Genomic DNA, 57671 nt, shown 5'->3' with positions numbered 1-57671 from the left:
AGTTTATGAAAATATTCAAGGGCGGGTAAAAGGGATAGATGTTAATGGTAATTTGGAGATTAGGTTTTCTGCTATGGGGGCTAGTAGTAAAGTTTCTTTATCTCCTGATGATTATGCTATTACTTTATATGATGGTAATCAGTTTAGTAAAATTTTGGAAAGAAAATAAGATAATGATTAAAATTAAGGAGAGTGATTTACAGTTAATCAAGGGGGAAGGAAGGTTACATTATCCTGATGAGTGTTGTGGTTTATTAATTGGAAAAAAAGAGAATAATTATAATGTAGTAGTGAAGGTTATTCCTACGATTAATGATTGGGAAAATCAACGTTATTTTTTGAGAGAAATAATGGATAAACCAGATTTAGGAAAACAAGAAAACTTTGCGATCGCCCCTAAAACTATGTTACAAATTCAAAAGGAAGTTAGAGGGAAAAATCTCGATATTATTGGTATCTATCACTCTCATCCTAATCATCCTGCTATTCCTTCGGAGTTTGACAGGGCGATCGCATGGGAAGGATATTCTTATATAATAATGTCAGTGGTGGAAAAACAGGTAGAAAAATTATTTTGTTGGCAATTAGACGAAGATAGAAGATTTCAAGAAGAAAATATCATTATTTATTAAAGATAAAGCCTCATTGTATTATTAATATGTGAAAAAAAATATAAACTAATAATTCACCTATCCAAAAAATTGATTATGATATTGTTGTGGTGCATGAGAAAAGGCAATGAATAGACTAGGATTTGGAAAAAAAATCAAATATCCCCCCTACTTTGATAGGTTAATTTTTTTAGGCGCTACCATTTACCTAATCATTGTTAGTACTTGGTTATATAGACAATATCGTCAATCGGTAATTACCAATAACCAAAACCTCCTAGAAAGAAACAGTAATCCTAACCAAGAAATTGAAGAAGATAATAATCTTCTATTGGAAAGCCCAAGCAACCTTAACCCTACAGAAATTTCCCCCTTACCTTCCCCCTTAAATAATACACCCCCAGAAATTTCCGCCTTACCGATTCCAACTCCTCCCCCTTTACCCAATGCCGTTGATTTACCTCTTCCCCCCTTACTAGAATCAAATATAACAATTCCCGATCAAAATCCCCAATCTTTACCAGCGCCCCCTCCCCCTACTCCCATTACCCCTAGTCGCCCAGAAACAGTGCCAGTGTTAAATGGTGATAATTTACCTCCACCGCCCCTTAATCCCTCAGGGGAAAACGTTGCCACCAACACAACGGTTAATAGTCAGAAAAAAAATGCCTTAGTAGGAGTAATTCAGTTACCCGATGGAGGCGGATTTGCCCTCTTTAATATTGATAATATCACCGAAAGAGTGGGGGTGGGAAGTGCGATCGCATCTACGGGCTGGACTTTAGGTAGTATATATGATAATGAAGTGATTATTAATCGTAACAATCAATCCCTAACTTTAAGAGTGGGAGAAAGTTTTTAATACAGTAAATGTAGTGAATCAATCTTGACATGAAATATCATCAAACGCCAAAACATATCCGATAGAACATTGAAATAACTATCAGTTAGTTTAACAATTCAATGATATTTCAGATGATAACTAAAACTCCCCTAACATTCTAACCTCAGGATGGAGCAAAATAGACCAACTATTATGTACCTGCTCTTGGACATGATGAATTAAACTATAAATATCCTTAGCCGTCGCATTACCAGCATTAAGGATAAAATTAGCATGACGATGGGCTACTTGCGCTCCACCAATTTGATAACCCTTTAAACCAATTTGCTCGATTAACCACCCTGCCGCTTGAGGTTGAGGGTTACGAAAAACACTACCACAACTAGGTTTATCGTAGGGTTGAGTTTGCTTACGCTGTTTAAAATTATTTCCCGTAATTGCCATTACCGCCTCTCGGGTGGAAGTAGGGGATAATTGGAGGGTAGCACTTAAAACCAAGGCGGATTCTTTTTGTAACTTTGAGGTGCGGTAAGAGTATTCTAATTCTTTCCCTGATAACTCTTTGATTGTACCATCAGGATAAGCAACGATCGCCCTTAGTAAAACATCAGCTATACAGCCCTTGTGCGCCCCAGCATTCATGACCACAGCACCCCCCATAGTACCGGGGATACCCACCGCCCATTCTAGCCCTTCCCAGCCTTTTTTTGCCACTTGCCAAGCCAATTTAGGTAGGGAATAACCAGCACCCACGGTAATAGTATGGTTAGATTCATCCATGGTGTATTGATTGAGGTAACGGGTGTTTAAAACTAAGCCATCGATACCCCCATCACAGATAAGCAAATTTGAGCCTTTACCTAAACAAGTAAAGGGTATTTGTTGTTTATCTATCCAGTGGAATACTTCTTGAATGTCATGCCACGCCTTGGGTTCGGCATACCATTGGGCTTTTCCCCCCACCCGATAGGAAGTATAGGGGGCAAGGTGAACTTTTTGATGAATTAAACAGTCTGTATGGGGGAGAGTGATAGGATTAGTCAAAGAATCAGTTATAGGGTTATTAGGTGCGATCGCCATTTTTTTTACACAACAATAATAAAAGTAAACAACAAAAAAAGTAATAAATGAAAACCCCAAGGGGAAAACTAAGCCACTAACAAGGAATCTTCCTCAAGTTTTAATAATTCGGCAATGGTTTGATTAAGATTTCCTGCACCCAAAAATAAAGTTAAATCTGTGGGTTGAAGAAAATCAGCAAGGAAGTTTTTTAAAGAAGACAATTGAGGATAATAAATAACTTCATCATGGTATTTTTCAACGGTTTCCGCTAATTTTTGCCCCGTAATGCCCGTTTTATTATCTTCCCCAGCACTATAAATGTCCGTCAAAATAACTACATCAGCAGAAGCAAAACACCGAGCAAAATCTTCTAAAAATGTTTCAGTACGACTATAACGATGGGGTTGAAAAATAGCAACCACTCGACTAGCATCATATTGCGGTAATCGGGTACGAGCGGCTTCTAGGGTGCAACGAATTTCACTGGGATGGTGGGCATAGTCATCAATGAGGGTAGCGCCCTGAAATTTGCCCTTATATTCAAAGCGTCTTTTGGCTCCGTCAAAGGTGCTAAGGGCTTGGGCTATGGTATCAAAATCTAGTCCCAATTTACGGCCAACGGCGATCGCACTTAGGGCATTACTAACATTATGATTACCGGATAATAATAAAGATATATTCCCCAATAACTGTCCATTTTCCCATACTTGAGCCTGAGAACCCTTGGGCTGATGAACAATATTAGTAGCGATATAATTAGCCCCAGAATCGGGATTAATACTATAGGTGATATTTGCCTTAATGTTTTCCTTTACTACAGGGCAATCGATACAAGCAATGGTTAAATCAGATTGAGAGCTAAACTGATTAAAAATATCCACCAACTGATTTAAATCTTTATAATGATCAGGGTGATCAAGTTCAATATTAGTAATAATACCCATGGTAGGAGAATGTTTTATCAAAGAGCCATCCGACTCATCCGCCTCTGCTACCAACAAATTACTATCCCCTAACCTTGCATTACCACCCCAAGCACTCACTTCCCCCCCCACAATTACGGTAGGATCTAACTTAGACTCCAATAACATATAACCAATCATACTACTGGTAGTGGTTTTACCGTGAGTACCTGCCACCGCAATGCTTTGATAATCTTTAATTAACGCCGCCAATAAATCTGAGCGATGGAAGATGGGATAACCTTTCTCTATCACTGCCTGATATTCTGAGTTATTATTATTTATGGCCGTAGAACATACTACCTGAAGATTTTTTTGATCTTTTTTGCCATTAATTTGGTACAATTGATCTATGTTACTAGCTTCTTGGGTAAAGAAAATTTTAGCTCCCATAGATTCTAAACGTTCGGTAATGTGGGTGGATTTGAGATCAGAGCCTGAAATCGGGACTCCCCTTTTAGCCAAAACATGGGCTAGGGCAGACATGCCGATACCACCAACGCCGATAAAATGAAATGGTTTGCCGTTTAGATCTATGGTATTCACTTTTTCGCTCTCCTCAACACTACCTAGTTGATATTAATAATTTTGCTTTTAATGATATACTGATTTATGTAAATCTTCCCAATATTTTTGTCATTATCACCCATTAGATTGTTAAAAATGACCATTTAATAGTTAGATTGCATTTTTTAGCTTATTTTTAAATCCTTTCAAAAAAATAAGGTGCGATCGTCAGACTTATAATTTTAGTAAAATTTTATCTGCCATAAATAACATAGAATAGGACATAAAGCCTTATAAAATAGGTGATTAGATGAATAATAACAACGAAATAGAAAAAGAATTGATTAGGTGGAATAAAAAATTACGTATTTATCCCTTCGATGCCAGTAATTATATTCGCCGTGGTATGACCTACTTTAAATTAGGACGTTTAATAGAATCCCTAAGAGACTATAACAAAGCCGAAGAATTAAACCCCCAACTGACACCATATCTATGGCAAAGAGGCTTATCCTATTATTACTTAGGTAAATATGCCCAAGGAGCAAGACAATTTGAAATTGACTTAAGTGTTAATTCCCAAGACGTAGAAGAAACAATTTGGAATTTTCTTTGTATTGCCCAACTAGAAGGAATAAAAGAAGCCAGAGAATCTCTTTTACCTGTAAAATATGATCCTCGCCCCGTCATGAGAAAAATATATCAACTATTTGCAGGGCATTATTCCCCCGAAAATCTATTAGCATTAGAAAAAACTAACAGCACAAGGGATAATCTTTATATTCATTTATATTTAGGGTTATTTTATGAAGCCCATCGGGGAGAAATTCCCATGTTAGAAGTAGGTAAAACCATTTCCAGTAACATTGAAAAATCGCGCTTTCACATCAACGAAGCGATAAAATATAAAGTAGATGATTATATGTGGTACTTAGCAAGGGTTCATCAACAACTCAGACAGCCCAAAGTAGAGTCTTAAAAAGAGAATAACCACTGTATTCAGAACATGAGAAAATATATAGTATCTAAAGTAACATTTTAATAGATAATGACAGAGAATCTTAAAAGCCAAGCGATTACCCAGGGAGTACAAAGAGCGCCCAACCGAGCTATGCTCAGGGCCGTAGGATTTGGAGATAATGACTTTACTAAACCTATCATCGGGGTTGCCAATGGTTATAGTACCATTACTCCTTGTAATATGGGTTTAAATGACCTTGCCATGGAGGCTCAAAAAAGCATTAAGGAGGCGGGGGGAATGCCTCAGATGTTTGGGACTATTACCATCAGTGATGGTATTTCCATGGGTACTGAAGGTATGAAATACTCTTTGGTTTCTCGGGATGTGATTGCAGATTCTATTGAGACAGTGTGTAAGGGGCAAAGTCTTGATGGGGTGATTGCCATTGGTGGTTGTGATAAAAATATGCCTGGGGCGATGATTGCCATGGCAAGAATGAATATCCCTGCTATTTTTGTTTATGGTGGAACTATTAAACCGGGGCATCTCAATGGGGAAGATTTAACCGTTGTGAGTGCTTTTGAAGCTGTAGGGCAGTATAGCGCAGGTAAGATTGACGAATCCCAATTGACAGCGGTGGAAAAAAATGCTTGTCCTGGGGCTGGTTCTTGTGGTGGTATGTTTACAGCAAATACCATGTCTTCTGCCTTTGAGGCGATGGGGATTAGTTTACCCTATTCTTCTACCATGGCAGCGGAAGATTATGAAAAGGTGGAAAGTACCCAAAAATCTGCGGAGGCTTTGGTTAATGCTATCCGTAAACAAATTTTACCTAAAGATTTACTCACCCGTAAGGCTTTTGAAAATGCCATCGCCGTCATTATGGCCGTGGGGGGATCTACTAATTCTGTACTACATTTATTGGCGATCGCCAATACCATCGGCGTAGAACTAACCTTAGATGACTTTGAAGCTATCCGTCAAAAAGTCCCCGTCATCTGTGATTTAAAACCCTCAGGACGTTACGTCACCGTTGACTTACACAAAGCAGGGGGTATCCCTCAAGTAATGAAAATGTTATTAGCTAACGGCATACTCCATGGCGATGCTCTCACCATTACAGGGCAAACCCTGGCAGAAGTATTAGCAGATGTACCCGAAACACCCCCCGCCAATCAAGACGTAATCCGTCAATGGGGTAATCCTCTGTATCAAGAAGGGCATCTAGCAATCCTCAAAGGAAATCTTGCCTCTGAAGGTTCAGTAGCGAAAATTAGTGGTGTGAAAAACCCCGTCATCACTGGCCCTGCCCGGGTATTTGAATCAGAGGAAGAATGTCTTGATGCTATCCTTTCAGGAAAAATTGTCGCAGGAGACGTGGTTATCGTTCGCTATGAAGGCCCCGTGGGCGGCCCTGGGATGCGAGAAATGTTAGCTCCTACCTCTGCCATTATCGGTGCAGGATTGGGCGATAAGGTGGGTTTAATCACCGATGGACGTTTTTCTGGGGGAACTTATGGCTTAGTCGTCGGACACGTAGCCCCAGAAGCTGCGGTAGGTGGAAACATTGCCCTTGTTAAAGAGGGAGACAGTATTACCATTGATGCTAAACAAAAACTTTTACAAATTAATGTATCCGAAGAAGAACTTAACCAACGTCGTCAGCATTGGCAACCTCCCCAACCTCGTTATCGTCGAGGTATCCTCGGCAAATATGCCAAGTTGGTTTCTTCTAGTAGTCTTGGGGCTGTCACTGACTTGGAAAGTAAATAACTTTAGTGCGGGATAATAGTTGTTACGAAGTCTGAAAAAGTTTTAATGGTGGGGAGTACATCACCCACCTTATCATACTAAATCCCGTTGTAATAATATACTAATTAGGGCGGGGAACAGGGAATAGAGGACGGGGAACAGTTTTTCAAGGTTTATGGTTGTAGATTGATAGGCTAATCATCTCTATTTTAAATTAACCGATAGGTATATTAGTTAAGAAGGATTTGGTATCAGTTAATCTGGCTTTGGTGAATTAAGGTATGTTTTGATTTACAGATTTAGTATAAACTAATACCCCTCATCACCTTAATAACTACAACCTGTGGGGACGTACCATGGCACGTCCCTATCATACTGACAGATCCCAAACTGAGGTTAACTATCAATCAAAAACTTTAAATTTCGTTCACATCTTCAGAAAAACCATTATAAGCCTCCATACCATGTTCGCCAATATCTAAGCCAAAATATTCTTCCTCCTCAGAGACTCTCAAACCTAACAAAGCCTTAAGAATTGACCAAACAATAAAACTATATACCACCATAAACACCCCTACCACAAAAATTCCCAGTAGTTGAGTGCCTAATAAAGATATATTCCCCGTAGTAAATAAGCCCCTAATTTCTGGATCTCCTGAGACTATTGGACTAGCAAATAAACCCACAGCAATAGTACCCCAAATACCGTTGACCAAGTGAACGGAAATAGCTCCCACGGGGTCATCAATTTTGACATTATCTAAATAATATACCGAGACTACAACCAACGCTCCACCGACAATGCCAATAATCATGGCGTCACCGTAACTCACAAAGGCACAACTTGCGGTAATAGCCACTAAACCCGATAAAACACCGTTGATAATTAAAGATAAATCAGGTTTTCCTGCCAATACCCAACTAATGATGGTGGCGGAAATAGCCCCTGATGCGGCGGCTAAGTTGGTGGTAAGGGCAATATAACTAATATTTTGGGATAACTCGAAGGTTGAACCTGCATTGAAACCAAACCATCCTATCCAAAGGATAAAACAACCTAGGGTGGCTAAACTTAAGTTATGGCCAGGTAAGGGCATGATTCCCCCTGATGGTTTATATTTTCCATTCCTTGCACCTAATAAAATAGAACCAACTAAAGCGCTCCAACCCCCTACGGAGTGGACTACGGTAGAACCTGCAAAGTCTTTGAATCCTAACTGGGCTAACCATCCATTTCCCCATACCCAGTGTCCGACGAGGGGATAGGCGATCGCCACCAGGAAAACACTAAACAAAATAAAATCAATAAATTTAATTCTTTCCGCCACTGCACCAGAAACAATAGTAGCCGCTGTACCAGCAAAAGCCACTTGAAATAAAAATTTAGCGGCCAAGGGGATATTTATCGAACCTAAGGAGCTATAAACCCCAATATATTCACCGTTAATGGCGGGGCTATTATCCATCCCCGCAAGGAAAAAACCACTAAACCCAAAAAAGTTTGTTCCATCTCCAAACATGAGGGCAAAACCCACAGCCCAATAAGCCACCGTAGAAATGGCAAATACGATTAAGTTTTTGGAGAGCATATTAACAGCATTCTTGCGCCGACATAAACCAGTTTCTAACATGGCGAAACCAGCATTCATAAAAATGACCAAAATTGAAGCGAATACCACCCAAAAGGTATCTAAACCGACTTTTAATTCTTTACTCGCATCGGTTAATTCTGCGAGGGTATCTTGAGCGCCTACGGAGCTAACACAGGAGAGCAGTAAAAATACACTTAATATTATACATCCTTGCCAACTGGGGGAAAAATTTATTTGTTGTGCGATTCTCTTTATTCTTTTTTTTGTTGTCTTCAGTTTAACCATTCTATTTTAATATCTCAAATAACCTAGATATTTTATGCTTGGAAGCGATTCATTATAGCATCATTGATTACAAAATATATGATTAATTTTCTTTTTTAGTTTAATTTAATCTTCTTGTTATTTTTCAAGATCATTTTTCTGGGATGACCTTATTTTTTTGAATCTATAAATATAAAAAAGATAAGTATGATTAGAGCATTAGATAATTATTTTTTTTAATAATCATTGATTAAAAGTCAGTTTACTAAGGAATGAGATTAATTAATTACGTAAGTATTTATGGATGATTGTTTTTTTATTTAGTTATATTTAACGATTAATTTTTGTTGTGGATTATAAACTTCTAGGGGCATTTTATATTTAAAACTTAAATAGCGGTAATTTTGCTCTACCTGATTAATATGATTAATTAAAATTTCTGTTTCACTATTATTAGTATTGGCTGATTGTTGGGTAATTCGAGCAATATTCATCAAATAATCGGTGGTTAAGGTAACTTTAATTAAATTATTTTCCACCTGATAATCACAGATTTTAGAACTACCCTGACATATTCTGGCTAATTCTTCCCTGGCATTTTGTCGATTAATGGCTTGTTTTAATTCTTCTTGGGCTTGGGGTAATTTTTGATTAACGGTTTGTCTTATCCTTTCGAGGGGTTGTTGTTTAAATGTGCCATCGGGAAATTGAGTGATTAGGTTATTGACTTCTTGCCAATGGTTGACGGCATTTGTCCATTGATTATTTTTTTCGGCGTTTTCTGCTTGAATAATTTTGTTTTGTATTTGCCCGTAAAGATTTTCGGCGATTTCTTCTTGTCTAATGGTTGCTCTTATTTGACTTAAATTTTGATTATATTTTTCTAAGAGATTTTCTTTATCTGTTTGCGCACTGGTGAGGGGGGGAATTTCCCTGATTTTATCTATTGCCTCTAACCAATTATTTTCGATATTTTTTAGTTGTGTTAACGATGAAGTTTCATTCTTTAATTGATCGTTTTCTTGGGCTAATTGTTGGGCTTCTGATAATAGTTGATTGGCTTTTTTTTCTTGTTCAATGCTATTTTCTAGGCTACTTAATATATTATTATATTCAGCTATTTTATTATCAATCCATGGTTGTAAAAATTGATTTTCTACGGATTGTATAAGGGCGATCGCCTCTAACCAAAAACTTTCTATTCTTTGCCATTCATCCGTTGATAAAGGTAGTTGATTACTCATACTTTGAGCATTTTCTACCAATGTTAAAGCCTCTAATATTTTATCTAAATCATCAATGGTAATTTGATTTTCGGTAATTAAATTTTGTGCTTGTTCATGATAATCTGACCAAGAAGGAATATTATTTAATTGTAAATTGATAGCGATTAAATTTAATTGTAGTTCTGTTAAATCCGTACTGTCCATTTCTGGATTAATGATCGATAAATAATCCTCAACATTTTCTTGAGATTGAGGAATTAAGGTACATTCTCCTAGCACACAGGGACGAGTAAAATAATATGCTAATGCTCCACTAATGGTGAAAAGTATTCCAATGATTAAAGAAATAATACCTACGGAAAAGTTTTTGGATTTATATTTTTGATTGTCATTATCTGATTCAAAAGTTATGTTTTTATCTGAGAGATTATCCATAATATAATATGTTAATAATAATTAATTGTATAGTTATTCTGTTATTTGTTCTATTCAAATTAGAATAATATTAAGTCAGAGTATTTTGTGTAAAAAAAGAATATTTACTTAAATTAATTTCTAATATATTATTAATTAAAATTAGAAATAATAAATTTTTATGTCGTATCGAATAATAGAAAAAATATTGTTGGATATATATAGTATGGACTTTTTCTATAAAAAATAAAATGTAGTGATATTAAAAATAACCATAAATTCTTTTAAATAATTCGCAAAAGTAGAGATAATATCATCAAAAAATATTAGAGAGGGTTAACCGTCCTAAACATTTTCAACAATTGTAATAAAAAAATAGTGTGTCGTACATCCTCATCAAGGGTAGGAGAAAACTTAGACTCCCGTAAAGACTGTTGTAACTGGGCATAATCTTGGGCAGATAAAGGTTTATTGTCTAAAGGCGATCGCCCCTCAACTATAATTTCTGTACGTAGTATTTCCTCAGGAATCTCCTCAGGGGGAGGAAAAGCCCTTGCCCCATGCCATGGAAAACCAGAACATAAAACCACCAATCCAGACAAAAAAAACAAATTAGAGCGAATCTTAACCACCATCACCATCAATAAAAAAAAATAATCAACCCACCCATTTTAACTTGACTATCCAAGCAAAAATAAAATAACATCAAACCAAAAAGGAATAGAGTAAAAATGTGATTAACTAGATATTTAGTTATATAATGATTAACTATCAATCTCTTAAGCTACATAAAAAGTAAGGAGGTAGCTATTTCCGAACAACTAAACTTGACAGTGAGCCTTAGAGGTACTCGTGAAGTCAGAAAAAATTGCCAAATCTTCCATTTATTAGGTCAGCTAGACGCCTTTTCCGAACCTACATTCCAGAAAGTAATTCTGAGTTATGTAAAAGAAGGAGCAAATCAAATTATCCTCGATTTATCTCAAATCGACTTTATCGATAGTTCTGGTTTAGGGGCGTTAGTGCGTATCGTAAAAGCGATCGAACCGATAAAAGGAAAACTACAAATCGTTACCAATCCAAGGGTTACCCAAACCGTCAAGATGGTAAGACTAGAAAAATTTCTAAATCTTAGAAACTCTCTCGATGAAGCCTTAGCTGACATATCATAATCAAATAACAAGTTATTGTGACCCAGAATGAAATTGAGTTGCGCCCTGCAAAGCAGGTCCCTTCGGGATCGCCACCTAAGTCCAACTTGAGAGAAAATAACCAAAATGAGGTAATAAATGTGAGAGAAAATCAATCTCTTGCAAAAATACCTCAATCATCCCTCAAACAAATTTCTCCAATTTCCTTAGCCTACATCGGCGACGCCATTTATGAACTCCACATCAGGACTCATTACCTAATACCCTGCCTAAAAATTGCCGACCATCATCATAAAGTAGTCCAACAAGTTAGGGCAGAAACCCAAGCAAAACATCTACAAAAACTTTATCCTATCCTCAACGAAGAAGAAAAAACATGGGTAAAAAGAGGAAGAAACTCCGTCAAAAAATCTCCCCGTAAACTAGCCCCCGGAGTCTATCAACAAGCCACAGGATTTGAAACCCTCCTCGGTTACCTATACATTAGTAACCCCCCAAGACTAGATGAAATCCTTACTCAAATTCAACCAAACTAAAAAAAGATAAGGTGGGCGTTGCCCACCCTCAAAACCAGAACAATAAACCTAGATAGCCTCTAAATTTTTCTCCCCAGTTCTAATACGAATGGTTTGATCCACAGGAGAAATAAAGATTTTACCATCTCCAATTTCCCCAGTGCGAGATGCTTGAACAACCTTTTCCACCACCATATCAACCTGATCATCATCTACAACAATTTCGATTTTGAGCTTCTGTAAAAACTCCACAGTGTACTCAGAACCACGATAACGTTCAGTTTGTCCCTTCTGACGACCAAAACCACGAACCTCAGAAACCGTCATGCCAACGATACCAGCATTAACAAGAGCGATTTTGACCTCATCGAGCTTAAATGGGCGAATAATAGCTTCAATCTTTTTCAACTTAGTGACTCCTCTTAAAATTATTTACTTATATAGCTTAATCTATAGCTTATACAATTTTCCTGTTATTTTCTAACACTCTTGCCCCTAGCTTTTTTGTCTAATACACTACATTTCTCCAATTCCAAACCAGATTTACAAAACCTCAAAGATTTGATATAACTTAATAAATTTAAACGGAAAATCATAAAAACTAAGGGGAAAAGCTCTCTATGTATATTGTTCATATTGCTTCAGAGTGCGCGCCTGTAATTAAAGCAGGAGGGCTAGGAGACGTTATCTATGGTTTAAGCCGAGAAGTAGAAAATAGAGGTCATACCGTAGAAATTATCCTCCCCATGTATGATTGTATGCGCTATGACCATATCTGGGGGCTTCACGATGCCTATAAAGATTTGTACGTCCCTTGGTATGATGGGACGGTTCATTGTTCCGTGTATTGTGGTTGGGTTCATGGGCGCCTTTGCTTTTTCATTAAACCCCATTCCCAAGATCAATTTTTTGACCGAGGTTGTTATTATGGCTGTGATGATGATGCTATGCGCTTCGCCTTTTTTAGTAAAGCAGCCTTAGAGTTTTTATATATCAGTAATAAACGTCCTGATATTATTCACTGTCATGATTGGCAAACAGGGTTAGTGCCAGTAATGCTCTATGAAATTTATAAATGGCATGGTATGGCTAATCAAAGGGTATGTTTTACCGTCCACAACTTTAAACATCAAGGGATTGCAGGAGGTGAAATTCTTAAAGCTACGGGGTTGAACAACGAAGAATATTATTATAGTTACGATCGCCTTAGAGACAACTTTAACCCCTTTGCCCTTAACCTCATGAAAGGGGGTATAGTCTATTCAAATCACATTAACACGGTTTCCCCTCACCATGCTTGGGAAGCTAGATATAGCGATGTGAGTTATGGTTTAGGACATACTCTCAGACTACATCACTATAAATTTGATGGCATCCTCAACGGCATTGATTACAATATTTGGAATCCTGAAATAGATACCCTCATCCCCCATAAATATACCATCGATGTATTTGAAGGAAAGGCAAAAAATAGAAAAGCTCTCAGGGAAAGACTATTATTAAGGGATGAACATAAACCCATAGTGGCCTTTGTAGGTCGTTTAGATGGTCAAAAGGGAGTTGATTTAGTTCACCATGCCATTTACTATTCTATTCACCATAATGCCCAATTTGTCCTCCTAGGTTCAGCCACCGAACCCCGTATTAATAATTGGTTTGTCCATGAAAAAGGTTTTCTCAACGATAACCCTGACTGTCATTTAGAGTTAGGTTTTAATGAAGAATTAGCTCATCTCATCTATGCCGGAGCTGATATTATTGTTGTACCTAGTGTGTATGAACCCTGTGGACTTACCCAAATGATTGGTCTAAAATATGGTACAGTGCCTGTGGTGCGTGGGGTTGGCGGTTTAATGGATACGGTTTTTGATAAGGATTATGATCAATACCATAGCCCCGAAAAGCGTAACGGTTATGTGTTTTATCAAAATGATAACCACGCCCTCGAGTCGGGGTTAGAAAGGGCGATTTCTTTATGGCATTATTATCCTAAGGAATTTGAATCACTACAAAAACAGGGCATGGAATATGATTATTCTTGGAATAATCCAGGAAGGCAATATGTCAGACTCTATGATTATCTACGTCATAAGTAAAATTATTGATTAATGGCTCATTACCCTTGGTTGGTTAAAATAAAAGAAAAAGCCATAAGATAAATCAATTTAAAAAATTAAATGTCTGTAACTACGAGCCATAAGAAAGCTAAAGCCCTCAAGCCTGGTAGTCGTCGCCCCGCTAAGGAGTTGTGTAGTGAGTGCGGGTTATGTGATACCTACTATATTCACTATGTGAAGGAAGCCTGTGCTTTTATTCATCAACAAATTGCAGAACTCGAAAACCAAGCCCATGGGCGATCGCGCGATTTAGATAATGAAAATGATCTCTATTTTGGGGTACATCAGGAGATGATTACTGCCCAGAAAAAAGAACCCATCGAGGGGGCGCAATGGACAGGGATTGTAAGTGCGATCGCCTGTGAAATGTTAACGCAGGGGCTAGTAGAAGGGGTTGTATGTGTACAAAACAGCGAAACAGATCGTTTTCAACCTAAGCCCATCATTGCCACTACTACAGAGGAAATCTTGGGGGCAAGGGTAAATAAACCTACTCTTTCTCCTAACCTCTCGGTATTAGAGCAAATCGAACAATCGGGCATGAAACGGTTACTCGTGATAGGGGTAGGTTGTCAAATTCAGGCCCTGCGAGAAGTAGAAGATAAATTGGGCTTAGAAAAACTCTACATCTTAGGTACTCCCTGTGTTGATAACGTTACCCGTGAGGGGTTACAGAAATTTTTGGACACCACCAGCGATTCTCCTGATACCGTGGTGGCTTATGAGTTTATGCAAGATTTTCGAGTACATTTTAAGCATGAAGATGGCAGAGTGGAAAAAGTACCTTTCTTTGGTTTAAAAACTAATAAGTTAAAGGATGTGTTTGCCCCTTCTTGTATGACTTGTTTTGACTATGTCAACTCCCTCGCTGATTTGGTAGTGGGTTATATGGGTTCGCCTTTTGGTTGGCAATGGATTGTCGTGAGAAACGATACAGGGAAAGAGATGTTAGATTTAGTGCAAGATCAACTTAAAACCCAATCTGTAATGTCTAAGGGCGATCGCACCCAAGCCGTCCAAAATAGCATCCCAGCCTACGATAAAGGGGTTACACTACCTATGTGGGCAGCTAAATTAATGGGGGTAGTGATAGAGAAAGTAGGGCCTCAAGGGTTAGAATATGCGAGATTTTCCATCGATTCCCACTTCACCCGTAATTATCTTTACGTCAAACGTAATTATCCCGAAAAATTAGATGCCCATGTGCCTAACTATGCCAAAAAAATTGTATCCCAATATAAACTACCCAAAGAATGAAAAATAAAAACTTCCCCATGGAGAGAAAGTGATTCTTTCGCCGTGTAATTTATTAAAAAGTAGGTTATGGTCAATTTTACCAACAGGATTTGGTCTAAAATTACAAAAAAATCACACTTTCCCATAAATCGTCATACAATGATGATGCTTTAACAATAACCTTACATAGAAAGTGAACAAAAGATAAACAGATTACACCATATCAATGGGAAATAAATTTAATTATCCATGGTTCACAATCCATCCAATTGCAGATTAACTATTACTAACAATAAAATGGAAAACCGCACCAAAGCATTAATTACCGGAATTACAGGACAAGACGGCTCATATCTAGCCGAACTGCTTTTAAGTAAAGGCTATGAGGTACATGGTATCATTCGCCGTACATCCACATTTAATACTGACAGAATTGACCATATTTATCAAGACCCCCATCAGCCAGACGCTCAATTATTTTTACATTACGGCGACTTAACCGACGGCACTACCCTCCGACGAATTTTAGAAGAAGTACAACCCGACGAAGTTTATAACCTTGGGGCACAATCCCATGTAAGAGTTAGTTTTGATGCCCCCGAATTTACCGTTGATACCGTTGCCATGGGTACTTTACGACTTTTAGAAGCCATTCGAGACTATCAAAATTACCATGATACCCAAGTCAAATATTATCAAGCAGGTTCATCAGAAATGTTTGGTAAAGTGGTAGAAGTTCCTCAAAAAGAAACCACCCCCTTTTATCCCCGTAGCCCCTACGCCTGTGCCAAAGTTTACGCCCACTGGCAAACCGTTAACCATCGGGAATCTTATAATATGTTTGCCTGTAATGGTATTCTTTTTAACCATGAAAGCCCCCGCCGTGGAGAAACCTTTGTCACTCGAAAAATTACAAGGGCGATCGCCCGTATCGTGGCAGGAAAACAAAAAGAATTATTCCTCGGTAACCTAGACTCCAAAAGAGACTGGGGTTATGCCAAAGACTATGTCGTAGCCATGTGGCTAATGCTACAACAAGAAAAGCCAGATGATTACGTCATCGCCACAGGAGAAACCCACTCCGTTAAAGAATTTTTAGAACTAGCCTTTAATTACGTTAACCTAAAATGGGAAGACTACGTACGTTTTGATGAGCGTTATTTGCGCCCTGCTGAAGTTGACTTACTAATCGGAGATCCTACAAAATCAAAAGAAAAACTAGGCTGGAAACCCTCCGTTACCTTTCCCGAATTAGTAGCCCTCATGGTTGACGCTGACTTAGAAGCCTTCGGATTAAACACCCAAACAGGAAAGCCCGTAAAAGATCAAGCCTACATCCGCCATGGCGTTTTACACAACGTTAATTAAATTTTATTGGTGTCCATTATCAATTATCCATTATCAACTATCAATTAACTCTCCATGATTGAATTAACCAATAAAAAAATATTAGTGACGGGAGGTTCGGGATTTCTTGGTAAACAAGTTGTAACCGAACTTCTCAAGGCGGGGGCTACCATGGATAACATCACCATTCCCCGCTCCCAAGATTGTAACCTCACCATCTGGGAAAACTGCCAAAAAGCCGTAGAAAATCAAAATATAGTAATCCACCTCGCCGCCCATGTAGGGGGTATCGGTTTAAACCAAGCCAAACCAGCAGAACTATTTTACGATAACCTAATGATGGGAACACAACTCATCCACGCCTCCTATCAGGCAGGGGTAGAAAAATTTACCTGCGTTGGTACTATCTGCGCTTATCCTAAATTTACCCCCGTCCCTTTTAAAGAAGAAGACTTATGGAATGGTTATCCCGAAGAAACCAACGCCCCCTACGGCATAGCCAAAAAAGCCCTCCTAGTGCAACTAGAATCTTACCGGCTACAATACGGCTTCAACGGCATCTACCTATTACCCGTTAACCTCTATGGCCCCGAGGATAACTTTAACCCCGAAAGTTCCCACGTCATACCAGCCTTAATAAAAAAAGTCCATGAAGCCCAACAAAAAGGAGAAAAAATCATCCCTGTGTGGGGTGACGGTAGCCCCACCCGTGAGTTTTTATACTCTAATGATGCGGCGAGGGGTATTGTCATGGCTACCCAATTATATGACGCTCCAGAGCCAATTAATTTGGGGACAAATTTTGAAATTTCCATCAAAGATTTAATCGAGTTAATCTGTGAATTGATGGGTTTTGATGGGGAATTAGAGTGGCAAACGGATAAACCCAATGGGCAACCCCGTAGATGTTTGGATACCACCAAAGCAAAAGAGGCTTTTGGCTTTAAGGCTAAAATGGATTTGCGCGAGGGGTTGAAAAATACCATCGACTGGTATATTCACCATGGATAAATGTTGTTAGCTTTTACCTTGAGTTCGGGATAACAGTTGCTAATTTGCTTAATTGTATCGGTTGTGGGTTTAAAATCCCACCTCATTTGTCAGTTTATCAAATAAACTAAAACCAACTAACCAAGATCAATTTTTTGTAAATTCTTTCCCCCAATACCCGTACTCAAAAATAAGCTATAATATAAATACTGATGTACTAAAAACATTGGCAAGAATAAGATAGAAAATAACATCTATACTAATTAAAGACGAGTAGATAAAATAACGAGAAAATCATGGCTACAAGTACCAGCGCACAAGGCTCAGACAAAGAAAAGGCACTTAACCTAGTTCTCAACCAGATTGAACGCAACTTCGGCAAAGGGGCAATTATGCGCCTAGGGGATGCGGCTAAAATGAAAGTAGAAACTATCTCCAGTGGTGCATTAACCCTTGACTTAGCCTTAGGAGGCGGTTTACCCAAAGGAAGAGTTATCGAAATTTATGGGCCTGAAAGTTCTGGTAAAACTACTCTGGCGCTCCATGCGATCGCAGAAGTCCAAAAAGCAGGGGGAGTAGCTGCTTTCGTAGATGCTGAACACGCCCTAGACCCCAATTATTCCAGTGCTTTGGGGGTAGATATAGATAATTTACTTGTAGCCCAGCCCGACAACGGAGAATCTGCCTTAGAAATCGTTGATCAATTGGTGCGTAGTGCAGCGGTGGATTTGGTTGTTATTGACTCGGTGGCCGCCCTTGTACCCCGAGCAGAAATAGAAGGGGAAATGGGGGATTTACAAGTTGGTTTACAAGCCCGTCTCATGAGTAAAGCCCTGAGAAAAATTGCAGGAAACATCGGTAAATCAGGTTCTACAGTAATTTTCCTTAACCAACTACGTCAAAAAATCGGTATTAGTTATGGTAGCCCAGAAGTTACCACGGGGGGGACGGCATTAAAATTTTATGCCTCCGTGCGCCTAGACATTCGCCGTATCCAAACTCTGAAAAAAGGTAGTGATGGGGAATATGGTATCCGAGCGAAGGTAAAGGTTGCTAAAAATAAGGTAGCCCCTCCTTTCCGCATTGCTGAATTTGATATTATTTTTGGTTCGGGAATTTCGCGCACTGGTTGTCTGCTCGACTTGGCAGAAAAAACCGATGTGGTAAATAGAAAAGGGGCATGGTATAGCTATGAGGGGGATAACATCGCCCAAGGTAGGGATAATGCGGTTAAATACTTGGAGGAAAATTCTGAGTTAGCCCAAATCATCGAACAAAAGGTTAAGGAAAATTTAGATATTAATAATGTTAGTTTTGGTAGTTCTAATAATGATGATTATGATAGTGAAGAATAGGGGATAAAATATCTGGGATTTTGTTCAAAAATCCTTGAGGATTGCTATAGTTTAATTGACTGATATTTGTTAAGGAGAGGATAAATCGATTATGTTTAGTAAGGGAAACAAAGAAAGTAAAATTGACACGAATCCGAATGTTGAAAGTTTTGTTCCGCCCAAATCTACTAATACGGACATTGACATCGAAAATTCCTCAATTCCTATTCCTGATAATGTGATGGATAAAGAACAAATTCAAACCGTTAAATTAGTGGAAAAAATTAGCTCGATTTTATCTCCTTATTTTATCGTCATTGTGGGTTTATATCTTTCGGATGATAGTTTTTTAATTGGTTTTGTGTTGGTGATTGTTGGCATTTTATCTCTACTCAAAATTTCCTTACAAGATATTATGGCTTTGGTTAATAAGGCAAAGGGGGCGATTGGGGGGAAGAATAGTTAAATTGTAGGCTGATATTTAAGAACGATAAGTTGATTAACCACCGTCTAATAAAATACGGTTAATATTTTTGGTTCAATGAATGAAGCTATAATATTAGGTTGGGATAATTAGTGATAAATAGATTGTATTTTCGTCGCCACACCGTGTAATTCATTACACGGCGAAGGGTGGTTCGTTCAATAAATTGAACTAAGATATTGATATTACTAATTTATAAGTGATCAAGGGGACTTGATATGACACTAAATCCGATTTGTAAGGTTGACTATTATCCACCCTGTTACAAAACATAATAAACAATTATTATTTCTTATCTGTTGCCTGTTCCCCGTTTTCCCAAGACTCCAGAAAATGTTATGCTAAACTCAGGTTAAATAGGACAACTCAAATCCCCTGCTTTTTCGGAGAAACGAAGATTTTCACCATAATCCACAGGGCAATCGATAACAGCGGGTACATTTTGGGCAAGGGCTTCTTTAAGAGTGGGTATTAAATCTTCACTAGAAGTAACCCGATAACCTTTTAAACCGATGCTTTCGGCAAATTTAACAAAGTCTGGATTAGTGAAATCAACAAAACTTGATGAGCCAAATTGATTGTTTTGTTTCCAGCCGATTAAGCCATAGGCGTTGTCGTTAAAAATAAGGGTAACGAAAGGAGTTTTAACCCTGATAGCGGTTTCTAATTCTTGACAATTCATCATAAAACCCCCATCCCCAGTGACGGCGACAACTTTTTTATCGGGATGTACTAATTTGGCGGCTAATGCCCCAGGAATGGCGATACCCATGGCGGCGAAACCGTTGGAGATAATGCAGGTGTTGGGGGCTTCGGCGTGGTAGTGTCTTGCCATCCACATTTTATGGGCGCCTACATCGCTAATTACTATATCTTCTGAGCCCATTACCTGTCTTAAATCGTAGATGATTTTTTGGGGTTTGATGGGAAAACCTTCATCATGGGCATATTGTTCGTAGTCTTCTCGAATATCCTTCCTTAAGGTAGCAGAAAAAGGGATCGGTTTTCCAGTGCGATCGCACCTTTTAGCAATTTCATCAAGGGCATCGGCAATATCACCTACTACCTCCACTTCAGGGATGTAACTACTATCAATTTCCGCTGAATGAGTGCCAATATGCACAATGGGAGTAGTGCCACTAGGATTCCATTTTTTCGGGGAATACTCAATTAAATCATAACCCACCGCAATGATAAGATCCGCCTGTTCAAATCCGCAAGTGATATAATCCCGTTGCTGTAAACCCACCGTCCACAAAGACAGAGGATGGATATAGGGAATAGCCCCCTTACCCATAAAAGTATTAGCCACAGGAATATTTAAACGGGTAGCAAACTCCGTTAACGACTCCGTCGCCCTTGCCCTAATAGTACCATTTCCCGCCAAAATTAAAGGATTTTTTGCCCGGGCGATCGCCAAAGCAGCCCCATTAATGCTACGATGAGAAGCATAGATTTTCTCCCGTTGGTCAATTCTGAGGGGCATTCCATCCGCTACCATAGCCGCAATATTTTCAGGTAAATCAATATGCACAGCCCCAGGCTTCTCTTTCTGTGCCACCTTAAAAGCCTTGCGCACCACCTCAGGGGTAATACCAGGACGCACAATTTGCTTATTCCACTTCGTCACAGGGGCAAACATTGCCACCAAATCAAGATATTGATGGGATTCAATGTGCATCCTATCCGTGCCTACCTGCCCCGTAATCGCCACCAACGGCGCCCCATCAAGATTGGCATCAGCTACCCCCGTCATTAAATTCGTTGCCCCAGGCCCCAAGGTTGACAAACATACCCCAGCCTTGCCCGTCAAACGCCCATACACATCCGCCATAAAAGCCGCTCCTTGTTCATGGCGAACGGTGATAAACTCTATGGTAGAATTTTTAAGGGCTTCGAGAATATGTAGATTTTCTTCCCCTGGTAAACCAAAGATATACTCTACCCCCTCATTTTCTAAACATTTAATTAATAACTCCGCCGTGTTTAGTTGAGACATATCCACTCCTCACATTTTTATGGTTAATTTGTTCCCTATGGCTCAGAAAAAGCTATCCTAAAGGTAAATAAATATATAATTTTTCCTATTAATCCTTAATCATCTTATTATTAGAGTGAATTTAAGTAATCCTTCCCTATCTAATCCTAATCAATTTTTACCCGATTTAGATGGCTTTTCTAATAATCCTATCCCCATTCCCAGTTATCCTAAACAATATCGGGCCATAGGAATCATACGGGGTAAATATACCCCCTTAGAAGGAAAATTAACCAAGGGAATCATGGAAACAAGGGAGGGTCAAAAATGTGATACCGTGATTTTATCACGGGCGATTAGTGCCATTAAAAATCATGTGGATGTTAATAAAATTCAAAATTGGATTGTTTATCCCCATAAAGTTCGTAATGGTGATCAACTCTATTTACAAATAGTTGGTATTTGTCCTGATGAATCCCATAATATTATATCAGAAAAAGGTTTTAAAAAGGATTATTTTTCTATTCGAGGTGAGGTTTTATATTTCAATAGAAAAAATGAAAAAGTTATTGTTAAAATACGCTTTAATAGAAGAATTAAAGGTAAAAAATCAAGATTTTTTAAACTAGAACTAAAAGGAATTATTAATAATAATTCTATCCATCACTTTTATGATTTTGATGTAGTATTAAATGATAGTAAATTGGTAATTCAACAATATATTGATTTAGGCTTGATAGCCGTTAATATTTAAAAATGTACTTTAAGTAAGAAATATTTTACTAAATAAACCTTAATCAATTATTTTTAATGTTAAATCAAAAATGGTTAATTAAACTAGCTCAAAAAATCTGGGAAACCATGTGGCAATTAATGATGTTTAATTTAGCCCCCAGCGAGAATGGTAATTACCAGCGCCCCTTAAGTATCTATCATCACAACATAGAGGAAAACAGCACCTATAGCCCCGAAAAAAATCGTTATACTATTTATGCTGGTTTAAGTTGTCCTTGGGCTCACCGTACCCTAATAGTTAGAAAATTAAAAGGTTTAGAAAAGATAATTGACGTAGTAATTGTTAGCCCTTCCCCCGCTGATGGCGGATGGATAATCCCCCAGGGCTCAGAAAATTGTTATACCCTTAAGCAATTATATTATAAAGCTAATAATAATTATCAAGGACGTTGTACCGTACCCGTTTTATGGGATAAAAAAACCAAGACTATTGTTAATAATGAAAGCTCAGAAATAATTGTTTTACTTAATAATTGTTTTAATCAATTTGCTTCTTTTCCTCAACTAAATTTATATCCTGATGAATATAAAGACAATATAGATAGTTGGAATGAAAAAATATATCATCACATTAACAACGGGGTGTATCGTTGCGGTTTTGCTCAAACTCAACAGGCTTATGAAGATGCTTGTTATGGATTATTTAATCTCTTAGATAAAATTGAAATATTTTTGGAAAATAGTCGTTATTTATGTGGAGATAAATTAACCATTGCTGATATTCGTTTATTTACTACTTTAATACGTTTTGATGTGGTTTATTTTAGTCTATTTAAATGTAACATAAAAAGGATAGCTGATTATAAAAATCTTTCTCGTTATTGCCAAGAAATATATAATATTGAAGGAGTTAAGGAAACTTGTAATTTTGACATAATTAAACAAGATTATTATGGTAATCTTTTTCCTCTTAATCCAGGTGGAATTATTCCCTTAGGTTTACCCAGTTACTAAATCTCATCAAATAAGTTTTTAACAATAGATTGAGTTTTTATTTCCATTTCATCCCAATTTAATTCCCCTCTATCACTTATCAAATTAGAATCGATTTCTACAGGCTGATTTTGTTCTAATTCAAATTGAGTAAAGCAAACCTGAAAACAGATAAACCAAATGTTAGTTTCTTTCGTTGTATTACCTTTTTTTTGAGTTAAAATATAGCTAGGAAAAGGATCATTAATTTCTTGATAACTAATATCCCAATTATTAATTTCTGCTTGTTTTCTAATGTTATCTACTACTCTTATATATACGGGTTGCATGAGTAGATTTGCTTTTTCATAGTCTAGGCTTGTTTTAAATTGTGGTGATTTCATTATTAAATATTAGAAATATATTTTTTCTACGGGTTATGGTGTAGATAATTCTTATTATTATAATAATTTTTTGTATTTTTTTATAGTTATATTTCCACTGTTTATATTTTAGGTTAGTTTTTTTTACTTCTAGTCCAATGGTTAAAATGGACAAAGGAATCTGTTTTAAAATTAAGTTTAAATCTTGTTCTAGGGTAATTAATAAACTATTTATTTCCTTTAATTGTGTATTAATATTAATTATTTTTATCGTTAGGCAAATAAGGGCGATCGCCATTAAAATATTGATAGAAAAAACTATAATAAATAAAATCATTAATTAATAACAAAATAATTATTTGTCAAAGGAAAAATCCTTAGGAATATAATTGATTATGAGATAACATTCAACTATTTAAATTTAGTATCCTTTTTACCGTCTTAGAAAAATGAGGAAAAAATAAATAAAGTGGGCGTTTTGCCCACCTTAACTATGGTTTTAAACCTCGAGCATGGCACGACGAATTAACCTGTTAGCGATGGATTGAGTGCCAGTATGTTCAAAATAATTAGTTGACATATCAAGGAAGGCTGCCACATAATCTAATTGATCATCGGAAAATTCCACGAAATTTTGTAGATTTTTCATTACCTTACCTTGGGTTAAGTTGCGATCGCCCACAAAACTTGTCATCCAACCCTTAACAGCCCCAAAACTCTGGTTAATAAATCCTAACTGCCCCGCAGGATTACCCCCTGGGATAAACTTACTAACCTTAGAAAAAGCCCCATTGTCGGATAACTCTTTGGGATTCAAATTATTTAAAGTAGATTGTACTGCCAAAATAAAATCAGGGCCAAAAGGGATTAAACCATCAATACACACAAGCGCCGCCATGCGCATCAACGCCTCCCCTTCATACTCCTTCAAAGCCTTGACAAAATCCCCAATGCTATCCCCTGGTAAACCATTAATCTGACAAAAAGCGACAACTTCTACCACTAACTTAATGGCTAAATCCAGAGATTGTGCTTTCTCGTTACTAGGGGTTAACTTATTGAGAAAACTAAGAAAACCTATTTTTTCCCCTACTTTATTGGCTAAAGCAGCTGTACCAAGGGCGGAATCGGCATTGTCAACGGTTTGATATAACCATAAAGCCCTTTGATAACCCTGATTTTTGTCATTGTATAACCACACGGCGCGATCGCCTATTTTCTGAATCCATTTTTCATCAGTTTCCTGACTAATATCCCGAATCATCTGCTCAAAATTAGTTGGGTTTTTCCATTCCCCCGGTACCACAAAATCAAGGGAGTTTAAAACCATTGTGGTAACATTACGCGTCGGTAAATTATCCACCAAATCATAAATTGCCTTACTCATAATTAAAATCCTCCTAATTTAAACTTGCTAAACCATTGAGATCAAACTTAGCTAACCAAGCCTCTCTATCTGCTACCGTAAAACTATCATCCATCGATCGCACCGTAACTTGAAATCTATCCGCTACTAACACTGCTGTCGCCCGAGATCCCTTTTGAGCTAAGGGATAACCCCCAATTTGTTCTTGACTATCAACAAAATCATCCTTCGCAGAAGGATTACTAATAGTATCAAAAACCCCCAAAGTTGCCACATTTTGACCCGATTCTTTTAACACAGCTTCCACAAAACCATCTTTTTCTTGGGTAAAAACTCGCTCATAACTTTCATCACTAACAGGGAAAAAGCGATTAAAACTAGAGCCTTCCTCGGCATCTGTTGATACAGCGGTGTTACGACTTCCCGCATCAATACTTTCCTGTTGCGCGCCTTCAAACCGTGAAGGGGTATCATTTCCACAGGCAGGAAGAATTACCAATAAACAGGCGAGGGAAAAACCAATTATTAAACGAGATAACTTTTTCATTTGATCTAAATTTAGCTAAAATTAACTTTTATAATTCATCACTTATGGTAATTTTAAATGATTTATTACCTATTAAATATTAAAAAAACTTTTATTTTTAAGAATGTTCATGAATAATTTTCATGAGAAATAGTAAACCATAACTTTATTATGACTATTAAACTACATTTTATTTTATAATAGATATTTTAATTATTGTGCCATAAATATAACTTTAAAACCAATAAAAATATCCTTAAATTTAAACAATGCGTATTTTAATTTATTCCTATAATTATCACCCCGAACCCATTGGCATCGCACCATTAATGACAGAATTAGCAGAAGGTTTGACACAAAAAGGCCATGAAGTAAGGGTTTTAACCGCTATGCCTTGGTATCCTGAAAGTAAAATTTACCCCCAATATCGAGGAAAAATTTATAGTCAAGAAGAAAAAAACGGAGTTGAAATCTATCGTTCTTATGTTTGGGCAAGTCAGAAAAGAAGTTTTATCAATCGGGCGATGTTTGAACTTAGTTTTGCTTTTTTAAGTATTTGGCAAGGTTTAAAATTTTGGCGACCTGATGTTATTTTATTAACTATTCCAGGGCTTCCTGTGATTGTTCCTGGTTATTTATTAAGTAAAATATATGGTTGTCCTTTGATTGTTAATTTACAGGATATATTACCCGATGCGGCGGTTCATGTGGGTTTATTAACCAATAAAAAATTAATCAAAATATTTTCTTTATTAGAAAAATTTGCATATGAAAAAGCCAGTAAAATTGCCGTGATTGCCGATGGTTTTACTAAAAATTTGGCTCAAAAAAATGTAGATATTAATAAAATTGTTAAGATTCCTAATTGGGTTGATGTGGATTTTATTAAACCCGTGAGCAAAGACAACAGTTATTTTATCAAGGAAAATAATTTACAGGGAAAATTTGTCGTTATTTATTCTGGTAATATTGCCCTTACTCAACCCATTGAAATTTTAATCGAAGCGGCCCAAAAGTTAAAACATTTAGATAATTTAATGGTGGTGATTGTGGGTAAGGAGGAAGCGTTGGCAAGGTTAGAAAATTATCGTCAGCAATTAGGTTGTGAGAATGTTTTATTAAAACCTTTTCAACCAAGGGAAAAGTTACCCGAAATGTTGGGGGCGGTGGAAATTGGCATGGTGACGCAAAAAAGTAATGTCATTGATTTTAATTTACCTTCTAAAATTCCTGTATTGTTGGCCAGTGGTTGTGTGATTATTGGCTCTGTGCCTGAATCGGGTACGGCGGCTAGTGCGATTCGAGAAAGTGGGGGAGGGGTGGTGATTCCCCCTGAAGATGCGCAGGCTTTAGCGAAGCAAATTGAATCTTTTTATCATAATCCTGAGTTGGTGGCACAGATGAGCAAGGCAGGGCGTAAATATGCAGAAACTCATTATTCTTTTCAAGGGGCGATCGCACTTTATGAACAACTTTTTGATGGAATGATGGGAAGTAAGAGTGATGATAACACTTATAAAAGTTGAATATATTTACGAATCAGACTAATGGCAACCGCAGGTAATTCGAGATGGGGGGTTAATCCAACTTCTTCAATAACTTGAAAATATTTAACTGCATCGGGATTCATTTGCGCAAGACGTTTGCCAATTTCGGGGCTAGTAAACTGGGATTCTCTACCCCAAATGATGGCGGTGGGAATAGTTAGTTTTTGGATATATTGGGATAAATCAAAGCATAAATCCCCCCTGACAAAAGATAGGGCTGCATATTCTGCATTAGGTTGGGAAGCACTTTTGAGATAGGAGGCGACTAATTCGGGGAAAATTCTTTGAGGATTAGCAAATTGCCTTTTTTCAAGGAAACTTTTGATTCCCGATTCACTAGCTACCCCAAGGCTATAGAAAAATTTATCAACCATGGGAGTGCTAATTATCTGGGCAAATAGGCTTTTGGTGTAGTTTTCCTCAAAATCCGATAATCCTGCGGGGGTGAAAAGTATTAGTTGTTTAAATAGGTGGGAATGTGCGATCGCAAGTTGGACGAGAAAAGCAGCGGTAAGGGAAGAAGCTATAACGGTGGTAGGCTCTTGACATACCTGTTCTAAAAATTCTGTAATGGTAGTAATGTAATCATCAATAGTATAGTTTTTTTGAGGATGGGCAGACTTACCCCAACCAATTAAATCAGGAGCAATAATGTGATATTCTCCAGCAAAAGCAGGATAAACCTGTGACCATTCATAGGCGGATGAACCTCCCCCAAAACCATGTAAAAACACTAGATTTGGCTTTGTTTCCCCCAGTGATTCTGATTTACTTAAATTTTGTAAAGATTGCCAAAAAACACTATCAGACGAGTAATAAACCATCTCTCCTAAGCTAGTATTGACCGTATTTTCAATGAATCCAAGAGATTTAAACATAAAAAAGGGGAAATATTTGAGCTTTTTTTATTATGGTAATCCAATTACCACATAACTATTGAACCTCCGTTCGAAATAAAAATTTTACCCATTGTCCATTACCCATTGCCCCTTGCCTTTTTATGTCAAGATGATGATAAAGAAATTATAAAATTAATCCTATGACCAAACCAACCATCGCAAGTTACGGTGAATGGCGATCGCCCATAACCTCAGATTTAATCGTATCAGGGAGCATTGGCTTAAGTTCCGTCAAATTTGACCAAAAAGACGTTTATTGGCTCGAAAATCGCCCCTCAGAAGGCGGTAGAGCCGTTATAGTTCGCTATACCAACGGGCAAAAAGAAGATGTCACCCCTGCCCCTTTTAATGTGCGTAGTCGTGTCCATGAGTATGGTGGAGGAGCATTTTTGATCAAAAATGGTGTAATCTACTTTAGTAATTATGCAGATCAAAGGGTATATGTGCAAAAAATAGGGGAACACCCCCAACCCCTCACCGCCCAATCGCAGGTGAGATATACCGACTTTTGCCTTGATAAAAGCCGTAATCGTTTAATTTGCGTTGCTGAAGATCATAGTAACCCCGAAAAAGAACCAGAAAACAAACTTGTCACCATCGATTTAAACTCAGGGGAAGTAAAACCGATAGTGCAGGGTGCAGACTTTTACACCTCCCCTCGCCTCAGCCCTGATGATTCCCAGTTAGCATGGTTATGTTGGCATCATCCTTATATGCCGTGGGAAAGCACCTTCTTACATCTTGCCACCTTTGATGATAATGGAGAAATTGAAGACAGTGAAATCGTGGCAGGAAGCGAAACCGAATCTATCTGTCAGCCAGAATTTAGTCCTAACGGTACTTTACATTTTAGCAGCGATCGCACCGATTGGTGGAATTTATATCGCCGAGAAAAAAATGGCCATCTTACTCCCCTATACCCCCTCAATGCCGAATTTGGTTATCCCCATTGGGTTTTTGGGGAATCAGTATATGGCTTCGCCGATGAAGATACCATCGTTTGTACCTACACCCAAAATGGTATCTGGCACTTAGCCAGTTTGGACAGCAAAAATAACGATCTTACTAACCTTAACGTTAGCTACACCAACATCGCCTATTTACAAGTCAATGGTAGCCAAATTTTATTTACAGGGGGTTCACCAAATCAACCCACCGCCGTAGTTTTGGGGGATACCGTCAGCCAAGAAACCGAAATTTTGCAACAAGCCAGTAACCTCAATTTAGACGACGGTTATCTTACTCAACCCGAACAAATCGAATTTCCCACCAGCAACGGTAACACCGCCTATGCTTGGTATTATCCCCCCCAAAACAAAGATTACCAAGCCCCCGAAGGGGAATTACCTCCCTTACTGGTAAAAAGCCATGGAGGCCCCACCGCCATGACTACCGCCAGTTATAACTTGCGTATTCAATATTGGACAAGTCGGGGTTTTGCCTTTGTGGATGTGAATTATGGAGGTAGTACGGGATACGGTCGGGATTATCGTCAAAGGTTAGCTAAAAAGTGGGGTATTGTGGATGTGGAAGATTGTATCAATGTTGCTAAATATTTGGTAGAAGCCCAAAAAGTTAATCAGGAAAAATTAGCAATTTCTGGAGGCAGTGCGGGGGGTTATACTACCTTAGCGGCGCTTACTTTCCATGATGTATTTAAAGCAGGGGCGAGTTATTATGGCATTGGTGACTTAGAAATTCTTGCCACTGATACCCACAAATTTGAATCCCGTTATCTTGATAATCTTATTGGTAAATATCCAGAAGAAAAAGAAATTTATAAAGTGCGATCGCCCTTAAATCATATCGAAAAACTATCCTGCCCCGTTGCTTTTTTCCAAGGATTAGAAGATAAAGTCGTACCCCCCAACCAAGCCGAAATGATGGTAAAAGCCCTCAAAGAAAAAGGTATCACCACCACCTACGTTACCTTTGGCGACGAAGGCCATGGTTTTCGCAAAGCAGAAAACATCAAAAAAGCCCTCGATGGAGAGTTCAATTTCTACGCAAAAATTTTCGGATTTTCTTGCCAAAATTAAAACAGTTTGGCTATAATATAACTACCTAACACTTAAACCACACCTAATAGCCAGAGTGAAACCCCTTCGCTCTGGCTCCCCTTTTATATAAATAGGTGTTGCCATCTCATCATTAAATAACACCCACAAACTCAAAAGGCAATAAGCAAAAGATAGTAAATGTTATGGTCATTTAATATTGGAATGAAACGCTATCGAATAGCATAATATTTATTTGATAAGGCTTTTCGAAAATAAAGATGTCTCAAACACAATGGAAGTAACTATAATTGTCAATTGTACATTATTTATGGTGTCCCTCTGCGATCGCACGACTGCAACACCAATCACTAGGTAAAGTAGAAGGCCAACCCATTTCCAAGGCTTCTTGACAAATAGTCATCACCGTTAACTGACAATCAATTAACTGAAAGTCTTCTTTCTGACATTGTTTAAGACTATGTTTGAGAATAGAATCATCTTGAAACTCAATGGTTTTATTACACTGAATGCAGACAATGTGATGATGGTGATGGGGGTAGGGATGATTTAATTCATAATGTTTATGACCTTCCGCCAATTCTAATTCCCGTAATACCCTCATTTTGGTCATCAATTTGACACTACGGTAAATGGTCGATAAGCTGATATTCTCCCCTTGCTCTTCCAAAAGATTGTGCAACTCCTCAGCACTCAGATGATTCCCTTGGGGTAAATTATAAAAAACCTCCAGAATTTTTTCCCTTTGGGGAGTCATACGCCATCCCCTAGAATTGAGCTTTTTTTTGATTGATGCGGTAGTGTCTAAAGCCATAAAGATTCCTGACAATTCTTTCTTTACTAATGATACTTCTCTTTGATGGCTATTTGCAACTACTTGTTACTAATTGAGAATAACCCCCAAATATCTGCACAGACATAGTTGATAAAAATAATTAATAGTTAGAGTTTTGAGAGTTGAAGGAAAAAAGATAAGTGTCAGGTATTAAGGTTTTCGTTTCACCCCCTAAATCCCCCAATCCTGGGGGACTTTATAATCAAAAAACAATTGTTCATTATCAATTGTCAATTGTTTAAACCCCTTTTGGGTTCGATAAACATGGCATCCCCAAAGGAATAAAAGCGATATTTTTCCTCGATCGCCCTTTGATATATACTAAGTAATCTCTCCCTACCAATGAGTGCCCCTACAAGCATCAGTAAACTAGATTTTGGTAAATGGAAATTAGTAATTAATCCATCGATAACCTTAAAATCATAACCGGGATAGATAAAAAGATCCGTTTTGCCACGATAAGGCATCAAATCATTATGATGGGCAAAAGTACCCTCCAAAGCCCTAACTACCGTCGTACCGACACTGATTACCCTACCGCCACGGCTTTTGGTTTCCTTAATTTTATCGATGGTTGCTTCATCAACTTCTATCCATTCTTGGTGCATTTCATGGTTAAGAATATCCTCCACCTCCACAGGGCGAAATGTACCGATACCCACATGGAGAGTTATATGGGCGATCGCCACTTGTTTTTGGGCTAACCGATTAAAAACATCCTCAGTAAAATGTAATCCTGCCGTTGGCGCAGCGATCGCCCCTTGCCTTTCGGCGTAAATAGTCTGATACTGGGATGGTAGTGCCTCCGACTCCGTCACATAAGGAGGAAAAGGAATATTACCCAACCTCTCCAACAAATCCCAAAAAGATAACCCTTTAGGGGCGCTAAACTGTAAAATTCTGCCCCCCGTTGTCTCATCCTTATCAATCACCGTCGCCGTTAGATAATCCCCCGTAATCTCATCTTCAAAAACAATCTGCGCTCCCAAACCAAAACGCTTCCCCGGCTTCACCAACGCCAACCAACAAAGGGGAGACTTTTCCTCTACCAACAACACCTCCACCATCGCCCCCGTGGACTTTTTCCCATACAAACGAGCAGGAATTACCTTAGTATTATTCAAAACTAACAAATCCCCAGGGGAGAGTAAATCAGGCAAATTAGCAAAAATTTTATGGTTAATTCCCTCCTCAGGTTTCACCACCAACAAACGAGAAGAATCCCTCGGAGTCACAGGATTTTGAGCAATTAATTCTTCAGGTAAAAAATAATCGTAACTAGATAACTTTAAATTAAGATCCATTTATTTAATATTTTCCGATAAATTCCCATTATCCTTTGTAGCAGATTGAATGGCATTTATGAGCGATCGCACCTCAAAAACCCCCTCAGACGCCTCAAAAGAAAAAGGTAACTTACCCGCCGCCAACACCCTTAAGCCCACAGGGGCAAGACTCAACAAACCTCGCACATCTCGAAAATAATTACCAACCACCATCACCGCAAACTTGCGCTCATCCACCCAACCCCCATCCTTCACCAAATCCACCAATACCTTACGATGACGAACAGGGGTACTACTACCACGGGACTCCCTGGCCAAAATTTTTCCCTTAATCTTCGTAATTTGATCCAAAGGTGCCACATCCATGGGGCATACCTCATTACAAAGATAACAACGAGTACAACCCCACGCCCCCGACTTCACATCATTATATTGAGTCAATCTTTCCTCCCTCAATTCATCTCGAGAATCATCAATCATTCGATAGGCTTTTGCCAAAGCATGGGGGCCCACAAAATTATCATTTACTTCCTTAGCATTGCAATCAGAGTAACAAGCACCACACAAAATACAATTGCCCGTTTGTTCTAATAATTTTCTTTCTTCTGGACTTTGTAAAAACTCTTTTTCTGAAATATTTCTTGCCTTTGTACTTACGTAAGGTTCAACTTTTTCTAAATCATGCCAAAAATTACTCATATCTACAACTAAATCCTTAAGCACGGGCATATTACCTAAGGGAGAAATAATTATTTGAGGATTTTTTTCACCCTCCCCAAAAGAAATTTTTTTCAATTCATCTCCAATGTTTTCCTTACAAGCTAAAGCCGAACGACCATTAATTTTCATCCCACAACTACCACAAATTGTATTGCGACAATTTTTCCGAAAGGCAAGGCTACCATCTATTTCCCACTTGATCCGATTTAAACATTCAAGAATAGTATTTTTTTGATTTACCTCTAGGGTATAATCCTGAAAATGGGGCGATAAATTATCATTTTGACGGAGAATTTTAAAGGTAACTTTCATTTTTGTCTATATTTATTACTATCACTATTTATATTCTCCGATCTTATTTTATAACCAACAAGGGAAATGATCTTAATTTTTGTTAAAACTTCAATAATTATCCATATTTTTTTATTTTACTTCTTTAGATAAGGGAAAAAAGCTACAAATAAGAATTAACAAGTATTTTAGCCTTAGGCTACCTTAAGAAAAAGTTAACTTAGGTTGAGAAAATATTAATAAGTCCATAAAAAAACAGTGAATAATAGTGATTTAATGACATATTTTTGTTATGATAAATAGTGTAAAGAACAAATAACAAATGAGGAAAAAATATATGACAGAAGTAGCAACTACACCTTTGTCAGGGAAAGAGCTGTTACAGAAAGTAAAAGAATTATCTGATGTTCCCCGCCGTGAAAGGGCAAGACGTTGTGGCTACTATACAGAATCAAAAAACGGCAAAGTTAGGGTGAATTTAACAGATTTTTATGATGCTGTTTTATCCGCAAAAGGTGTACCTTTAGATCCCGAAAGAACCAAAGATGGTAGGGGTAGAGAAGCCACTTTTCGTGTTAGCGTTCACAAAAACGGTCAAATAGTCATTGGTTCTAGCTACACAAAAAAAATGGGTTTACAATCAGGAGATGAGTTTGAAATTAAGCTCGGTTACAAACACATTCATCTAAAACAAGTGGGAGAAGGAGATGATTTTGATATGGATGACGAAGATTAAATCATCCGTAAATATACCATAATTTAATGGGACAAAAAATCAGATAAATTTTCTTTTTATTAAACCTTGTAAAAAAATTAATGATCCACTGGGAAAGCAATTTTATCACCTCACCCCTAATCAATGGCAATGGCATCATCAAAGTTATTTTGTTCTTGATAATATGGGGGGCTGTGTGGTTGCCCATTGCATTTCCTTTAACAAGGTTAATTAACTGGCATCCTGCCACCCCAATTTCAAACTCACAAAAACTAACACTAATAGCATCTCTATATCTCATTGCTCCCTTACTGGCTTGGGGAGTGATGGGACAGGATTTGCCTGAAATTGTTTCATTTTTTAGTATCAGCAATCTTAATTGTATCCTATGGGGTTATGTAATAGGAATTGTTACTATTATATTTACAGACTTGATAACATTTGCCTCAGGAAAGTTGCACTGGCAAAAATCAGCCCAAAGCGTAACCTCTATCCTCACAAGCCTACCATTACTACTCTTTCTCAGTTTCTTTATCGCCTCTATAGAAGAATTGGTGTTTAGGGGAGTATTCAAAAACTTTTTAGAACAAGATTATAATATCTGGGTAAGTGCGATCGCCTCTAGTGCCATCTTTGCCACACTGCATTTAATTTGGGAAAGAAAAAATACCACACCACAACTACCCGGACTATTTCTAATGGGCTTAACCCTCTACTACTGTGTCTATCTTCAAAGCGGAAACCTGTCCACGGCCATCGGTATCCACGGAGGATGGGTGCTAAGTCTTGCCACCCTAGACACCTTCGACTTATACCAATACCAAGATAATGCCACCCCGTGGCTATGGGGCAGTAAAGAAAAACCCCTAGGTAGCATCGCAGGAATTTTTGTCTTAATATTTACATTTTTAATACTTTTAATCAACAAGTAAAATATTGATAACAAAAGCCGAAAAAACCTTAACAATTCTTTATAATAGTAAAGATATAGCAACATGGTTATCAAGTAAACTTAAGCCCTGTATTAGAAAATGCTAAATCTTGATAACCATCATGAAGTAATATAACGAATCTAAGCGTATAAGGTCAAGATATAATGAACGACTACAATAATAACAATTTAACACCATATCAAGGACAACCTTGGCTAGTAAAAGAAAGAGATGCTTGTGGTGTAGGCTTCATCGCCTACCAAGACAATCGCAAATCCCATAAATTGGTTAAAGATGCGTTAAAAGGTTTAGCCTGTATGGAACACAGGGGAGGATGTGGCGCTGATAGACAAACAGGCGATGGTTCAGGGATTTTAACAGGGATTCCCGTAGAAATTTTCAAAACATGGTTTAGCGAAAATAATATTGAAATGCCCCCCGCCGAAGAATGGGGAGTAGGCATGGTATTTTTACCCCAAGATGAACAAGAAGCGCAAGAAGGGCGTAAATTTGTCGAAGAAATGGTGGAGGTAGAAAACCTCAAAACCCTTGGATGGCGTACTGTTCCTGTTAATCCTGATGTCTTAGGAGAACAAGCAAAAGCCAATCAACCCCGCATTGAACAAATTATAGTTACTTCTGGGGCAAAACACTACAAAGGGGATGAACTAGATCGTCGTTTATACGTTGCTCGTTCCCGTGTTGGTAAGAAATTAAGCGATAATTTTTATATTTGTTCTTTTTCCTGTCGTACCATCGTTTACAAAGGTTTAGTACAGGGAGACGTATTAGAAAAATTCTATGCAGATTTAAGTAACCCCGCCTACGAAAGTCGTTTTGCGGTTTATCATCGTCGTTTTAGTACCAATACCGTACCTAAATGGCCCTTTGCACAACCTATGCGGGTATTAGGACACAACGGAGAAATAAACACCCTCATCGGTAACATTAACTGGATGAGTGTCAGGGAAGCTAATTTAGAGTTACCTGGTTGGACAAAAGAAGAGTTTGACGGTGTGACTCCCATTGTTAACATGGATAACAGTGACTCCTACAACTTAGACAGTTCTTTAGAATTATTAATACGCACAGGGCGTAGTATTCCCGAGGCTTTGATGATTTTAGTACCCGAAGCCTATGAAAATCAACCCGAACTAGAAAAATATCCCGAAATTCTTGACTTTTACCACTACTATGCAGGGTTAAAAGAACCTTGGGATGGTCCTGCATTATTGGCGTTTAGTGAAGGTAAAACCGTTGGAGCTTGTTTAGATCGTAATGGCTTACGTCCCGCCCGTTATGCTATCACAAAAGATGGTTATGTGGTGGTAGGTTCCGAGGCTGGGGTGGTTGATTTAGATGAATCAGAAATTATTGAAAAAGGAAAACTCGGCCCCGGTCAAATGATCGTGGTAGATTTAGAAAATAATAAACTACTCAAAAACTGGGAAATCAAACAGGAAATTGCTTCCCAAAAACCCTATGGGCAATGGTTGAAAGAGTATCGTTTACACCTCGAGCGTCAAGAGTTTGAAACGGGAGATGGATCCCCCCTAACCCCCCTTAATAAGGGGGGAACTGAGCTGGTACAGTTACAGACGGCCTTTGGTTATACCCAAGAGGATGTAGAAATGATCATCACTGCCATGGCGAGGGATGGTAAAGAGCCAACTTTCTGTATGGGGGATGATATTCCTTTGGCGGTGTTATCCGATAAACCTCGTTTGTTGTATGACTATTTTAAACAGCGTTTTGCCCAGGTAACTAACCCCCCTATCGATCCCTTACGGGAAAATTTGGTTATGTCTTTGGAGATGCACCTAGGGGAAAGGGGCAATTTGTTACACATTGAACCGAAAAATGCCCATACTTTGGTTATTGATTCTCCTGTGTTGTCGGAGTCTGATTTGGAATTTATCAAAAATTCTGATCTTGCTACCGTGGAGTTATCTACTCTTTTTCCTATCAGTGATGGCCCTGACGGTTTGAAATCTGCGTTAGAAAGATTATGCGCTCAAGCCACTGAGGCGGTAAATGAAGGTCATCAAGTAATTGTACTCAGCGATCGCACCCCCATCGATACCGAAACTTCTTACATTCCCCCTCTTCTTGCGGTGGGGGCGGTACATCAACACCTTATCAAGGCAGGATTACGCCTAAAAACCTCTTTGGTGGTAGATACTGCCCAATGTTGGAGTACCCACCATTACGCTTGTTTGGTCGGTTTTGGCGCTTCGGCGGTATGTCCTTATCTTACCTTACAAACGGTTTCTAATTGGTGGCATGATAGCAAAACTCAGAAGTTGATGGACAATGAAAAAATCGAAAAAATTTCTGAGATAGAGGCGCTTAACCGCTACCGTAAATCCATTGAGGCTGGATTGTTTAAAATCCTTTCTAAAATGGGCATTTCTCTCCTTGCTTCCTACCATGGGGCTCAGATTTTTGAGTGTATTGGTTTGGGTGCGGATGTCATCGAATTGGCTTTCAAGGGTACCACTAGCCGTGTGGGTGGTTTAAACCTTGCGGAAGTGGCTAACGAGGTAATTTCTTTCCATCAAAAAGCCTTCCCTGAGTTACAGGCCAAGAAGTTGGAAAACTACGGTTATATCAACTATAAGAAAGGCGGTGAGTATCACATGAACTCCCCTGAAATGGCGAAAACTTTACATAAGGCGGTATCTGCCTATGGTAGCCAAGAGGGTTATGATCATTATGAGTGGTATCGCAAGTATCTTGAAGAGCGCCCTGTAACTGCTTTACGGGATTTACTAGAGTTTAAGTCTGACCGAGATTCTATCTCTATTGATGATGTGGAGTCCGTGGAAGACATCGTTAAGCGTTTCTGTACTGGGGGTATGTCCTTGGGTGCATTGAGCCAAGAAGCCCACGAAACCCTTGCTATAGCGATGAATCGTATCGGTGGAAAATCAAACTCTGGGGAAGGAGGAGAAGATCCTAATCGTTACAACATTATTGATGAAGTGGATGCAGAGGGTAAAAGTAGTTTATTTCCCCATCTCCATGGTTTGCAGAAGGGCGATCGCGCCGCATCCGCCATCAAACAAATTGCCTCTGGACGTTTTGGGGTTACCCCCGCATATTTAATGAGCGGTGAACAGCTAGAAATCAAGATGGCACAGGGTGCAAAACCTGGAGAAGGTGGACAGTTACCCGGGAAAAAAGTGAGCGAATATATCGCTATGTTACGCCGTTCCAAACCAGGTGTTACCCTCATTTCTCCCCCTCCTCATCACGACATCTACTCTATTGAGGATTTAGCCCAATTAATCCACGACTTACACCAAATCAACCCCACCGCCAAAGTTTCCGTTAAATTGGTGGCAGAAATCGGCATCGGTACCATCGCCGCTGGGGTAGCCAAAGCCAACGCTGACGTTATCCAAATTTCTGGTCATGATGGTGGTACAGGCGCATCTCCCCTAAGTTCCATCAAACACGCTGGATGTCCTTGGGAATTGGGCGTTACCGAAGTACACCGCACCTTGTTGGAAAATCAACTGCGCGATCGCGTCCTACTCCGTGCTGACGGTGGTTTAAAAACTGGTTGGGATATTATCATGGCGGCGTTAATGGGTGCTGAAGAATATGGTTTCGGTAGCATTGCTATGATTGCCGAAGGTTGTATTATGGCGCGTGTCTGTCATACCAATCAATGTCCTGTGGGAGTTGCTACCCAACAAGAAAGACTGCGCAAACGTTTCTCTGGAGTACCGGGAGACGTGGTTAACTTCTTCTACTTCATCGCCGAAGAGGTACGCTCTATCCTTGCTAAACTAGGCTATCGCAGTTTAAACGAAATCATCGGACGCGGTGACTTATTAACCTATCGTCAATCTGCCCAACTTACTAAAACCAAGACTTTGGTGTTGGATTGTTTAATCAATCTTCCTGATACCAAAACTAACCGTCAATGGTTAAATCATGGGGATACCCACACCAACGGTAACGTTTTAGATGATGAAATCCTCGCTGATAATGTCATTACGGAAGCTATTAACAACCATGGTAGTGTAACCAAAGAGATTAAGATCATTAATACCGATCGCTCCGTAGGTGCTAGAATTGCTGGGGTAATTGCTAAACAACACGGCGATTATGGTTTTGAAGGACAATTAAACCTCAACTTCAAAGGTGCTTCTGGACAAAGTTTTGGGGCTTTCAACGTTAAAGGGATGAACATTCACCTCGAAGGGGAAGCCAACGACTATGTGGGTAAAGGTATCAATGGTGGAGAGATTGTTATTGTACCTCCTAGTAATATCACCTTTGAAGCAGTTGATAACGTCATCCTTGGTAATACCTGTCTATATGGTGCCACTGGGGGTGAATTATATGCCAATGGACGGGCGGGAGAGCGTTTTGGGGTGCGTAACTCCAAGGCAACCGCCGTTATTGAGGGTGCAGGGGATCACTGTTGTGAATACATGACAGGGGGTTTAATCGTTGTCCTGGGTAGTGTTGGACGTAATGTGGGCGCTGGTATGACTGGCGGTTTAGGTTACTTCCTTGATGAAGAGGGTAATTTTGAAGCTAAAGTTAACCCTGAAATTGTCACTATTCAGCGTATTTCTACCCCTGAAGGGGAAGCTCAATTAAAAGAGTTGATTACCAATCATGTGGAGAAAACAGGTAGTAAAAAAGGTCAATTAATCCTTGATAATTGGTCGGAATATCTACCTAAATTCTGGCAGGTTGTACCTCCTTCGGAAGCCGAAAACCCTGAAGTAAAAGCTCAAAAAGAGTTAACTCAAGTGTAATTTAAATGGGGTGGGCAATGCTCACCCTATATCTTTATGGCTTGATGCTCTTTTTAGAGAATGGACTAGAATGAGAGAGTAAGTATAAACAACAAAATACCACTGATGAGCCTAACCGCAGTTAAACCAACCCTTAATAGCCTACCCACCATTACAACGTTATCCAATGGGTTAACTATTATCGCCGAACAAATGCCCGTAGATGCTGTTAATTTTAATGTCTGGTTTAATGTGGGTTCAGCGGTAGAAAGTAATCAAATTAATGGTATGGCTCACTTTTTAGAACATATGATCTTTAAAGGAAGTCAAAAGTTAGTGTGTGGAGAGTTTGAACAAATTGTTGAGGCTAGGGGCGCTGTGACAAATGCGGCCACGAGTCAAGAATATACTCATTTTTATGTTACTTCTTCTCCCCAAGATTTTGCCCATTTAGCACCTCTACAGTTAGATTTGGTGTTAAATTCTAGTTTACCTGAGTCTGAGTTTATCCGAGAAAAATTGGTGGTTTTGGAAGAAATTCGCCGTGCAAAAGATAATCCCCGTCGTTTGGCTTTTGAGAAAGCGATGAAGATTTGTTTTCCTAGTTTGCCCTATTCTCGCCCCATCCTAGGCACGGAAGAAATTATTGAGCCTTTAACCAGGCAACAAATGTATGATTTCCACCGTTATTGGTATCAGCCCCCATCCATGACGGTTAATGCGGTGGGTAATTTACCAGTGGAAGATTTAACGGCTATTGTGGCGGATGTGATGGGGGATTTAAGGAGAGAAGGACAACAGACTTTTAAACCCCAAATTATGGCGGAATTACCTTTTAATGTCATTGTTAGGGAAGATTATACGGATTCTGCTCTACAACAGTCGAGAATGATTATGATGTGGCGTGTGCCGGGGTTAATAAGTTTTCATGATACCCTTGCTTTAGATGTTTTGGCGATGATTTTGGGGCAGGGTAAGTTATCCCGTCTATTCCGCTCTTTACGGGAGGAGCAAAGGTTGGTTAAGGGTATTGGGGCTAGTAATATGAATCATCAGGTACAGGGGGTTTTTTATATTGCGAGTCAGTTGGATAAGGGTAATCTGGGTAAGGTGGAACAAGAAGTTATTAATCATATTAAGGATATTCAAGATAATGGAGTTTCTGAGGCTGAGTTAAATAGGGTTTGTAATTTAGTGGCTAATCAGTTTATTTTTCATAGTGAGAAGCCGAGCGATCGTGCTAATCTTTATGGTTATTATTATTCTCAGTTGGGTAGTTTAGATTTAGCTTTTAGTTATACTGACAATTTACGCTCTTTGACGGTGGATGATATTCAACAGGCCGCCAGAAAATATCTCCATGTTGATGCTTATGGCGTTGTTAGGGCAATGAATGATTAGGGGCGATACGCAATAGGCAAAAGGTAATAGTTAAAAGTGATAATTCTTTATTGTTCATTGCTTAATTGCTCTAAAGACACAAAAACTGGTATCTTAACGAAAGAAAATAATAAAAAAAGAAAAAGGCACGACTAGAAATGATTTACCAACGAGTTTTACTGAAGTTAAGCGGTGAAGCATTAATGGGTAATTTGGGTTATGGAATCGATCCTAAAGTAGTTGCCGATATTGCCCAAGACATTGCACAGGTTGTACGAGAAAACGTGGAAGTCGCTATTGTCGTTGGTGGAGGTAATATTTTTAGGGGTGTGAAAGCATCAGCGGCAGGAATGGATAGGGCTACCGCTGATTATGTGGGTATGATTGCCACCGTAATGAATGCTATGACATTGCAAGATGCTTTGGAAAGAATTGATATTCCCACTAGAGTTCAAACTGCGATCGCCATGCAGGAAGTCGCCGAGCCTTATATTCGCAGACGTGCCATTCGTCACCTAGAAGTAGGGAGAGTCGTTATATTCGGTGCAGGTTCTGGAAATCCCTTTTTTACCACTGATACCACGGCAGCGTTACGGGCGGCTGAGATTGATGCCCAAGTAATTTTTAAAGCTACTAAGGTTGATGGTGTTTATGATAGCGATCCGGTTACTAATCCTAATGCTCGTCTTTACAAAAGTTTAAACTACAATCATGTTTTAACTGAAGATTTAAGGGTAATGGATGGCACTGCGATCGCCCTTTGTAAAGAAAATAATATCCCCATTGTGGTATTCAACCTTGCCGAACGTGGTAATATCATTCGAGCTATAAAAGGTGAACCCATAGGTACAATTATAGGAGGTTCTTATGACATTAATTGATGATCTAAAAGCTAATATGCAAAAAAGTGTCGAAAGGACACAACAAGACTTTAACACCATTCGTACAGGTAGGGCTAACGCCAGTTTGCTCGATAAAATTATGGTGGATTACTATGGTGCTGATACCCCTTTGAAAACCATTGCAGGTATTAGCACCCCTGATGCTACTACTATTTTAATTCAACCTTTTGACCGTGGAAGTATGAGTCAAATCGAAAAAGCCATTTCCCTCTCGGACATCGGTTTAACCCCTAATAATGATGGACAAGTTATCCGTCTTAATATCCCCCCCCTCACCGCTGAACGTCGCCAAGAGTTTGTTAAACTGGCGGGTAAGTATGCGGAAGATGGTAAGGTTTCGGTGCGTAATCACCGTCGGGATGCCATTGATAAGGTGAGAAAGCAGGAAAAAAATAGTGATATTTCTGAGGATGAATCCCGTGATTTACAGGATGAAATTCAAAAGGTGACTGATATGTTTACCGCTAAAATTGATGAGCTTTTAGCCGTCAAAGAGAAGGAATTAACTAGCATTTAAATTTATTTGGGTGTTAGGTAGGTGTTAGGTGAATTGATAATGGATAATAAATATTTCTATGATTAATATTGCTATTTTGGGGGCAGGACGTTGGGGTAGTCATTTTGTTAAAATTTTTCTTAATCATAGGAATGTTAATTTAATGGCTATTTGCGATAGTAGCCCAGAAAGATTATATTTTATCAAAGAAAAATATCAAGTTTCTAACTCAGTTGATTTACTAACAGATTGGCAAACAATAAGTAATATAAAAGATTTAGATGCAGTTATTATAACTACTCCAGCTAGTTCTCATTATGTTTTGATTAAACATTTTCTTACTCAAGGTTATCATATTTTAGCAGAAAAACCTATAACAATTAAGTCTAATGAAGCTAAAGAATTAACAGAGTTAGCTAATGAAAATAACCTAATTTTATTTGTTGATCATACTTATTTATTTAACCCTTTAATTGAACAATTAAGTCGCAAAATTCAAACGGAAGATATAGGAAATTTAAAATACGGCTACGCTTCGCGCACCCACGCTGATGCTATTCGAGGGGATGTCAACGTAATTTGGGATTTAGCCATCCATGATATTTCTATTTTTAATTATGTTTTGAGGGAAAAACCTTTTCAAGTTTGCGCCCAAGGACAAAATTTTCTCTCCCATGACTCCATAGACGTGGCTTGGTTAAAGTTATTTTATCCTTCTGGTTTTGTGGCGACGATTCATGTTAGTTGGTTAAATGCTGATAAACAAAGAAAGTTAACCTTAGTGGGGGAAAAGGGTAGTTTCGTTTTTGATGAAATGATGCCTCAATCTCCTTTAACCCTTCATCGGGCAAATATTCATCAAGATATGTCGCCCATGATAGTAGATGGTTATGCCACAGAGAATGTCGATTTTACCCCTTTTAATACTTTACAGCTTATGGGCGATCGCTTCTTATCCACCATCAAAACCAACCATCAACCGACAATATCTACGGGGGAATTTGCCACCGAATTAATCCAAATCCTCGAAGCCATGGATATATCCTTAGAAAATAATAGTGCCATGGTTTCCGTTAACTACGGATAGAATAAAAGACGATTAATAGTATCCTTAAAAGTATTTTAAAGAAAATGGCAAAAGGTGATCAATTATATGTGTGGCGTAAATTTGCTAACCTTGACGGCGTATATCAACACCACGGCATCGACACGGGAGATGGCAACATTATCCATTATCGTAAACCTAGCGAGGTAGTCGAAAAAACATCCTTTAATACCTTTAGTAAAGGTAATCGGGTTTATATTCGTCAATATCCTCGGGGTTTTTCCTTCATTCCCGACATAGTCATTGAAAGGGCTTTTAGTCGTCTTGGGGAAAAAAAATATAACCTATTATTTAATAATTGTGAACATTTTGCCACTTGGTGCAAGACAGGAATAAATGACAGTAAACAAGTACAAGATTTTATTCCTACTATTAATAAACTAAATACTTTTAATCTTTTTGATCCTCTAAAAACGGCTTTTAAAGATGTTAATAGTAATAATACTGAAAATATTATTAATAGTGCCTTAAATGATATTCGGGTGGCATGGAATAGAATACAACCTGAATATAAAGAAGCCCTCAAAGAAGTTGATATATGGCAAAAAGTTGCCTATAAAGCACTACAAAATAACCGTGAAGATTTAGCAAGGGAAGCGTTAATTAGAAAGAAAAAATATCAAACTAGAGTTAATGAATTACAAAGCGAATTGGAAAAATTAGCTACTATGACAGAAGGATTAATACAGAGTCAAAAATAACTAGGGTTTGATCAAAAAGTCTTACGATTTTGATTGATAATGGAGAATGAATAATGGAGAATGGATAATTGATAATGGTAATTTTATGAAATCATCTGACTCAATATTTATGACAATACCCCTTATATCAAGTTGGGAAAATTTCTTATAAATAGATTGTATCTTCATCAACCGTGTAATGAATTCCACAGCTAATGGTAGTTCGTTCAATAAATTGAACTAAGATATTAATACTCCTAACTTGTAAATGATCAAGCAGATTTGATATTAACTATCCATAAACTTCTTGCCTTGTCAAAACCACTAAATTAAGTTAAACTTGTTTATGATGGCAAAAACTTGCCTTACGAGATGTAGCGCAGCTTGGTAGCGCGCCTGCTTTGGGAGCAGGATGCCGCAGGTTCAAATCCTGTCATCTCGATATTTATCAATAAAGGGGGAATGTCCCCCAGAATAGATTAAAATTCTAAATACCAGAATTCTTCTTTTAATTCCCTCGCCATGAGGTTTTCTACAGCTTCCACAGCAGATACTTTTCCTTTTAAGAGTAAATAAACTTGATAGGAAATGGGTACGGGTATTTTTTCTTTATTAGCTAATTTTATCAATACATTAGCGGTGTTAACCCCTTCTGCTGTGCCTTCTAAATTCTCTAAAATGTCATCTAAAGCCTTCCCTTGGGATAATCCCATACCTACTTGGTAATTACGGGATAAGGGGCTATCACAGGTAGCTAGTAAATCTCCTAACCCTGATAAACCAAAAAATGTTTCCACCGATGCCCCCAAATGAGTACCTACCCTAATCATTTCTGGCAATGCTCTAGTTAAAAGGGCAGCTTTTGCATTTGTACCTAAGTTTAACCCATCACAGACCCCAGAGGCGATCGCCATTACATTTTTTAATGTACCGCCCAATTCTGTACCAATGGGGTCATTATTAACATATACCCTAAAAATATCAGAAGCAAACATACTTTGTACCAACTCCGCCGCTTCCGTATCATTACTCGCCAATACCGTAGCTGCAGGTAAACCTTTTTTAATTTCCTTAGAAAGATTAGGCCCTGATAATACTATTACTGCATGGTTAGGAAAAGTCTCCTGCCAAATTTGAGAAGGGGTAAGGGTAGTCTCAAAATCTAAACCCTTAGTAGCAGTAACAATAATAGCCTTATCCTTTAAACCGATTTCCTTAAGTTGTTGACTAACCGCCACAACCCCCTTCATGGAAATAGCGGAAATAATGACATCCGCATCCTTTACCACTTCTTCTAAAGACTTTTCCGCCCGACGACTCCACACCTCACATTCAAATCCTGCACGGTTAAGCAAAAAACATAAACTTGTACCCCATGCCCCTGCACCAATAATAATTGTTTTAAGATTTTCAGTAGTCATAATAATTTAATCCTGTTATTTTCATAGGATGAATAGTTTCATCACAAACTAATTTTAAAGGTAGATGGATAAAATAAATGTTATGGAAGATGACTTTTTATTAGTTACCCCATCAACAACTAAAAATTTAAACAAAAATGTTCGATATTTATTTCATAGTAGTATTTTTAATACTAATTCTTTTTTGTGCATTTATTTTAGCCCTTAGAGTAAATAAAAAAAGACAATCAATTTATTCATCACCCATTAATCAAGAGTGGATTAGTTTTCTTGAAAATAACGTTTATTTATACCGTAAACTACCTAATCAATATAAACCCCAATTACATAATTATATTAAAGTATTTATTGCTGAAAAAGAATTTATAGGCAAAGAAGGCATCGAAGTTACTGAGCAAATGAAACTAATTATTGCTTCCCAAGCCTGTTTATTATTACTCGATAATAATCCGAACTTTTTACATCCTCATAAAAGTAATTATTTTCCATATCTAAAATTTATCTATATTTATCCTGACAGAATAGAGAAAAAATTTAATAAAAATGCTCCCGAAAGTAGTTTATTATTAGGTCAATCATCGGTGGGTTATAAATCAGGGAAAGATGGTAATATTCTTTTTTCTTGGTTAGATGTCAAACTAGAATCACAATCTCATAATACAGAAAGTAACGTAGTTTTACATGAATTTAGCCATCAATTAGACCAAGAATTTGGTAATGCTACAGGTACTCCTAGATTAAAGAATTTAGAAGCTACTTTAACCTGGCAAAATATCTTTAAAATAGAGTATCAAAAATTATGTTTATCCATGAAAAAACAAGAATATACTATTATTGATAAATACGGGGCAACCAATCCCGTTGAATTTTTTGCAGTGGCTACGGAGGCTTTTTTTCTCAAAGGAAAATTAATGGCGGTAAATCATCCTTTATTATATGAACAATTAAGGGAATATTATCAATTAGATCCTGCTTTATGGTAAATTATATGAAATAGAAAAAAGATTGCTATAAATATAATTAACTTCAGTATTTCCCGCCTTGTAATGAATTACAAGGCTACGGATTTTTCGTTCAATAAATTGAACTTTTATGTTTGGAAATAAATGGATTCAGCACCCATAAATCTATACAAGGAATGGTCAAGGGTTTTAACCTAAATTGAGGTTAATTAGGCTGGGATTTTATTTGAGAGGTTTTATTTGTCGTAAACATTTAAGTATTTCATATTATACTCAATTATATTTTAATAACCGAATAGTTATAATACATAATAAATAATAAGTAAAAGTAAATTTTTTAAGTCAATTACTTGTATTTTGTTAAAACAAAAGATATTCTTTCTTATGTATGTTTTAAAAATTGATAATATACTAAGAGAAATATTAATCATATAATTCACTACAGCGCACCTTAATTAAATATCAAAACAAAAAACTATTTAACATCAAAAAGTATTTCATGGGTTAGGGCTAATTTTTCTAACTCTTTTCTTTTTTCTAAGGATAGAGTGGGAGAATTATTATAAATGGTCAATAAATCATTAAAAATTTGTTCAGATTTATCAGGAAAAGACTTTAACTCATATCCTTTAATATCTAATTCTTGCATAAGTTGAGATACTTTAGGATCATAGGATAAAGCAAAACAATTACAACCCTCAGAAGCACCCATAATTAAACTGTGTAATCTCATACCGATGAGCATTTTTATTTGTTTAAAAATACCTTTCAATTCTCTAGGATTTTCGATAATAATTACCTGACAATTATCTTTGAGTTTTTCTTCTATTTTTTGACATAATGATAGGTCTTGTTTTATTTGAAAAGGTATTAAAATAATGTTAGCTTTAGTTGCTTTTTGTAGTTGTTTTATAGATTCTATTAATAATTGTAATTTTTGCTCAGTCAATGTACAATGTTGACGAACATTAACAGCAATTAAAGGAGCTTTTAAAAGACTAATATTAATTGTTTTTTCACTAGATAAAGCCCAAACAGGATCAGGAGCAATAAAATAAGATAAATTCCAATTCTCAAGGGTTTTTGCTGAACCTTTATCCCTAACACTAATCCCCTGACAATCCTTTAATACTTGTTTAGTAATCCATTGAGTCAAAGGGGAATTAAGAGGCCCTATCCCTTGGGCATAGGCGATGGTAATTAAGCCTTTTAGCTGGGCTAATTTCATTAAACTAGCGTAAAACAGGGGGCTTTTAATACTGGTTACATCCTGCATTAAACTACCCCCTCCCCAAATAAAATAATCTTGTTTTCCTAAGCTAATAATTTGTTTAATAATATCAAGACGGGAATAGCTTTTTATTCCATAATTCTTGGTTGTTAAAGTTGGATTTCCCGATAAAATAATAGGTTCAATGTCTTTAGGTAATCTCTCTATTAAAGACAATAATAATGCTTCATCTCCCGCATTTCCCTGTCCATAGTATCCACAAATTATTGCTTTTTTCATTATTACTTAATTATTAATAATTACGGTGCGATCGCCTATAATTGTACCTTGATAAATAAGTTCTTCATGTAAATTTGTATTCAAATTTATTTTAATCTCATTTTCACCCTTTGGCAAATCAGAAATATAATACCAATTGTCATATATTCTGGTAATTTTTTCTCCATTGATATATAAATGTGCATGGCCTTGATTAATGTTACTTTCTTGATTCACCGTTTCAGGGGCAAAAGTAAAATTGTCAGTAATAATTTTCACATTCCAGCCAGTCATAGTATCTTCCATAACCTCAATCTCAATGTTAGGAATTAAATCATGATTAGAAATATCAATGGATTTATGGGAATGACTATGGCTTGATGAAGGAGAGTTATGATGATTATTATCCTTATTAGTATGAGCAAACGTATTTTTAGTAACTAAAACGGAAGAAGAAAGTAAAACAAAACTGAGACCAAAAGACAATAATTTTATTGAAGGTATCATAAATATAATCAAATAATAATTTTGGCTCTTATATTATCCATTATTATTAATAAATAAAGCAAGTTTTACCAATCGTCAAATTTTGTTTAAAAATAACTAATTACCCCTAAAAACTATTTCTATGTTCCGTCTTATCAATGCTTCAGACTCCTTTACTCTTAAACAAATTTATCAAAAAGTAGTCCAAGAATTAGCACCGAGCTTATATAATGAAGAACAAGTAATTGCATGGTCAGCCTTTCCCAATGATCAGGATAAATTTAATAACTTTATCCTCAAACCAGATACTTATATCATTGAAAAAAATCAAGAAATTATTGGTTTTTGTGGATTAGAAAAAAATGGACATATCGCATCTCTTTATATTCATCCCAAATACACCCGTCAGGGTTATGGTACACAATTATTACAGTATGTATTAAATCAAGGAATCAAACAAGGAATTACCAAATTTTATACAGAAGCAAGTTTCTTTTCTCAACCAGTATTCCAACGTTGTGGTTTTGAAATCATAGAGATGGAAACGGTTAAATATGGGGTAGTTTCTTTTGAAAGGTATAAAATGGAAAAAAGAATCATTGAGGAAAAAAATGAGTAAAAATGAAGAGATGAAAGCCTTTGTTGCGGAGTTAAAAACTCAATTCAAAATTATCGGCTTATTTTTAGTAATCTTTTGGGCTATCGAAATCATTAATCAATACTTTTTTAGCAATAATCTTAATTATTTAGGTATTGTGCCAAGGAATGTGGTTGGTTTGAGAGGAATCCTCTTCGCCCCTTTTCTTCATGTAGATTTCCCTCATTTGTTGGCTAATACAGTGCCATTTGCCATCCTCGGCTGGTTTGTGATGTTACAGAATACTAGGGATTTTTATCTTGTCACCCTTATTTCTAGTTTATCTAGCGGTGTAGGTGTCTGGTTATTTGCCCAACCTAATTCTATTACCATGGGTGCTAGTGGGGTAATTTTTGGTTTCTTAGGATTTCTATTGGCTAGGGGTTATTTTCAGAAAAACGCTCCTTCCATTGCACTTTCTTTGACGGTAATATTTTTATATGGTGGTATGATTTGGGGTATTTTTCCATCAAATCCTAGTGTTTCATGGTTAGGGCATTTATTTGGTTTTTTAGGGGGAATTTATACCGCTAGACTAATTGCATCTAAATAATATTTTTTGATATATACATATAAGAGTATTAGTTGTTAGATACTATTTATTTTATTGGGTGTTGACTGTTAAAAATGTTGACTGTTAAAAATAATTAATCTCACATATTAGTTGATCAATAAGAATCTAAAGGATATTAAAGTTTACTTTGGCGGACAAATTAAGTATAAAATATTTTTTGTTCTCGGAAAATATTTCTACCAGTTTTTGTTTTGGCTTTTCTTTAAGTTATCTTAAATAATTGTTACCAAAAAATCAGTATTTATAAGGATAAATTAATGACCATTTTTAGAGACAATGGGGATAAAGAAAATAAATTATTTAGCACATTGTGAGTTTGTAATATCAATCGGATAATTATTTAGGTTTAATAATATTGCTTGACTTTCTGTTAAATATTTTCTATGACAAATAATCAATCGCCAAGGGTAGAAGACATGGAAACAATAATCCTCAATCAACCTATGGGTTTTCGTACTAAGTTTCGTGGAATTATGGATATGTATAGTGATAGGAAAACTGTCACAGATTATCTGAATAATCATCAGGGTTGGTTTGTGCGTTGTGCTTCGCCGATGAAAGTAGAGCCTTTTTCTGAGAATGGTTACACCTTGACAGTGGGGCGTTATGGGGCGTTTGGTTATGAAGTTGAGCCTCAGATGAGTGTAATTTTAGAGCCTCCCATGGGGGAACATTATACTATGTATTCTGTGACTAATCCCGAGTCAGGTAATGACGGTTATGAGGTTGATTATTATTCGGTGATGGACATAGAGACGATTTCTGGTGATAGTATTGAAGTTAATGATAACTATTGTCTTCCTCCAGAAATTACCCGCATTAATTGGGAGTTGGATTTGAGGGTTAGGGTTTATTTTCCTAAATTTATTTATAAAATACCGACAAATATGATACAGAGTACAGGCGATCGCCTCTTAAGCCAAATAGTAAAACAAGTATCACCTCGACTAAGTTTTAAGGTACAAAAAGACTTCCATAGTCATTTTGACTTACCCATTCCCCCTAAAAAATCACGCACCTGCGAAATCGTAAAACAAACTAATCAAAGTCAATGGGTTGCCTAAATAAAATAATATTGTAACTATGATAAGAACATTTGTCCCAGAAAACCATTATGTAGCCTTTAAAATGGCTCGGGGCAGATTTGAACTGCCGACCTTGGGCTTATGAGTCCCCTGCTCTAACCTACTGAGCTACCGAGCCTTGTTTGATAACGGTTAACTATTATAACTAATTCTGAAAAATAATTCAAGGAAAAAAACAAAAAAATATCTTGCCAGTAAAGACAAAACTTGAATAACAAAAACCATTAACCTAACACCTAAAACCCAACACCTAAAACAGATTAACCATCCATCCATTCGGTGTGGAAAAATTCTCCACGGGGTTTATCGGTGCGCTCGTAAGTATGAGCTCCAAAATAATCTCTTTGAGCTTGGGTTAAATTCTGAGGTAATCTCTCACTGCGATAACTATCAAAATAATCTAGGGAAGCATTAAACGCAGGAGCCGGAATACCCATAGATGTCGCCATCATCAATACATCTCGCCATGCCTGTTGACGATCCAACATACTTTGTTTAAACTCAGGGGCAAGGAGTAAATTAGGTAAATCAGGATTATCAGAAAAAGCCTTATTAATTTTGCCTAAAAATCCAGCCTTGATGATACAACCACCCTTCCAAATTCGGGCCACTTCAGGCAGATTAATATTAAAACCAAACTCCTGCGATGCCTTGGCAATTAATGCCATACCTTGGGCATAGGAACACATTTTAGAACAATATAGAGCATCCCGAATTTTGGGAATAAAACTTTCTACGTCTCCATTAAAGGTCGAAGTTACCCCCTGCAACTCTTGAGATGCTTTGATTCTTTGCTCCTTAAAACCTGAAATTACCCTAGCATTTACCGCCGCATAGATGGTAGGAATGGGTACAGCCAATTCTAATGAGCTTACCACAGTCCAGCGCCCCGTACCCTTTTGCCCGGCCGCATCCAGGATTAAATCAATGAGATGTTTTCCTGTTTCGGGATCTTTTTTGGGAAAAATATTGGCGGTAATATCGATGAGAAAAGAATCTAACTCCTCGGTTTTATTCCAGTCGCTAAATACTTCGTGTAGTCTGTCATTACTCAAACCTAAACCATTTTTCAATAAATCGTAGGCTTCCGCAATCAACTGCATATCACCATACTCGATGCCATTATGTACCATTTTCACATAATGCCCAGCGCCCCCAGGCCCAATATAAGTCACACAAGGGCCATCATCCACTTGAGCAGCAATTTTGGTGAGGATAGGTTCTAACTCCTGATAAGCTGATTGAGTACCTCCAGGCATCAGAGAAGGGCCATTGAGAGCTCCTTCTTCCCCACCACTAACACCCATACCCATAAAGCCTAACCCTGTGGCTTCTAATTCTTGGGTGCGTCTTTCGGTGTCTTCGTAAAGGGAGTTACCGCCATCAATAATCATGTCTCCTTCTTGGAGGAGGGGTTTTAACTGTTGAATCACAGCATCCACCGGGCCCCCTGCTTTTACCATGACCAAGATTTTGCGGGGGCGTTCGAGGATTTGCACAAATTCTTCTAGGGAATAAGCGGCTTTGATGTCTTTGTCTTTTGCCCTAGTAGCCATGAAATTTTCGGTTTTATCAGGGCTACGGTTATACACAGCAATGGGAAAACCCCTACTTTCCACATTAAGAGCTAGGTTTTCGCCCATGACAGCGAGTCCAATTACTCCAAAGGTTCTTTTAGTCATAAAAAATGTATATGCTTAATATCTATTACCCTTTCAGGTTAACTTGATATTCTGGTTTTGTTCACTAAAAGAATATTAAAAAAACTTTGACATAACATTTTTCGGTTAAGGCGATTAGCAATAGACAACAAACAAGAAATATTTATCATTTCTTACTCTGTTCCCTGTTCCCCGTTCCCTACTCATGCAAAAGGTAATAGAGTAATCGATAATAAAGCTCCCTTATCTCCCCAATCTGGCAAGAGTCTGGTAAAATCTAAATTTCAATTAATGTTCGGAGATGTTGATTTTACTGTGATTAAACTGATTAAAACTCCCCAAGAAGACCAGTTGGTAATTGAGCATGATGGCGATGGTTTGAGGGGTACTATTTCTATCCCTGGGGATAAGTCTATTTCCCATCGTGCTTTAATGTTAGGGGCGATCGCCTCTGGACAAACCACCATCGAAGGATTATTATTAGGAGAAGATCCCCGCAGTACGGCAAAATGTTTTCAGGCCATGGGGGCAACCATATCACAGTTAAACACAGAAAAAGTCATTGTTGAAGGCATTGGCAATCAAGGATTACAAGAACCTGTGGACATTCTCGATGCAGGTAATTCGGGAACTACCATGCGCCTGATGTTGGGCTTGTTAGCATCCCAACCGGGCAAATTTTTCACGGTGACAGGGGATAATTCCCTACGCTCTCGCCCCATGTCTCGGGTAGTTAAACCTTTACAACAGATGGGGGCTTTAATCTACGGTAGAAAGGACAATCAAAACGCTCCCTTGGCAATCGTTGGACAAAATTTAAAACCCATCCATTACCACTCCCCCATCGCCAGTGCGCAGGTAAAATCTTGTATTTTGTTGGCAGGGTTGATGAGTGAAGGGAAAACCACCGTTACCGAACCCGCCCTATCACGGGATCACAGTGAAAGGATGTTACGGGCTTTTGGAGCAAAATTGGACATTGACCCTGATACTAATAGCGTTACCATTGAAGGTAAAACCCCCCTCATCGGGCAAAAGGTAATTGTACCAGGGGATATAAGTTCGGCGGCTTTTTGGTTGGTGGCAGGGGCGATCGCACCTAATTCGGATTTATTAATTGAAAATGTGGGGGTAAACCCTACCCGTGTGGGCATCTTGGAGGCTTTGCAGATGATGGGCGCTGATATTACCCTAGAAAATCAACGGGAAGCAGCGGGAGAGCCTGTGGCAGATTTACGGGTAAAATCCAGTAAATTAAAGGGTTGTACCATTGAAGGGGATATAATACCCCGTCTCATTGATGAAGTGCCTATTTTAGCGGTGGCGGCTTGTTTTGCTGAAGGTACTACCAGAATAAAGGATGCAGAAGAATTGAGGGTAAAAGAGAGCGATCGCCTTGCAGTGATGGCCTTAGAATTAGGTAAGATGGGCGCTAATATTACCGAATTTACTGACGGTTTAGAAATCACAGGGGGAAATCCTCTTAGTGGTGCGGATGTAGATAGTTTCACCGATCATCGTATTGCCATGAGCTTGGCGATCGCTGCTTTGATGGCAAAAGGACAAACCATCATCCACCGCACCGAGGCGGCTTCCATTTCTTATCCTACTTTCGTGGACACCCTATTACAAACCACAGAATCATAAATTTTATTCCATTACCCCATAAATCAACTACAGTGAAACTAGATTCTGGAAAAATTATTCCAATTGACTATCGTAAAAGTTAGTTTTATTTAATAATAGACAAGGTCATCGAGAAGGTAGATAAATAAATGCTAGAACAAGATTCCATGTTGATTGAAGAAATCGAAGCTAGGGAAATATTAGATTCCCGTGGGCGCCCCACCGTAGAAGCAGAAGTACGTTTAGAAAGCGGTGTCGTCGGTATGGCTCAAGTACCTAGTGGAGCTTCTACAGGTAGCTTTGAAGCCCATGAATTGAGAGACGAAGATCCTAATCGCTACGGTGGTAAAGGGGTTTTAAAAGCCGTACGCAACATTAGGGAAAAAATTGCTCCCGAATTACTTGATATTGATGCTTTTGACCAAGTGGGCATCGATACGGCTATGATTAACCGTGATGGCTCTCCCAATAAGAAAAATTTGGGTGCTAATGCTATCCTTGCTGTATCCCTCGCCAACGCTAAGGCCGCAGCCTTAGAATTACAAGTCCCCTTATATCGTTATTTGGGTGGCCCTTTGGCCAATGTTTTGCCCGTACCCATGATGAATGTGTTAAATGGTGGTTCCCATGCCGATAATAATGTGGACTTCCAAGAGTTTATGATTATGCCTGTGGGAGCGGAAACTTTTTCCGAATCCTTAAGGTGGGGTGCAGAAATTTTTGCTTCTCTGAGTAAGGTTTTAAAGGACAAGGGCTTACTCTCTGGGGTGGGTGATGAGGGGGGCTACGCTCCCAATTTAGGCTCTAACCAAGAGGCTCTGGACTTGCTTATACAGGCGATCGAGGTGGCTGGTTATAAGCCAGGAGAACAAGTTGCCCTAGCTATGGATGTGGCAGCCAGTGAGTTTTATAAGGATGGACAATATATTTATGATGGCTCGGCCCATTCCTCTGAGGAATTTATCAACTATTTAGGGGATTTGGTGGCTAAATATCCCATTATTTCCATTGAGGATGCCCTACAGGAAGATGATTGGGATACTTGGAAGGTTTTAACTGATAAACTCGGTTCTAAGGTTCAATTAGTGGGGGATGATTTATTTGTAACTAATGCTACCCGTTTACAAAAGGGTATTGATTTAGGGGTAGCCAATGCTATTTTGATTAAGTTAAATCAAATTGGTACTCTTAGCGAAACTTTGGAAACCATTGATTTAGCTACTCGCAAGGGTTATCGTTCGGTAATCAGTCATCGCTCTGGGGAAACCGAAGATACTACCATCGCTGATTTGGCAGTAGCTACCCGCGCAGGGCAAATTAAAACTGGTTCTCTTTGTCGTAGTGAAAGGGTTGCTAAATACAATCGTTTATTACGCATTGAGCATCAATTGGGAGATAGGGCGGTGTTTGCTCCTAAAATGGGTTTAGGTCCTTGTTAGGATCTGTTGATCTATTATTTGATATAGGTCTTTTATATCTCCTGAATTATCGATAATTATATCTGCCCTTTTGAGTTTTTCTCTTAGGGGCATTTGACTGGTAATACGGGCGATCGCACTTTCTTTTGACAAACCATTACGCCGTTGCAGTCGAGTTACTTGGGTTTCAAAATCGGCATACACTACCCAAATTTGATCTACTAAATCAGTCATTTTTGCTTCAAATAAAAGAGGAATAGATAACACCATGATGGGTGCTTCACATTCCCTAACCTCCCTTTCTATTTCCTGCCTAACGTAAGGGTGAATCTGCGCCTCTAGCCACAACTTTTCTGACTCATCATTAAAAATAATCTCCCCTAACTTGCCCCGATTGATACTCACATCCGCCAATAATATTTGCGCCCCATACCGCTTCACAATCCTTTTATAAATAGGGGAATAAACCTTAACCGCCTCCCTTGCCAAAACATCCGCATCCACTATGGGGATTTGATACTTATTTTGTAAATAATCCGATACCGTACTTTTCCCCGTGGCAATGCCCCCTGTCAAACCAATAATCATCTTAATACTAAATCCTGTTTCAATAATATACCAATCAGGGCAGGGAACAGGGAACAGGGAACGGGGAATAGTTTTTTACTAATGATTATAAACATTAAGTTTTAAGGATTATGAGAAGCCCAATTTTAAGTTAATAAATAGATATACAATCTCTCAGGGATTTGGTATAAATCCTGTTTTAATAATATACTAATCAGGGCAGGGAACAGGGAACAGGGAACGGGGAATAGTTTTTTACTAATGATTATAAACATTAAGTTTTAAGGATTATGAGAAGCCCAATTTTAAGTTAATAAATAGATGTACAATCTCTCAGGGATTTGGTATAAATCCTGTTTTAATAATATACTAATCAGGGCAGGGAACAGGGAACAGGGAACGGGGAATAGTTTTTTACTAATGATTATAAACATTAAGTTTTAAGGATTATGAGAAGCCCAATTTTAAGTTAATAAATAGATGTACAATCTCTCAGGGATTTGGTATAAATCCTGTTTTAATAATATACTAATCAACGCAGGGAACAGGCATTCTTGCAATGAAATAATTATCAATTATCCATTCTCAATTATCAATTATTTAGAAGTTTTCATTTCCAAAGCACCTTTGGGATAAACAATGCGTTGATGGTTAAACTGTTGCCAGACATTAATAAACACCTCCGCAATGATGGGTAATTCATCATAACGTAAACCACAATCATCCAATTGATGATCTCGCCAACGAGCCTTAAAAATCTTGTTAACCATAGCCATAGCTTGTTCTGGGGTTGCATCCTTTAACGATCGCAACGCTGCCTCACAACCATCAGCTAACATAACTATACCAGTTTCCCTTGATTGAGGAATCGGCCCATCATAACGAAAATTAGTTTCATCAATGTCAATATCTGGGTTTTCTTCGGCTTGGGTTTTTGCTTGGTAATAAAAATAAGAAATTAATAAAGTCCCTTGATGTTCAGGGATAAAATTACGAATAGCTTGGGGTAAACCATGTTTTCTAGCCATCAAAATCCCCTCACTAACGTGCTTTTTAATAATATCAGCACTTTGCCAAGGATCATTAATTTGATCATGTTTATTTTTGCCCCCCATCTGATTTTCAATAAATCCTAAGGGATCGTGCATCTTACCAATATCATGGTATAAAGTACCAGCCCTGACTAATTCCACATTACAATTTAACTTCCGCGCTGCCGCTTCGGCTAAGGATGATACAAACATCGTATGTTGAAAAGTGCCAGGGGCTTCGGTGGCTAAACGTTTTAAAAGAGGACGATTGGTGTTAGATAATTCCGCCAGACGGATGGGGGTAATTAAATCAAAGAATCTTTCTAAATAAGGGGAAATACCCAGGGCGATTACTCCATAGGTTAAGCCCACGGCACCATGCCAAATGGCCGCAGGTATGATGGCATACCAAAAACCACCCACCGCACCACTAGAAGCTAAAATAAGGACGAAATATACTGCACCCTGAGTAATACCTACGCCCCCTCCCAAAAAGGCTAACTCCTCCCGTGAGCGTAAACGAGAAGCAATGATGGCCGCCAAAACAGAGGCCGCATAGGAGGAAACCAAATATTGCCATCCTAAAGTTCCCGTCTGAAATAGGGTTAATCCTGCGGTTAAACTAACATGGGTAACGGCAACCACTGGGCCATAAAAACTACTCATCAAAAAGCCTACGGCGGGTAACGAGTTATAACCCACATCGAATAAACTAATGATTGGTACAGATATACTTAACAACCACCATAAAAATTGATCTCTCCTTCTCAATCTTCTTTGGGTACGTCTAGTGGCGATCGCCATAAAATCCACCAAAGC

General features: G+C 38.0%; 52 protein-coding genes and 2 tRNA genes (1 of these 54 running past the window's edge). 32 read left to right on the top strand and 22 right to left on the bottom strand.

Annotated elements, in window-relative coordinates; genetic code table 11:
- The 3 genes from IQ215_RS06290 to IQ215_RS06280 form a co-directional block, all read left to right on the top strand.
- On the top strand, positions 1–169 hold the 3' end of the coding sequence (locus IQ215_RS06290) for a biotin--[acetyl-CoA-carboxylase] ligase (RefSeq protein WP_193800460.1). Its footprint begins 650 nt before the window's first position; the window shows 169 of its 819 coding nt (coding positions 651–819); its start codon lies off the left edge, out of view; its stop codon occupies positions 167–169.
- Between the two features lie 4 nt (positions 170–173).
- Positions 174–632, top strand: a complete 459-nt coding sequence (locus IQ215_RS06285; protein ID WP_193800459.1) for a Mov34/MPN/PAD-1 family protein — start codon at positions 174–176, stop codon at positions 630–632.
- Positions 633–738: 106 nt separating this feature from the next.
- The gene (locus IQ215_RS06280) at positions 739–1473 is read left to right on the top strand and encodes a hypothetical protein (protein WP_193800458.1); all 735 of its coding nucleotides are present in this window, start codon (positions 739–741) and stop codon (positions 1471–1473) included.
- 120 nt (positions 1474–1593) lie between these two features.
- Here IQ215_RS06280 and murB read toward each other — a convergent pair whose 3' ends face one another.
- Both murB and murC read right to left on the bottom strand, forming a co-directional pair.
- Complete coding sequence (murB, locus tag IQ215_RS06275; protein WP_193800457.1) at positions 1594–2535, bottom strand: UDP-N-acetylmuramate dehydrogenase; 942 nt, start codon at positions 2533–2535, stop codon at positions 1594–1596.
- A 68-nt stretch (positions 2536–2603) separates the two neighbouring features.
- Positions 2604–4025, bottom strand: coding sequence for a UDP-N-acetylmuramate--L-alanine ligase (murC, locus tag IQ215_RS06270; RefSeq protein WP_193800456.1), 1422 nt, complete (start codon positions 4023–4025; stop codon positions 2604–2606).
- A 271-nt stretch (positions 4026–4296) separates the two neighbouring features.
- Here murC and IQ215_RS06265 point away from each other — a divergent pair, with 271 nt between their 5' ends.
- Positions 4297–4965: a tetratricopeptide repeat protein gene (locus tag IQ215_RS06265; RefSeq protein ID WP_193800455.1), complete on the top strand. Its 669-nt coding sequence runs from the start codon at positions 4297–4299 to the stop codon at positions 4963–4965.
- Between the two features lie 69 nt (positions 4966–5034).
- Positions 5035–6720: a dihydroxy-acid dehydratase gene (gene ilvD, locus IQ215_RS06260; RefSeq protein WP_193800454.1), complete on the top strand. Its 1686-nt coding sequence runs from the start codon at positions 5035–5037 to the stop codon at positions 6718–6720.
- Positions 6721–7115: 395 nt separating this feature from the next.
- Here ilvD and IQ215_RS06255 read toward each other — a convergent pair whose 3' ends face one another.
- The 3 genes from IQ215_RS06255 to IQ215_RS06245 all read right to left on the bottom strand — a co-directional run bounded on the left by IQ215_RS06255 (position 7116) and on the right by IQ215_RS06245 (position 10830).
- Positions 7116–8576: an ammonium transporter gene (locus tag IQ215_RS06255; protein WP_193800453.1), complete on the bottom strand. Its 1461-nt coding sequence runs from the start codon at positions 8574–8576 to the stop codon at positions 7116–7118.
- 299 nt (positions 8577–8875) lie between these two features.
- Positions 8876–10216: a hypothetical protein gene (locus IQ215_RS06250; RefSeq protein ID WP_193800452.1), complete on the bottom strand. Its 1341-nt coding sequence runs from the start codon at positions 10214–10216 to the stop codon at positions 8876–8878.
- Between the two features lie 305 nt (positions 10217–10521).
- Positions 10522–10830, bottom strand: a complete 309-nt coding sequence (locus tag IQ215_RS06245) for a hypothetical protein (RefSeq protein WP_206688526.1) — start codon at positions 10828–10830, stop codon at positions 10522–10524.
- Positions 10831–11022: 192 nt separating this feature from the next.
- Between IQ215_RS06245 and IQ215_RS06240 the strand changes: the two genes are divergently transcribed.
- Entirely contained in the window at positions 11023–11367 is a 345-nt protein-coding gene (locus tag IQ215_RS06240; RefSeq protein WP_206688525.1) for an STAS domain-containing protein, read from the top strand.
- 17 nt (positions 11368–11384) lie between these two features.
- Positions 11385–11882 (top strand): ribonuclease III domain-containing protein, encoded by a 498-nt coding sequence (locus tag IQ215_RS06235; RefSeq protein ID WP_193800451.1) that lies wholly within the window; start codon positions 11385–11387, stop codon positions 11880–11882.
- Between the two features lie 48 nt (positions 11883–11930).
- On the opposite strand, the gene IQ215_RS06230 is transcribed toward IQ215_RS06235, so the two are convergent.
- Positions 11931–12269 carry a P-II family nitrogen regulator gene (locus IQ215_RS06230; protein ID WP_069789602.1) on the bottom strand — a complete coding sequence of 113 codons (339 nt, stop codon included), beginning with the start codon at positions 12267–12269 and terminating at the stop codon, positions 11931–11933.
- 212 nt (positions 12270–12481) lie between these two features.
- On the opposite strand from IQ215_RS06230, the gene glgA reads away from it, so the two are divergent.
- The 6 genes from glgA (at position 12482) to IQ215_RS14320 (ending at position 19351) form a co-directional block, all read left to right on the top strand.
- Positions 12482–13957: a glycogen synthase GlgA gene (gene glgA / locus IQ215_RS06225; protein WP_193800450.1), complete on the top strand. Its 1476-nt coding sequence runs from the start codon at positions 12482–12484 to the stop codon at positions 13955–13957.
- Positions 13958–14038: 81 nt separating this feature from the next.
- The gene (locus IQ215_RS06220; protein WP_193800449.1) at positions 14039–15235 is read left to right on the top strand and encodes a Coenzyme F420 hydrogenase/dehydrogenase, beta subunit C-terminal domain; all 1197 of its coding nucleotides are present in this window, start codon (positions 14039–14041) and stop codon (positions 15233–15235) included.
- Positions 15236–15511: 276 nt separating this feature from the next.
- Positions 15512–16582: a GDP-mannose 4,6-dehydratase gene (gene gmd, locus IQ215_RS06215; protein ID WP_193800448.1), complete on the top strand. Its 1071-nt coding sequence runs from the start codon at positions 15512–15514 to the stop codon at positions 16580–16582.
- 54 nt (positions 16583–16636) lie between these two features.
- Entirely contained in the window at positions 16637–17572 is a 936-nt protein-coding gene (locus IQ215_RS06210) for a GDP-L-fucose synthase family protein (RefSeq protein WP_193800447.1), read from the top strand.
- A 275-nt stretch (positions 17573–17847) separates the two neighbouring features.
- The gene (gene recA, locus IQ215_RS06205; protein ID WP_193800446.1) at positions 17848–18906 is read left to right on the top strand and encodes a recombinase RecA; all 1059 of its coding nucleotides are present in this window, start codon (positions 17848–17850) and stop codon (positions 18904–18906) included.
- A 91-nt stretch (positions 18907–18997) separates the two neighbouring features.
- On the top strand, positions 18998–19351 hold the full coding sequence (locus tag IQ215_RS14320; RefSeq protein WP_206688524.1) for a hypothetical protein: 354 nt from the start codon (positions 18998–19000) through the stop codon (positions 19349–19351).
- Positions 19352–19721: 370 nt separating this feature from the next.
- Here the strand turns inward: IQ215_RS14320 and IQ215_RS06195 are convergent, their stop codons facing one another.
- Positions 19722–21368 carry an acetolactate synthase large subunit gene (locus tag IQ215_RS06195; protein ID WP_193800445.1) on the bottom strand — a complete coding sequence of 549 codons (1647 nt, stop codon included), beginning with the start codon at positions 21366–21368 and terminating at the stop codon, positions 19722–19724.
- Between the two features lie 115 nt (positions 21369–21483).
- Between IQ215_RS06195 and IQ215_RS06190 the strand changes: the two genes are divergently transcribed.
- Complete coding sequence (locus IQ215_RS06190) at positions 21484–22101, top strand: 2-dehydropantoate 2-reductase (RefSeq protein ID WP_206688523.1); 618 nt, start codon at positions 21484–21486, stop codon at positions 22099–22101.
- 56 nt (positions 22102–22157) lie between these two features.
- Positions 22158–23096, top strand: coding sequence for a glutathione S-transferase family protein (locus tag IQ215_RS06185; RefSeq protein WP_193800444.1), 939 nt, complete (start codon positions 22158–22160; stop codon positions 23094–23096).
- Here IQ215_RS06185 and IQ215_RS06180 read toward each other — a convergent pair.
- From IQ215_RS06180 to IQ215_RS06165, 4 genes are all read right to left on the bottom strand, one after another.
- Positions 23093–23458: a hypothetical protein gene (locus IQ215_RS06180; RefSeq protein ID WP_193800443.1), complete on the bottom strand. Its 366-nt coding sequence runs from the start codon at positions 23456–23458 to the stop codon at positions 23093–23095. The two genes, IQ215_RS06185 and IQ215_RS06180, sit on opposite strands and share 4 nt — an antisense overlap.
- Positions 23439–23774, bottom strand: a complete 336-nt coding sequence (locus tag IQ215_RS06175; protein ID WP_193800442.1) for a hypothetical protein — start codon at positions 23772–23774, stop codon at positions 23439–23441. Before IQ215_RS06175 ends, IQ215_RS06180 begins: the two co-directional genes overlap by 20 nt.
- Before the next feature lie 162 nt (positions 23775–23936).
- Positions 23937–24824 (bottom strand): hypothetical protein, encoded by an 888-nt coding sequence (locus IQ215_RS06170; protein WP_193800441.1) that lies wholly within the window; start codon positions 24822–24824, stop codon positions 23937–23939.
- A gap of 13 nt (positions 24825–24837) precedes the next feature.
- Positions 24838–25350: a hypothetical protein gene (locus IQ215_RS06165; RefSeq protein WP_193800440.1), complete on the bottom strand. Its 513-nt coding sequence runs from the start codon at positions 25348–25350 to the stop codon at positions 24838–24840.
- Between the two features lie 248 nt (positions 25351–25598).
- Here IQ215_RS06165 and IQ215_RS06160 point away from each other — a divergent pair, with 248 nt between their 5' ends.
- Positions 25599–26855 (top strand): glycosyltransferase family 4 protein, encoded by a 1257-nt coding sequence (locus tag IQ215_RS06160; protein WP_193800439.1) that lies wholly within the window; start codon positions 25599–25601, stop codon positions 26853–26855.
- On the opposite strand, the gene IQ215_RS06155 is transcribed toward IQ215_RS06160, so the two are convergent.
- On the bottom strand, positions 26843–27754 hold the full coding sequence (locus tag IQ215_RS06155) for an alpha/beta fold hydrolase (RefSeq protein ID WP_193800438.1): 912 nt from the start codon (positions 27752–27754) through the stop codon (positions 26843–26845). The two genes, IQ215_RS06160 and IQ215_RS06155, sit on opposite strands and share 13 nt — an antisense overlap.
- Positions 27755–27915: 161 nt before the next feature.
- Here IQ215_RS06155 and IQ215_RS06150 point away from each other — a divergent pair, with 161 nt between their 5' ends.
- Positions 27916–29814, top strand: a complete 1899-nt coding sequence (locus IQ215_RS06150) for a S9 family peptidase (RefSeq protein WP_193800437.1) — start codon at positions 27916–27918, stop codon at positions 29812–29814.
- 283 nt (positions 29815–30097) lie between these two features.
- Here IQ215_RS06150 and IQ215_RS06145 read toward each other — a convergent pair whose 3' ends face one another.
- The 3 genes from IQ215_RS06145 to IQ215_RS06135 all read right to left on the bottom strand — a co-directional run bounded on the left by IQ215_RS06145 (position 30098) and on the right by IQ215_RS06135 (position 32946).
- On the bottom strand, positions 30098–30607 hold the full coding sequence (locus IQ215_RS06145; protein WP_015223611.1) for a transcriptional repressor: 510 nt from the start codon (positions 30605–30607) through the stop codon (positions 30098–30100).
- Positions 30608–30858: 251 nt separating this feature from the next.
- On the bottom strand, positions 30859–31932 hold the full coding sequence (gene queA, locus IQ215_RS06140) for a tRNA preQ1(34) S-adenosylmethionine ribosyltransferase-isomerase QueA (RefSeq protein WP_193800436.1): 1074 nt from the start codon (positions 31930–31932) through the stop codon (positions 30859–30861).
- Complete coding sequence (locus IQ215_RS06135; RefSeq protein WP_193800435.1) at positions 31933–32946, bottom strand: succinate dehydrogenase/fumarate reductase iron-sulfur subunit; 1014 nt, start codon at positions 32944–32946, stop codon at positions 31933–31935. It abuts the gene before it with no gap.
- A 316-nt stretch (positions 32947–33262) separates the two neighbouring features.
- On the opposite strand from IQ215_RS06135, the gene IQ215_RS06130 reads away from it, so the two are divergent.
- The 9 genes from IQ215_RS06130 to IQ215_RS06090 all read left to right on the top strand — a co-directional run bounded on the left by IQ215_RS06130 (position 33263) and on the right by IQ215_RS06090 (position 44337).
- Complete coding sequence (locus tag IQ215_RS06130; RefSeq protein WP_193800434.1) at positions 33263–33661, top strand: AbrB family transcriptional regulator; 399 nt, start codon at positions 33263–33265, stop codon at positions 33659–33661.
- Positions 33662–33741: 80 nt separating this feature from the next.
- Entirely contained in the window at positions 33742–34572 is an 831-nt protein-coding gene (locus tag IQ215_RS06125) for a CPBP family intramembrane glutamic endopeptidase (protein WP_193800433.1), read from the top strand.
- A gap of 164 nt (positions 34573–34736) precedes the next feature.
- Positions 34737–39353 (top strand): glutamate synthase large subunit, encoded by a 4617-nt coding sequence (gene gltB / locus IQ215_RS06120; protein WP_193800432.1) that lies wholly within the window; start codon positions 34737–34739, stop codon positions 39351–39353.
- 105 nt (positions 39354–39458) lie between these two features.
- On the top strand, positions 39459–40733 hold the full coding sequence (locus tag IQ215_RS06115; RefSeq protein WP_193800431.1) for a M16 family metallopeptidase: 1275 nt from the start codon (positions 39459–39461) through the stop codon (positions 40731–40733).
- Positions 40734–40870: 137 nt separating this feature from the next.
- Positions 40871–41593, top strand: a complete 723-nt coding sequence (gene pyrH / locus IQ215_RS06110; RefSeq protein WP_193800430.1) for a UMP kinase — start codon at positions 40871–40873, stop codon at positions 41591–41593.
- Entirely contained in the window at positions 41580–42131 is a 552-nt protein-coding gene (frr, locus tag IQ215_RS06105) for a ribosome recycling factor (protein WP_193800429.1), read from the top strand. The genes pyrH and frr overlap by 14 nt, the downstream gene beginning before the upstream one ends.
- 58 nt (positions 42132–42189) lie before the next feature.
- The gene (locus IQ215_RS06100; protein WP_193800428.1) at positions 42190–43197 is read left to right on the top strand and encodes a Gfo/Idh/MocA family protein; all 1008 of its coding nucleotides are present in this window, start codon (positions 42190–42192) and stop codon (positions 43195–43197) included.
- Positions 43198–43241: 44 nt separating this feature from the next.
- A complete protein-coding gene (locus IQ215_RS06095) occupies positions 43242–43916 on the top strand; it encodes a lecithin retinol acyltransferase family protein (RefSeq protein WP_193800427.1) in 675 nt (224 codons plus the stop codon).
- A gap of 347 nt (positions 43917–44263) precedes the next feature.
- Positions 44264–44337, top strand: a tRNA-Pro gene (locus tag IQ215_RS06090).
- Between the two features lie 37 nt (positions 44338–44374).
- Here the strand turns inward: IQ215_RS06090 and IQ215_RS06085 are convergent.
- Positions 44375–45316 (bottom strand): NAD(P)H-dependent glycerol-3-phosphate dehydrogenase, encoded by a 942-nt coding sequence (locus IQ215_RS06085; protein WP_193800426.1) that lies wholly within the window; start codon positions 45314–45316, stop codon positions 44375–44377.
- A 137-nt stretch (positions 45317–45453) separates the two neighbouring features.
- Here IQ215_RS06085 and IQ215_RS06080 point away from each other — a divergent pair, with 137 nt between their 5' ends.
- Positions 45454–46299: a M90 family metallopeptidase gene (locus IQ215_RS06080; RefSeq protein WP_193800425.1), complete on the top strand. Its 846-nt coding sequence runs from the start codon at positions 45454–45456 to the stop codon at positions 46297–46299.
- Between the two features lie 454 nt (positions 46300–46753).
- Here the strand turns inward: IQ215_RS06080 and csaB are convergent, their stop codons facing one another.
- Positions 46754–47788, bottom strand: coding sequence for a polysaccharide pyruvyl transferase CsaB (gene csaB / locus IQ215_RS06075; RefSeq protein WP_193800424.1), 1035 nt, complete (start codon positions 47786–47788; stop codon positions 46754–46756).
- Between the two features lie 6 nt (positions 47789–47794).
- Positions 47795–48253: a hypothetical protein gene (locus IQ215_RS06070; protein ID WP_241735265.1), complete on the bottom strand. Its 459-nt coding sequence runs from the start codon at positions 48251–48253 to the stop codon at positions 47795–47797.
- A 142-nt stretch (positions 48254–48395) separates the two neighbouring features.
- Here IQ215_RS06070 and IQ215_RS06065 point away from each other — a divergent pair, with 142 nt between their 5' ends.
- The 3 genes from IQ215_RS06065 to IQ215_RS06055 all read left to right on the top strand — a co-directional run bounded on the left by IQ215_RS06065 (position 48396) and on the right by IQ215_RS06055 (position 50528).
- Positions 48396–48872 carry a GNAT family N-acetyltransferase gene (locus tag IQ215_RS06065; RefSeq protein ID WP_193800422.1) on the top strand — a complete coding sequence of 159 codons (477 nt, stop codon included), beginning with the start codon at positions 48396–48398 and terminating at the stop codon, positions 48870–48872.
- Complete coding sequence (locus IQ215_RS06060) at positions 48865–49443, top strand: rhomboid family intramembrane serine protease (protein WP_193800421.1); 579 nt, start codon at positions 48865–48867, stop codon at positions 49441–49443. The genes IQ215_RS06065 and IQ215_RS06060 overlap by 8 nt, the downstream gene beginning before the upstream one ends.
- Before the next feature lie 404 nt (positions 49444–49847).
- Positions 49848–50528, top strand: coding sequence for a DUF1997 domain-containing protein (locus tag IQ215_RS06055; RefSeq protein ID WP_241735264.1), 681 nt, complete (start codon positions 49848–49850; stop codon positions 50526–50528).
- A 65-nt stretch (positions 50529–50593) separates the two neighbouring features.
- On the opposite strand, the gene IQ215_RS06050 is transcribed toward IQ215_RS06055, so the two are convergent.
- Positions 50594–50667 (bottom strand) — tRNA-Met (locus IQ215_RS06050).
- Between the two features lie 142 nt (positions 50668–50809).
- Positions 50810–52231, bottom strand: coding sequence for a decarboxylating NADP(+)-dependent phosphogluconate dehydrogenase (gene gnd / locus IQ215_RS06045; protein ID WP_193800420.1), 1422 nt, complete (start codon positions 52229–52231; stop codon positions 50810–50812).
- Between the two features lie 294 nt (positions 52232–52525).
- Between gnd and aroA the strand changes: the two genes are divergently transcribed.
- A complete protein-coding gene (aroA, locus tag IQ215_RS06040) occupies positions 52526–53857 on the top strand; it encodes a 3-phosphoshikimate 1-carboxyvinyltransferase (RefSeq protein ID WP_431355523.1) in 1332 nt (443 codons plus the stop codon).
- 128 nt (positions 53858–53985) lie between these two features.
- On the top strand, positions 53986–55275 hold the full coding sequence (gene eno / locus IQ215_RS06035; RefSeq protein WP_193800418.1) for a phosphopyruvate hydratase: 1290 nt from the start codon (positions 53986–53988) through the stop codon (positions 55273–55275).
- Here the strand turns inward: eno and coaE are convergent.
- Complete coding sequence (coaE, locus tag IQ215_RS06030; RefSeq protein ID WP_193800417.1) at positions 55261–55842, bottom strand: dephospho-CoA kinase; 582 nt, start codon at positions 55840–55842, stop codon at positions 55261–55263. The two genes, eno and coaE, sit on opposite strands and share 15 nt — an antisense overlap.
- 575 nt (positions 55843–56417) lie before the next feature.
- A partial coding sequence (locus IQ215_RS06025) for an HD family phosphohydrolase (protein ID WP_193800416.1) occupies positions 56418–57671 on the bottom strand: 1254 nt, incomplete at its 5' end.

Origin of the sequence: Cyanobacterium stanieri LEGE 03274, assembly GCF_015207825.1 — a bacterium.
Taxonomy (GTDB): Bacteria; Cyanobacteriota; Cyanobacteriia; order Cyanobacteriales; family Cyanobacteriaceae; genus Cyanobacterium; species Cyanobacterium stanieri_B.
This window is presented reverse-complemented; position numbering and strand designations above follow the sequence as displayed.

Bases quoted from the DNA above. Each gene is read 5' to 3' on its own strand.
- IQ215_RS06285 (WP_193800459.1), top strand. From the start codon at position 174: ATGATTAAAATTAAGGAGAGTGATTTACAGTTAATCAAGGGGGAAGGA.
- IQ215_RS06280 (WP_193800458.1), top strand. From the start codon at position 739: ATGAATAGACTAGGATTTGGAAAAAAAATCAAATATCCCCCCTACTTT.
- murB (WP_193800457.1), bottom strand. From the start codon at position 2,535: ATGGCGATCGCACCTAATAACCCTATAACTGATTCTTTGACTAATCCT.
- IQ215_RS06265 (WP_193800455.1), top strand. From the start codon at position 4,297: ATGAATAATAACAACGAAATAGAAAAAGAATTGATTAGGTGGAATAAA.
- ilvD (WP_193800454.1), top strand. From the start codon at position 5,035: ATGACAGAGAATCTTAAAAGCCAAGCGATTACCCAGGGAGTACAAAGA.
- IQ215_RS06255 (WP_193800453.1), bottom strand. From the start codon at position 8,576: ATGGTTAAACTGAAGACAACAAAAAAAAGAATAAAGAGAATCGCACAA.
- IQ215_RS06250 (WP_193800452.1), bottom strand. From the start codon at position 10,216: ATGGATAATCTCTCAGATAAAAACATAACTTTTGAATCAGATAATGAC.
- IQ215_RS06245 (WP_206688526.1), bottom strand. From the start codon at position 10,830: ATGGTGGTTAAGATTCGCTCTAATTTGTTTTTTTTGTCTGGATTGGTG.
- glgA (WP_193800450.1), top strand. From the start codon at position 12,482: ATGTATATTGTTCATATTGCTTCAGAGTGCGCGCCTGTAATTAAAGCA.
- IQ215_RS06220 (WP_193800449.1), top strand. From the start codon at position 14,039: ATGTCTGTAACTACGAGCCATAAGAAAGCTAAAGCCCTCAAGCCTGGT.
- gmd (WP_193800448.1), top strand. From the start codon at position 15,512: ATGGAAAACCGCACCAAAGCATTAATTACCGGAATTACAGGACAAGAC.
- IQ215_RS06210 (WP_193800447.1), top strand. From the start codon at position 16,637: ATGATTGAATTAACCAATAAAAAAATATTAGTGACGGGAGGTTCGGGA.
- recA (WP_193800446.1), top strand. From the start codon at position 17,848: ATGGCTACAAGTACCAGCGCACAAGGCTCAGACAAAGAAAAGGCACTT.
- IQ215_RS14320 (WP_206688524.1), top strand. From the start codon at position 18,998: ATGTTTAGTAAGGGAAACAAAGAAAGTAAAATTGACACGAATCCGAAT.
- IQ215_RS06195 (WP_193800445.1), bottom strand. From the start codon at position 21,368: ATGTCTCAACTAAACACGGCGGAGTTATTAATTAAATGTTTAGAAAAT.
- IQ215_RS06185 (WP_193800444.1), top strand. From the start codon at position 22,158: ATGTTAAATCAAAAATGGTTAATTAAACTAGCTCAAAAAATCTGGGAA.
- IQ215_RS06180 (WP_193800443.1), bottom strand. From the start codon at position 23,458: ATGAAATCACCACAATTTAAAACAAGCCTAGACTATGAAAAAGCAAAT.
- IQ215_RS06175 (WP_193800442.1), bottom strand. From the start codon at position 23,774: ATGATTTTATTTATTATAGTTTTTTCTATCAATATTTTAATGGCGATC.
- IQ215_RS06170 (WP_193800441.1), bottom strand. From the start codon at position 24,824: ATGAGTAAGGCAATTTATGATTTGGTGGATAATTTACCGACGCGTAAT.
- IQ215_RS06165 (WP_193800440.1), bottom strand. From the start codon at position 25,350: ATGAAAAAGTTATCTCGTTTAATAATTGGTTTTTCCCTCGCCTGTTTA.
- IQ215_RS06160 (WP_193800439.1), top strand. From the start codon at position 25,599: ATGCGTATTTTAATTTATTCCTATAATTATCACCCCGAACCCATTGGC.
- IQ215_RS06155 (WP_193800438.1), bottom strand. From the start codon at position 27,754: ATGTTTAAATCTCTTGGATTCATTGAAAATACGGTCAATACTAGCTTA.
- IQ215_RS06150 (WP_193800437.1), top strand. From the start codon at position 27,916: ATGACCAAACCAACCATCGCAAGTTACGGTGAATGGCGATCGCCCATA.
- IQ215_RS06145 (WP_015223611.1), bottom strand. From the start codon at position 30,607: ATGGCTTTAGACACTACCGCATCAATCAAAAAAAAGCTCAATTCTAGG.
- queA (WP_193800436.1), bottom strand. From the start codon at position 31,932: ATGGATCTTAATTTAAAGTTATCTAGTTACGATTATTTTTTACCTGAA.
- IQ215_RS06135 (WP_193800435.1), bottom strand. From the start codon at position 32,946: ATGAAAGTTACCTTTAAAATTCTCCGTCAAAATGATAATTTATCGCCC.
- IQ215_RS06130 (WP_193800434.1), top strand. From the start codon at position 33,263: ATGACAGAAGTAGCAACTACACCTTTGTCAGGGAAAGAGCTGTTACAG.
- IQ215_RS06125 (WP_193800433.1), top strand. From the start codon at position 33,742: ATGATCCACTGGGAAAGCAATTTTATCACCTCACCCCTAATCAATGGC.
- gltB (WP_193800432.1), top strand. From the start codon at position 34,737: ATGAACGACTACAATAATAACAATTTAACACCATATCAAGGACAACCT.
- IQ215_RS06115 (WP_193800431.1), top strand. From the start codon at position 39,459: ATGAGCCTAACCGCAGTTAAACCAACCCTTAATAGCCTACCCACCATT.
- pyrH (WP_193800430.1), top strand. From the start codon at position 40,871: ATGATTTACCAACGAGTTTTACTGAAGTTAAGCGGTGAAGCATTAATG.
- frr (WP_193800429.1), top strand. From the start codon at position 41,580: ATGACATTAATTGATGATCTAAAAGCTAATATGCAAAAAAGTGTCGAA.
- IQ215_RS06100 (WP_193800428.1), top strand. From the start codon at position 42,190: ATGATTAATATTGCTATTTTGGGGGCAGGACGTTGGGGTAGTCATTTT.
- IQ215_RS06095 (WP_193800427.1), top strand. From the start codon at position 43,242: ATGGCAAAAGGTGATCAATTATATGTGTGGCGTAAATTTGCTAACCTT.
- IQ215_RS06085 (WP_193800426.1), bottom strand. From the start codon at position 45,316: ATGACTACTGAAAATCTTAAAACAATTATTATTGGTGCAGGGGCATGG.
- IQ215_RS06080 (WP_193800425.1), top strand. From the start codon at position 45,454: ATGTTCGATATTTATTTCATAGTAGTATTTTTAATACTAATTCTTTTT.
- csaB (WP_193800424.1), bottom strand. From the start codon at position 47,788: ATGAAAAAAGCAATAATTTGTGGATACTATGGACAGGGAAATGCGGGA.
- IQ215_RS06065 (WP_193800422.1), top strand. From the start codon at position 48,396: ATGTTCCGTCTTATCAATGCTTCAGACTCCTTTACTCTTAAACAAATT.
- IQ215_RS06060 (WP_193800421.1), top strand. From the start codon at position 48,865: ATGAGTAAAAATGAAGAGATGAAAGCCTTTGTTGCGGAGTTAAAAACT.
- IQ215_RS06055 (WP_241735264.1), top strand. From the start codon at position 49,848: ATGACAAATAATCAATCGCCAAGGGTAGAAGACATGGAAACAATAATC.
- gnd (WP_193800420.1), bottom strand. From the start codon at position 52,231: ATGACTAAAAGAACCTTTGGAGTAATTGGACTCGCTGTCATGGGCGAA.
- eno (WP_193800418.1), top strand. From the start codon at position 53,986: ATGCTAGAACAAGATTCCATGTTGATTGAAGAAATCGAAGCTAGGGAA.
- coaE (WP_193800417.1), bottom strand. From the start codon at position 55,842: ATGATTATTGGTTTGACAGGGGGCATTGCCACGGGGAAAAGTACGGTA.